This window comes from Novosphingobium sp. AP12, from assembly GCF_000281975.1.
Lineage (GTDB): Bacteria > Pseudomonadota > Alphaproteobacteria > Sphingomonadales > Sphingomonadaceae > Novosphingobium.
The window spans coordinates 1-52,606 of sequence record NZ_AKKE01000127.1 but is presented as its reverse complement, the minus strand read 5'-3'; the positions used below and the strand labels follow the sequence as shown (position 1 = coordinate 52,606).

General features: G+C 64.8%; 69 protein-coding genes and 1 tRNA gene (1 of these 70 cut by a window edge). 37 read left to right on the top strand and 33 right to left on the bottom strand.

Translation table 11 applies throughout. From position 1 onward, the window contains the following. On the bottom strand, positions 1-15 hold the beginning of the coding sequence (locus tag PMI02_RS18525) for a hypothetical protein (protein WP_007685640.1). 420 nt of this gene lie to the left of the window's left edge; 15 of the gene's 435 nt are visible here — the first part of the coding sequence; it begins with the start codon at positions 13-15; its stop codon lies off the left edge, out of view. A 39-nt stretch (positions 16-54) separates the two neighbouring features. Continuing rightward, positions 55-561 (bottom strand): SspB family protein, encoded by a 507-nt coding sequence (locus tag PMI02_RS18520; protein WP_007685639.1) that lies wholly within the window; start codon positions 559-561, stop codon positions 55-57. Between the two features lie 170 nt (positions 562-731). Between PMI02_RS18520 and hisB the strand changes: the two genes are divergently transcribed. From hisB to PMI02_RS18435, 17 genes are all read left to right on the top strand, one after another. Continuing rightward, positions 732-1,334, top strand: a complete 603-nt coding sequence (gene hisB, locus PMI02_RS18515) for an imidazoleglycerol-phosphate dehydratase HisB (protein ID WP_007685638.1) — start codon at positions 732-734, stop codon at positions 1,332-1,334. After that, on the top strand, positions 1,334-1,624 hold the full coding sequence (locus PMI02_RS18510; RefSeq protein ID WP_007685637.1) for a YciI family protein: 291 nt from the start codon (positions 1,334-1,336) through the stop codon (positions 1,622-1,624). The genes hisB and PMI02_RS18510 overlap by 1 nt, the downstream gene beginning before the upstream one ends. Further along, entirely contained in the window at positions 1,621-2,244 is a 624-nt protein-coding gene (gene hisH, locus PMI02_RS18505) for an imidazole glycerol phosphate synthase subunit HisH (protein ID WP_007685636.1), read from the top strand. The genes PMI02_RS18510 and hisH overlap by 4 nt, the downstream gene beginning before the upstream one ends. Before the next feature lie 2 nt (positions 2,245-2,246). Then, positions 2,247-2,978 (top strand): 1-(5-phosphoribosyl)-5-[(5-phosphoribosylamino)methylideneamino]imidazole-4-carboxamide isomerase, encoded by a 732-nt coding sequence (gene hisA / locus PMI02_RS18500; protein ID WP_007685635.1) that lies wholly within the window; start codon positions 2,247-2,249, stop codon positions 2,976-2,978. Beyond that, a complete protein-coding gene (locus PMI02_RS18495; protein ID WP_007685634.1) occupies positions 2,975-3,220 on the top strand; it encodes a hypothetical protein in 246 nt (81 codons plus the stop codon). The genes hisA and PMI02_RS18495 overlap by 4 nt, the downstream gene beginning before the upstream one ends. Positions 3,221-3,225: 5 nt before the next feature. Next, positions 3,226-3,987 carry an imidazole glycerol phosphate synthase subunit HisF gene (gene hisF, locus PMI02_RS18490; protein ID WP_007685633.1) on the top strand — a complete coding sequence of 254 codons (762 nt, stop codon included), beginning with the start codon at positions 3,226-3,228 and terminating at the stop codon, positions 3,985-3,987. A 125-nt stretch (positions 3,988-4,112) separates the two neighbouring features. After that, positions 4,113-4,286 carry a PEP-CTERM sorting domain-containing protein gene (locus PMI02_RS18485; protein WP_007685632.1) on the top strand — a complete coding sequence of 58 codons (174 nt, stop codon included), beginning with the start codon at positions 4,113-4,115 and terminating at the stop codon, positions 4,284-4,286. Positions 4,287-4,332: 46 nt separating this feature from the next. Then, positions 4,333-4,659, top strand: coding sequence for a phosphoribosyl-ATP diphosphatase (locus PMI02_RS18480; protein ID WP_007685631.1), 327 nt, complete (start codon positions 4,333-4,335; stop codon positions 4,657-4,659). A 24-nt stretch (positions 4,660-4,683) separates the two neighbouring features. Further along, positions 4,684-5,061, top strand: coding sequence for a histidine triad nucleotide-binding protein (locus PMI02_RS18475; RefSeq protein ID WP_007685630.1), 378 nt, complete (start codon positions 4,684-4,686; stop codon positions 5,059-5,061). A 118-nt stretch (positions 5,062-5,179) separates the two neighbouring features. Then, positions 5,180-5,686, top strand: coding sequence for a YbgC/FadM family acyl-CoA thioesterase (locus PMI02_RS18470; RefSeq protein ID WP_007685629.1), 507 nt, complete (start codon positions 5,180-5,182; stop codon positions 5,684-5,686). Beyond that, complete coding sequence (tolQ, locus tag PMI02_RS18465) at positions 5,683-6,390, top strand: protein TolQ (RefSeq protein ID WP_007685627.1); 708 nt, start codon at positions 5,683-5,685, stop codon at positions 6,388-6,390. Before PMI02_RS18470 ends, tolQ begins: the two co-directional genes overlap by 4 nt. Beyond that, positions 6,390-6,836, top strand: coding sequence for a biopolymer transporter ExbD (locus PMI02_RS18460; RefSeq protein WP_007685625.1), 447 nt, complete (start codon positions 6,390-6,392; stop codon positions 6,834-6,836). Before tolQ ends, PMI02_RS18460 begins: the two co-directional genes overlap by 1 nt. 24 nt (positions 6,837-6,860) lie before the next feature. Further along, positions 6,861-7,931, top strand: coding sequence for a hypothetical protein (locus PMI02_RS18455; protein ID WP_007685623.1), 1,071 nt, complete (start codon positions 6,861-6,863; stop codon positions 7,929-7,931). Then, complete coding sequence (gene tolB, locus PMI02_RS18450; RefSeq protein ID WP_007685621.1) at positions 7,928-9,313, top strand: Tol-Pal system beta propeller repeat protein TolB; 1,386 nt, start codon at positions 7,928-7,930, stop codon at positions 9,311-9,313. The genes PMI02_RS18455 and tolB overlap by 4 nt, the downstream gene beginning before the upstream one ends. A gap of 129 nt (positions 9,314-9,442) precedes the next feature. Then, positions 9,443-9,982 (top strand): peptidoglycan-associated lipoprotein Pal, encoded by a 540-nt coding sequence (pal, locus tag PMI02_RS18445; protein WP_007685619.1) that lies wholly within the window; start codon positions 9,443-9,445, stop codon positions 9,980-9,982. 139 nt (positions 9,983-10,121) lie between these two features. Then, entirely contained in the window at positions 10,122-10,655 is a 534-nt protein-coding gene (locus tag PMI02_RS18440; RefSeq protein WP_007685618.1) for a J domain-containing protein, read from the top strand. Positions 10,656-11,052: 397 nt separating this feature from the next. Further along, positions 11,053-11,526, top strand: a complete 474-nt coding sequence (locus PMI02_RS18435) for a hypothetical protein (RefSeq protein ID WP_007685614.1) — start codon at positions 11,053-11,055, stop codon at positions 11,524-11,526. 100 nt (positions 11,527-11,626) lie between these two features. On the opposite strand, the gene infC is transcribed toward PMI02_RS18435, so the two are convergent. Together infC and pdeM are read right to left on the bottom strand one after the other, a co-directional pair. Further along, on the bottom strand, positions 11,627-12,148 hold the full coding sequence (gene infC, locus PMI02_RS18430) for a translation initiation factor IF-3 (RefSeq protein WP_007685612.1): 522 nt from the start codon (positions 12,146-12,148) through the stop codon (positions 11,627-11,629). A gap of 162 nt (positions 12,149-12,310) precedes the next feature. Then, complete coding sequence (gene pdeM, locus PMI02_RS18425; protein ID WP_007685610.1) at positions 12,311-13,018, bottom strand: ligase-associated DNA damage response endonuclease PdeM; 708 nt, start codon at positions 13,016-13,018, stop codon at positions 12,311-12,313. 44 nt (positions 13,019-13,062) lie between these two features. Between pdeM and hemF the strand changes: the two genes are divergently transcribed. The 3 genes from hemF to PMI02_RS18410 all read left to right on the top strand — a co-directional run bounded on the left by hemF (position 13,063) and on the right by PMI02_RS18410 (position 17,116). Continuing rightward, entirely contained in the window at positions 13,063-13,926 is an 864-nt protein-coding gene (hemF, locus tag PMI02_RS18420) for an oxygen-dependent coproporphyrinogen oxidase (protein WP_007685607.1), read from the top strand. A gap of 204 nt (positions 13,927-14,130) precedes the next feature. Continuing rightward, positions 14,131-15,396 (top strand): MFS transporter, encoded by a 1,266-nt coding sequence (locus PMI02_RS18415; protein WP_007685605.1) that lies wholly within the window; start codon positions 14,131-14,133, stop codon positions 15,394-15,396. A gap of 124 nt (positions 15,397-15,520) precedes the next feature. Then, positions 15,521-17,116, top strand: coding sequence for an ABC-F family ATP-binding cassette domain-containing protein (locus PMI02_RS18410; RefSeq protein ID WP_007685603.1), 1,596 nt, complete (start codon positions 15,521-15,523; stop codon positions 17,114-17,116). A 10-nt stretch (positions 17,117-17,126) separates the two neighbouring features. Here the strand turns inward: PMI02_RS18410 and rutA are convergent, their stop codons facing one another. The 5 genes from rutA to PMI02_RS18385 form a co-directional block, all read right to left on the bottom strand. Next, positions 17,127-18,194 carry a pyrimidine utilization protein A gene (gene rutA, locus PMI02_RS18405; RefSeq protein ID WP_007685601.1) on the bottom strand — a complete coding sequence of 356 codons (1,068 nt, stop codon included), beginning with the start codon at positions 18,192-18,194 and terminating at the stop codon, positions 17,127-17,129. Positions 18,195-18,197: 3 nt separating this feature from the next. Then, positions 18,198-18,980: a pyrimidine utilization protein D gene (rutD, locus tag PMI02_RS18400; RefSeq protein ID WP_007685599.1), complete on the bottom strand. Its 783-nt coding sequence runs from the start codon at positions 18,978-18,980 to the stop codon at positions 18,198-18,200. Further along, positions 18,973-19,356, bottom strand: a complete 384-nt coding sequence (gene rutC / locus PMI02_RS18395; protein ID WP_007685598.1) for a pyrimidine utilization protein C — start codon at positions 19,354-19,356, stop codon at positions 18,973-18,975. The genes rutD and rutC overlap by 8 nt, the downstream gene beginning before the upstream one ends. Before the next feature lie 2 nt (positions 19,357-19,358). Next, positions 19,359-20,090 carry a pyrimidine utilization protein B gene (gene rutB / locus PMI02_RS18390; RefSeq protein ID WP_007685596.1) on the bottom strand — a complete coding sequence of 244 codons (732 nt, stop codon included), beginning with the start codon at positions 20,088-20,090 and terminating at the stop codon, positions 19,359-19,361. Positions 20,091-20,303: 213 nt separating this feature from the next. Further along, positions 20,304-20,609, bottom strand: a complete 306-nt coding sequence (locus tag PMI02_RS18385; RefSeq protein WP_007685594.1) for a hypothetical protein — start codon at positions 20,607-20,609, stop codon at positions 20,304-20,306. A gap of 287 nt (positions 20,610-20,896) precedes the next feature. Between PMI02_RS18385 and PMI02_RS18380 the strand changes: the two genes are divergently transcribed. Then, positions 20,897-22,990 (top strand): bifunctional (p)ppGpp synthetase/guanosine-3',5'-bis(diphosphate) 3'-pyrophosphohydrolase, encoded by a 2,094-nt coding sequence (locus PMI02_RS18380; RefSeq protein WP_007685593.1) that lies wholly within the window; start codon positions 20,897-20,899, stop codon positions 22,988-22,990. A gap of 353 nt (positions 22,991-23,343) precedes the next feature. Here PMI02_RS18380 and PMI02_RS18375 read toward each other — a convergent pair whose 3' ends face one another. Next, a complete protein-coding gene (locus PMI02_RS18375) occupies positions 23,344-23,661 on the bottom strand; it encodes a DUF1905 domain-containing protein (RefSeq protein ID WP_007685588.1) in 318 nt (105 codons plus the stop codon). A gap of 7 nt (positions 23,662-23,668) precedes the next feature. Next, positions 23,669-24,640 carry a peptidylprolyl isomerase gene (locus PMI02_RS18370; protein ID WP_007685586.1) on the bottom strand — a complete coding sequence of 324 codons (972 nt, stop codon included), beginning with the start codon at positions 24,638-24,640 and terminating at the stop codon, positions 23,669-23,671. Positions 24,641-24,718: 78 nt separating this feature from the next. Between PMI02_RS18370 and PMI02_RS18365 the strand changes: the two genes are divergently transcribed. The 3 genes from PMI02_RS18365 to PMI02_RS27300 all read left to right on the top strand — a co-directional run bounded on the left by PMI02_RS18365 (position 24,719) and on the right by PMI02_RS27300 (position 26,817). Continuing rightward, positions 24,719-24,809, top strand: a tRNA-Ser gene (locus PMI02_RS18365). A gap of 155 nt (positions 24,810-24,964) precedes the next feature. Then, on the top strand, positions 24,965-26,275 hold the full coding sequence (locus tag PMI02_RS18360) for an integrase arm-type DNA-binding domain-containing protein (RefSeq protein WP_007685580.1): 1,311 nt from the start codon (positions 24,965-24,967) through the stop codon (positions 26,273-26,275). Between the two features lie 23 nt (positions 26,276-26,298). After that, complete coding sequence (locus PMI02_RS27300; protein ID WP_157222593.1) at positions 26,299-26,817, top strand: hypothetical protein; 519 nt, start codon at positions 26,299-26,301, stop codon at positions 26,815-26,817. A 409-nt stretch (positions 26,818-27,226) separates the two neighbouring features. Here PMI02_RS27300 and PMI02_RS27295 read toward each other — a convergent pair whose 3' ends face one another. The 4 genes from PMI02_RS27295 to PMI02_RS18340 are packed head-to-tail and all read right to left on the bottom strand — an operon-like array spanning position 27,227 to position 28,508. Continuing rightward, positions 27,227-27,391, bottom strand: a complete 165-nt coding sequence (locus tag PMI02_RS27295; protein ID WP_007685576.1) for a hypothetical protein — start codon at positions 27,389-27,391, stop codon at positions 27,227-27,229. Positions 27,392-27,402: 11 nt separating this feature from the next. Then, complete coding sequence (locus tag PMI02_RS18350) at positions 27,403-27,630, bottom strand: hypothetical protein (protein WP_007685574.1); 228 nt, start codon at positions 27,628-27,630, stop codon at positions 27,403-27,405. A 21-nt stretch (positions 27,631-27,651) separates the two neighbouring features. Beyond that, a complete protein-coding gene (locus tag PMI02_RS18345) occupies positions 27,652-28,344 on the bottom strand; it encodes a hypothetical protein (RefSeq protein WP_007685572.1) in 693 nt (230 codons plus the stop codon). Continuing rightward, on the bottom strand, positions 28,344-28,508 hold the full coding sequence (locus tag PMI02_RS18340; RefSeq protein WP_157222592.1) for a hypothetical protein: 165 nt from the start codon (positions 28,506-28,508) through the stop codon (positions 28,344-28,346). Before PMI02_RS18340 ends, PMI02_RS18345 begins: the two co-directional genes overlap by 1 nt. 10 nt (positions 28,509-28,518) lie before the next feature. On the opposite strand from PMI02_RS18340, the gene PMI02_RS18335 reads away from it, so the two are divergent. Together PMI02_RS18335 and PMI02_RS18330 are read left to right on the top strand one after the other, a co-directional pair. Then, positions 28,519-29,040: a hypothetical protein gene (locus PMI02_RS18335; RefSeq protein WP_007685570.1), complete on the top strand. Its 522-nt coding sequence runs from the start codon at positions 28,519-28,521 to the stop codon at positions 29,038-29,040. A gap of 3 nt (positions 29,041-29,043) precedes the next feature. Next, the gene (locus PMI02_RS18330) at positions 29,044-29,595 is read left to right on the top strand and encodes a hypothetical protein (protein WP_007685562.1); all 552 of its coding nucleotides are present in this window, start codon (positions 29,044-29,046) and stop codon (positions 29,593-29,595) included. A gap of 34 nt (positions 29,596-29,629) precedes the next feature. On the opposite strand, the gene PMI02_RS18325 is transcribed toward PMI02_RS18330, so the two are convergent. The 9 genes from PMI02_RS18325 to PMI02_RS18290 all read right to left on the bottom strand — a co-directional run bounded on the left by PMI02_RS18325 (position 29,630) and on the right by PMI02_RS18290 (position 33,153). Beyond that, positions 29,630-29,971: a head-tail adaptor protein gene (locus PMI02_RS18325; protein WP_007685560.1), complete on the bottom strand. Its 342-nt coding sequence runs from the start codon at positions 29,969-29,971 to the stop codon at positions 29,630-29,632. Further along, the gene (locus PMI02_RS18320) at positions 29,968-30,492 is read right to left on the bottom strand and encodes a head-tail connector protein (protein ID WP_007685558.1); all 525 of its coding nucleotides are present in this window, start codon (positions 30,490-30,492) and stop codon (positions 29,968-29,970) included. The genes PMI02_RS18325 and PMI02_RS18320 overlap by 4 nt, the downstream gene beginning before the upstream one ends. Positions 30,493-30,519: 27 nt before the next feature. Further along, on the bottom strand, positions 30,520-30,813 hold the full coding sequence (locus PMI02_RS18315; RefSeq protein WP_007685556.1) for a hypothetical protein: 294 nt from the start codon (positions 30,811-30,813) through the stop codon (positions 30,520-30,522). A gap of 56 nt (positions 30,814-30,869) precedes the next feature. After that, positions 30,870-31,046 (bottom strand): hypothetical protein, encoded by a 177-nt coding sequence (locus PMI02_RS27290; RefSeq protein WP_007685554.1) that lies wholly within the window; start codon positions 31,044-31,046, stop codon positions 30,870-30,872. Between the two features lie 515 nt (positions 31,047-31,561). Continuing rightward, positions 31,562-31,894: an HNH endonuclease signature motif containing protein gene (locus PMI02_RS18310; protein ID WP_007685553.1), complete on the bottom strand. Its 333-nt coding sequence runs from the start codon at positions 31,892-31,894 to the stop codon at positions 31,562-31,564. Further along, positions 31,887-32,078 (bottom strand): hypothetical protein, encoded by a 192-nt coding sequence (locus tag PMI02_RS18305; RefSeq protein ID WP_007685552.1) that lies wholly within the window; start codon positions 32,076-32,078, stop codon positions 31,887-31,889. Before PMI02_RS18305 ends, PMI02_RS18310 begins: the two co-directional genes overlap by 8 nt. Then, complete coding sequence (locus PMI02_RS18300) at positions 32,075-32,335, bottom strand: hypothetical protein (protein WP_007685551.1); 261 nt, start codon at positions 32,333-32,335, stop codon at positions 32,075-32,077. The genes PMI02_RS18305 and PMI02_RS18300 overlap by 4 nt, the downstream gene beginning before the upstream one ends. Further along, entirely contained in the window at positions 32,335-32,610 is a 276-nt protein-coding gene (locus PMI02_RS18295; RefSeq protein WP_007685550.1) for a hypothetical protein, read from the bottom strand. Before PMI02_RS18295 ends, PMI02_RS18300 begins: the two co-directional genes overlap by 1 nt. A gap of 156 nt (positions 32,611-32,766) precedes the next feature. Next, positions 32,767-33,153, bottom strand: coding sequence for a hypothetical protein (locus tag PMI02_RS18290; protein WP_007685543.1), 387 nt, complete (start codon positions 33,151-33,153; stop codon positions 32,767-32,769). Between the two features lie 418 nt (positions 33,154-33,571). Here PMI02_RS18290 and PMI02_RS18285 point away from each other — a divergent pair, with 418 nt between their 5' ends. Continuing rightward, positions 33,572-34,555, top strand: a complete 984-nt coding sequence (locus PMI02_RS18285) for a hypothetical protein (RefSeq protein ID WP_007685542.1) — start codon at positions 33,572-33,574, stop codon at positions 34,553-34,555. Here PMI02_RS18285 and PMI02_RS18280 read toward each other — a convergent pair whose 3' ends face one another. The 8 genes from PMI02_RS18280 to PMI02_RS18255 all read right to left on the bottom strand — a co-directional run bounded on the left by PMI02_RS18280 (position 34,556) and on the right by PMI02_RS18255 (position 37,554). Continuing rightward, a complete protein-coding gene (locus PMI02_RS18280) occupies positions 34,556-35,323 on the bottom strand; it encodes a hypothetical protein (RefSeq protein ID WP_157222590.1) in 768 nt (255 codons plus the stop codon). Between the two features lie 147 nt (positions 35,324-35,470). After that, positions 35,471-35,791, bottom strand: a complete 321-nt coding sequence (locus PMI02_RS18275) for a LexA family transcriptional regulator (RefSeq protein WP_007685538.1) — start codon at positions 35,789-35,791, stop codon at positions 35,471-35,473. Continuing rightward, entirely contained in the window at positions 35,791-36,066 is a 276-nt protein-coding gene (locus PMI02_RS18270; protein ID WP_007685537.1) for a hypothetical protein, read from the bottom strand. The genes PMI02_RS18275 and PMI02_RS18270 overlap by 1 nt, the downstream gene beginning before the upstream one ends. Beyond that, positions 36,056-36,373, bottom strand: coding sequence for a hypothetical protein (locus PMI02_RS18265; RefSeq protein WP_007685535.1), 318 nt, complete (start codon positions 36,371-36,373; stop codon positions 36,056-36,058). The genes PMI02_RS18270 and PMI02_RS18265 overlap by 11 nt, the downstream gene beginning before the upstream one ends. 31 nt (positions 36,374-36,404) lie before the next feature. Next, positions 36,405-36,698 (bottom strand): hypothetical protein, encoded by a 294-nt coding sequence (locus PMI02_RS18260; RefSeq protein WP_157222589.1) that lies wholly within the window; start codon positions 36,696-36,698, stop codon positions 36,405-36,407. A gap of 35 nt (positions 36,699-36,733) precedes the next feature. Beyond that, positions 36,734-36,913 (bottom strand): hypothetical protein, encoded by a 180-nt coding sequence (locus PMI02_RS27285; protein WP_157222588.1) that lies wholly within the window; start codon positions 36,911-36,913, stop codon positions 36,734-36,736. Further along, positions 36,910-37,050: a hypothetical protein gene (locus PMI02_RS27280; protein WP_007685531.1), complete on the bottom strand. Its 141-nt coding sequence runs from the start codon at positions 37,048-37,050 to the stop codon at positions 36,910-36,912. The genes PMI02_RS27285 and PMI02_RS27280 overlap by 4 nt, the downstream gene beginning before the upstream one ends. A gap of 30 nt (positions 37,051-37,080) precedes the next feature. Next, the gene (locus PMI02_RS18255; RefSeq protein ID WP_036504477.1) at positions 37,081-37,554 is read right to left on the bottom strand and encodes a hypothetical protein; all 474 of its coding nucleotides are present in this window, start codon (positions 37,552-37,554) and stop codon (positions 37,081-37,083) included. Between PMI02_RS18255 and PMI02_RS27275 the strand changes: the two genes are divergently transcribed. From PMI02_RS27275 to PMI02_RS27270, 8 genes are all read left to right on the top strand, one after another. Further along, on the top strand, positions 37,532-38,836 hold the full coding sequence (locus PMI02_RS27275; protein ID WP_007685527.1) for a hypothetical protein: 1,305 nt from the start codon (positions 37,532-37,534) through the stop codon (positions 38,834-38,836). The two genes, PMI02_RS18255 and PMI02_RS27275, sit on opposite strands and share 23 nt — an antisense overlap. Further along, positions 38,833-39,039, top strand: coding sequence for an AlpA family transcriptional regulator (locus PMI02_RS18245; RefSeq protein ID WP_007685525.1), 207 nt, complete (start codon positions 38,833-38,835; stop codon positions 39,037-39,039). Before PMI02_RS27275 ends, PMI02_RS18245 begins: the two co-directional genes overlap by 4 nt. Next, entirely contained in the window at positions 39,036-39,221 is a 186-nt protein-coding gene (locus tag PMI02_RS18240; protein WP_007685523.1) for a hypothetical protein, read from the top strand. The genes PMI02_RS18245 and PMI02_RS18240 overlap by 4 nt, the downstream gene beginning before the upstream one ends. A 102-nt stretch (positions 39,222-39,323) precedes the next feature. Beyond that, positions 39,324-40,037, top strand: a complete 714-nt coding sequence (locus PMI02_RS25990) for a hypothetical protein (RefSeq protein ID WP_052025657.1) — start codon at positions 39,324-39,326, stop codon at positions 40,035-40,037. Next, entirely contained in the window at positions 40,034-40,519 is a 486-nt protein-coding gene (locus PMI02_RS18230; protein ID WP_007685519.1) for a hypothetical protein, read from the top strand. Before PMI02_RS25990 ends, PMI02_RS18230 begins: the two co-directional genes overlap by 4 nt. An 81-nt stretch (positions 40,520-40,600) precedes the next feature. Continuing rightward, positions 40,601-40,828: a hypothetical protein gene (locus tag PMI02_RS18225; protein WP_007685517.1), complete on the top strand. Its 228-nt coding sequence runs from the start codon at positions 40,601-40,603 to the stop codon at positions 40,826-40,828. Positions 40,829-40,850: 22 nt separating this feature from the next. Next, complete coding sequence (locus PMI02_RS18220; protein ID WP_007685515.1) at positions 40,851-41,132, top strand: hypothetical protein; 282 nt, start codon at positions 40,851-40,853, stop codon at positions 41,130-41,132. A 668-nt stretch (positions 41,133-41,800) separates the two neighbouring features. Further along, positions 41,801-41,998 carry a hypothetical protein gene (locus PMI02_RS27270; RefSeq protein WP_157222587.1) on the top strand — a complete coding sequence of 66 codons (198 nt, stop codon included), beginning with the start codon at positions 41,801-41,803 and terminating at the stop codon, positions 41,996-41,998. Here PMI02_RS27270 and PMI02_RS18215 read toward each other — a convergent pair. After that, positions 41,965-42,564 (bottom strand): DUF3238 domain-containing protein, encoded by a 600-nt coding sequence (locus PMI02_RS18215; RefSeq protein WP_007685513.1) that lies wholly within the window; start codon positions 42,562-42,564, stop codon positions 41,965-41,967. The genes PMI02_RS27270 and PMI02_RS18215 overlap by 34 nt on opposite strands. Before the next feature lie 310 nt (positions 42,565-42,874). Here PMI02_RS18215 and PMI02_RS18210 point away from each other — a divergent pair, with 310 nt between their 5' ends. Both PMI02_RS18210 and PMI02_RS18205 read left to right on the top strand, forming a co-directional pair. Next, positions 42,875-50,446, top strand: a complete 7,572-nt coding sequence (locus tag PMI02_RS18210) for a hypothetical protein (protein ID WP_007685511.1) — start codon at positions 42,875-42,877, stop codon at positions 50,444-50,446. 1 nt (position 50,447) lies between these two features. Continuing rightward, positions 50,448-52,606: hypothetical protein (locus PMI02_RS18205; RefSeq protein WP_007685509.1), on the top strand; the 2,159-nt coding region annotated here is incomplete at its 3' end.

Sequence of the window (52,606 nt, the reverse complement as noted above, 5' to 3'; positions counted from 1 at the left end):
GAATCCGGTTGCCATCGCCCTAGCCCTGTCAGCTGCGGGCGAGATGCCGCCCGATCACTTCTTCTTGCCAAAATCCACGGAGACGACGTTGGAGCCGTCCTCGCTAGGCGTAATGCGCGAGGCGACGTCGCGTTCCGATTCGTCGTTGCCGGCGGCGGCGGACAGGTCGTCCTCATCGTCGTCGTCGGCCATGGCCTGGAACTGCAGGCCGAAATCGACGGCGGGGTCCACGAAGGCAGTGATCGCCGAGAAGGGAATGTCGAGCTTGGCCGGCATCTGATTGAAGCTGAGGCTCACGGTGAAGCCCCGCTCGCCGACGCCAAGGTCCCAGAACTTGTTCTGGAGCACGATCGTCATCTCGTCCGGGAACCGGGCGCGCAAGTCAGCGGGAATGCTGACGCCGGGCGCGCCGGTCTTGAAAGTGATGTAGAAGTGGTGGCTGCCCGGAAGGACGCCGCCACCGGCTTCGACCTGGCCGAGCACGCGGCCGACGACGGCGCGCAGGGCCTCCTGCACGATTTCATCGTAGGGGATCATGCTGTCTGGCGGGGTATCGTTCATCGCGCCCTACGTGCTCATGGTTCCTCACGGGGTCAACCCGTTACCAACGTGAAAAATGCCTACTCCCTCCTTTATCCAAGGAAAAGGGCTTAGTACCTTCGCGTAACATTGGGCCGCGATAGACCCCCTGCGCGATTGATTCTGTCCGCCACGGGTCTATAGGCCCAACCATGCGCACAGCCTCGATCATCCGCAAGACGCACGAAACCGACATCGAAGTCGAAGTGAACCTCGACGGCATCGGGGCCTACCAGGTCTCGACCGGGATCGGGTTCCTCGACCACATGATCGAGCAGTTCAGCCGCCATTCGCTGATCGACATCACCTGCCGGATCAAGGGCGACCTCCACGTCGACCAGCACCACACGACCGAGGACAGCGCTATCGCGATCGGCCAGGCCATCACCCAGGCACTGGGCGACAAGGCCGGGATCGGCCGCTACGGCGACGTGAACTCGCCGATGGACGAGGCGCTGAGCCGCGTGTCGCTCGACATCTCGGGCCGCCCCTATCTCGTGTGGAAGGCCGCCTTCACGCAGGAGAAGCTGGGTGAGTTCGACACCGAGATGGTCGAGCACTGGTTCCATTCGATAGCGCAGGCCGTGGGCATCACACTCCACATCGAACTGCTCTACGGCAGCAACAACCACCACATCTGCGAAGGCATCTTCAAGGGCTTCGCTCGCGCCATGCGGCAGGCGGTGGAACTCGATCCGCGCAAGGGCGGGGCAATCCCCTCGACCAAGGGCATTCTGGGACAGGCGACACTCTGATGGCCAGCTTCATTATCTCGCTCACCTACACTGCCCCCATTGAGCAGGTCGATGCGCTGATGAAGGATCACGTAGCGTGGCTCAAAGCGAACCACGAGGACGGCCACTTCTTTGGCTGGGGCCGCAAGGTTCCCCGCGAAGGCGGGATCATCCTGGCCACGGGCGAGAGCCGCGACGCGATTGCCGCGCTCGCCGCGCGTGATCCCTTCGTCGCCGGCGGTGTAGCCGAGGCCGAAGTGATCGAATGGGCACCCAGCTTCCTCGACGACAGCATCGTCGGCCTCCAGTGACGCTGGCGCTGATCGACTACGGGGCGGGCAACCTCCACTCGGTCGCCAACGCGCTGCGCGCCGCGGGCGCCGAGGACGTGGCGATCACCGCAGACGCCGCGGTCGTACGCGCGGCCGACCGCATCGTCCTGCCGGGCGTGGGTTCGTTCAAGGCCTGCGCCGCGGGGCTCTGGGGCATTCCCGGCATGGTCGAGGCGATGACCGAGCGCGTTCAGGTCGGCGCCGCGCCGTTCCTCGGCATCTGCGTGGGCATGCAGCTCCTCGCCACGCGCGGGCTTGAGCACGGCGAGACGCCGGGGCTGGACTGGATCGCCGGACAGGTGGAGCTGATCGAGCGCACCGATCCGATGGTCAAGATTCCGCACATGGGCTGGAACGACGTCGCGCTAGGCCGCCACGACCCGGCAAGCGGGCTGATCGAGGCGGGCGAGGCGTATTTCCTGCACTCCTACCACTTCGCGCCCGACGACGGAGCCACGATCGCGGCGATGACCGACCACGGCGGCGGCCTCGTCGCGGCGGTGGCGAAGGACAACGTCGTCGGTGTGCAGTTCCACCCCGAGAAGAGCCAGGGTTTCGGCCTCGCTCTCCTGACCCGATTCCTCGACTGGAAGCCGTGAGCATGATCGTATTCCCCGCCATCGACCTCAAGCAGGGCCAGGTCGTGCGCCTGGCCGAAGGCGACATGGCGCGCGCTACCGTCTACGGCGACGACCCGGCCGCGCAGGCGACGATGTTCGCCGAGGCCGGCTCGCAGTTCCTCCACGTCGTCGATCTCGACGGTTCGTTCGCAGGGAAGGCGGAGAACCGCGAAGCGGTCGAGGCCATCCTCGAGGCGTTCCCGGGCCACGTGCAGCTGGGCGGCGGCATCCGCACCCGCGAGGCGGTGGCCGGCTGGTTCGACCTCGGCGTTTCGCGCGTGGTCATGGGTTCGGCGGCGCTCAAGGATCCCGAGTTCGTGCGCGACATGGCCAAGGAGTTTCCCGGCGGCATCGTCGTCGCGGTGGACGCGAAGGACGGCATGGTCGCCACCGAAGGCTGGGCCGACGTCTCTGACGTCGCCGTGGTCGATCTGGCCCGCCGCTTCGAGGATGCGGGCGTCGCCAGCCTGCTGTTCACCGACATCGGCCGCGATGGCCTGCTCAAAGGCGTCAACATCGACGCTACGGTCGATCTGGCGCGCCGAGTCGATATCCCGGTGATCGCCAGCGGCGGGGTCAAGGGTCTCGACGATATCCGCCTGCTCGCGCTCCATGCGCGCGACGGGATCGAGGGCGTCATCACCGGCCGCGCGCTCTACGAAGGTCGCCTCGACCTAGCAGCGGCGATTCAGATGGCAGAGCGCGAGGGGTGAATGACAACCGCCTGATCGCGGTGCTCGCGCTCGCCATCTTCGTGCCGGGCGTGCTCTGGGCTGTGCGCGACTACCGCGAGGGCCAGGTCCGCCTGATGCTGTTCAGCCGCCGCCGCTCCACCGTGGCCGTGCGGCGCGAGGACGATCCGCGCCGGTTCCGCCTCTATACCGCCTTCAACTTCGTCCTGTGCGCGGTGGTGGCGGTGTTCGCCGTACTGCTGTTCTTCAAGCCCGTGGAGTGACCTGAATGACCGTGCGTGTCCGCGTCATCCCCTGCCTCGACGTCCGTGACGGGCGCGTGGTCAAGGGCGTCAACTTCGTCGACCTCAAGGACGCCGGCGATCCGGTGGAGCAGGCGCGCGCCTATGACGCCGCCGGGGCGGACGAGCTGTGCTTCCTCGACATTTCCGCCAGCCACGAAGGACGCGGCACCTTGCTGGATGTGGTGCAGCGCACTGCCGAAGTCTGCTTCATGCCGCTCACTGTGGGCGGCGGCGTGCGCACGGCCGAGGACGCGCGGGCGCTGCTGCTGGCCGGCGCGGACAAGGTGGCGGTCAACTCCGCCGCCGTCTCGCGCCCCGAAGTTGTGGCCGACATTGCCGAGAAGTTCGGCTCGCAGTGCATCGTCGCCTCGGTGGATGCGCGCAAGGTTGCGCCGGGCCGGTGGGAAATCTTCACCCACGGCGGCCGTAAGGCGACCGGGATCGACGCGCTCGACCATGCCGTGAAGCTGGCGGGCTTCGGCGCGGGCGAGCTGCTCGTCACCTCGATGGACGGCGACGGCACCCAGAACGGCTACGACCTCGAGCTGACGCGCCTGATCGCGGACGCGGTCTCGGTGCCGGTCATCGCCAGCGGCGGTGTCGGCAATCTCGACCATCTCGTGGCTGGCGTCACGCAGGGCCATGCCAGCGCGGTGCTGGCGGCCTCGATCTTCCATTTCGGCAAGCACTCGATCGGCGAGGCTCATGCTGCGCTGCGGGCGGCGGGTCTCCCGGCACGGGGCTGACTCCGCATCGGCAACCCCTCTTCTGCCAACAGCCCCGTATCGGGACAACCGCGTAACCGGGCTTGCTGCAATGCAAGAACGCAGCGATCTGCCCCCTGTCAGAATCGACCAGCAGGAAACCCCCGGTGAAAATCCTCAGCTACCTGCCAGCGCTCGTCCCGATGTTCGCGGCGTCCAGCCCTGCCCATGCGGCGGGCGGCATCCCTCTGCCTGAGCCAAGCAGCATATTGCTGCTCGGCCTCGGCGTCGCCGGCGTCGCGATCGGCCGCAAGTTCTCGTCCAAGCGCGGCGAGGACTGACAACCGGCGCTTGACCGCGCCCGCGCCGCGCCGCATCTGCGCAAGAATGAGCAGTCCCGATACCCTCGCGCGCCTCGAGGCGACGATCGCCACGCGCCTCGGCGCCGATCCCGATTCGAGCTACGTCGCCCGCCTCAAGGCCAAGGGCACCGGCAAGATCGCCCAGAAGCTGGGCGAGGAGGCGACCGAGACGGTGATCGCCGCGCTGACCGAAAGCCGCGAGGCGCTGGTCGGGGAGGCGGCGGACCTCGTGTTCCATCTCATGGTCCTGCTGGCCGACCGGGACGTCCCGCTCGCCGACGTCATGGCCGAGCTGGACCGCCGCGAAGGCACTTCCGGCATTGCCGAGAAGGCCGCGCGCCCGAAGGACTGACCTGCCGACCAACCGGAGAGACAGATGCCGATCGACCCGAAGCAACCCTACGACGAGAACAACATCTTCGCGAAGATCCTGCGCGGCGAACTGCCGTGCTCGAAGGTCTACGAGGACGAGCACGCGCTGGCCTTCAACGATATCCGCCCGCAGGCGCCCGTCCACGTCCTCGTAATCCCCAAGGGCGCCTACGTCTCGTGGGACGACTTCACCGCCAAGGCCGAGGACTCCGAGATCGCCGGCTTCATGCGCGCGGTCGGTAATGTCACGCGTCAGCTGGAGCTGGACGGGCCGGGCTACCGCCTGATGGTCAACATGGGCACTAATGGCCACCAGGAAGTGCCGCACCTACATGTCCACATCTTCGGCGGGCGGCAGTTCTTCCAGATGATCGGGGAGTAAGGGCGGGCCGGGGATTTTCCATCCACGGAAAATTTACCCTTCAATTCAGCCTGCGAGCGTGCTTCTCCACGGCATCGGGGTTGAAGTCGGCGGTCGCCCCGTTACACAACCGCGCGGAATGACGGACAACCCTGCTTCCCCGGCATCGGCCGCGCTCACCCCACAGCCGGGCGTGATCGACGGCAAGGTCCACCGCTATCCGCTACGCGTGTTCTACGAGGACACCGATGCGGGCGGGGTGGTCTACCACGCGAACTATCTGCGCTGGTTCGAGCGGGCACGCTCGGACCTGCTCGACGTGCTCGGCATCGACCAGCGCGCCGCGCTGGAGGCGGGCACCGGCCTCTACACCGTGGCCGAGGCGAACCTGCGCTACCTGGCGCCTGCGCGGCTGGGCGACGCGGTGGTGATCGAGACCTGGGCCGAGACCGTCGGCCGCGTCTCCGCCACGCTGCGCCAGACCGCCAGATGCGGCGCGGCGCGGCTCTGCGAGGCCACGGTAAAGGTCGGGTTCATCAGTCCTGAAGGACGACCACGCCGACAACCCGAGGCATGGCAAGCCGCTTTCGCCTCGCTAGAACCGATCAAAAACCCCGGCCCTGCCGGACGGGAAGGACAAGAATGACGCTCGACCTGCTCGCCTCCACCGTACACTTCGCCGGGGATTCCGGCGGCCTCAACCCGGTCAAGCTGTTCCTCGATGCAGACATCGTCGTGCAGGCGATCATGGTCGGGCTGCTGCTGGCTAGCGTCTGGGTATGGACGATCATCGTCACCTTCACGGTGCGGATGGGCGCGGTTTCGCGCCGCTGCAACGAGTATGAGGAAGGCTTCTGGGAGGCCCAGAACTTCGAGACCTACCAGAAGGAACGCAAGCGCGGCGATGTGCCGATGGGCAAGGTCGCGGGTGCGGGTCTGGGCGAGTTCCGGCGCAACGCCACCGGCAAGGTCGATCCTGAAGGCGCGCGCCAGCGCATCGCCCTCATCATGAACTCGTCCGTGGGCGAGGAGGCGGACAAGCTCTCCGACCGGCTGAACTTCCTGGCGACAGTGGGCTCGGTCGCGCCGTTCGTAGGTCTGTTCGGCACCGTGTGGGGTATCATGAAGAGCTTCTTCGACATCGGCGCGCAGCAGAACTCCTCGCTCGCCGTCGTCGCGCCGGGCATTTCGGAGGCGCTGTTCGCTACCGCCATCGGCCTTTTCGCGGCGATCCCAGCGGTCATCGCCTACAACCGCTTCTCGCATAAGGTAAACGGCTTCGAGGCACGCCTCCAGCGCTTCGCCGACCACCTTCACGCCGCCTTGACCCGCCAGCTGGAGCAGCGCTGATGGCGATGGGCATGTCCGGCGGCGGTGGCGGCAGGAGAGGGCGGCGCCGTTCGCGCGGGCCGATGGCGGAGATCAACGTCACGCCGCTGGTCGACGTGATGCTGGTGCTGCTCATCATCTTCATGGTCACTGCCCCGTTGCTGAAGGCGGCGGTGCCGATCGAACTGCCCGAAACCCGGGCCAAGGCGATGAGCGAGGAGCAGGGCCAGATCGTCATCACCCTCAGCCGCGACGGAGCGGTGTATTACGAGGCCGACGAACTGGCGCCGGGCGAACTGCCCGACCGCCTAGCCGCCACTCCTGCAGGGCCGGACGGCAAGCCGCCGCTCGTCACCCTGCGCGCCGACAAGGCGCTGGACTACGGCCGCGTGATGGAAGTCATGGGCGAGCTGAACCGCGCCGGCTTCACCTCGATCTCGCTGGTGACCGATGTCAGCGGTGGTTAAGGTGCGGGGCCTAGGGTCGACCTGATGGCATCCACGGGACTGCGAAAAGACGAGGGCGTCGGCCTTGTCGTGGCGATCGCGCTGCACGCGGCCGTGCTCTGGGCGATCCTGTATCTTAAGGTCGGCGACGAGGACACGGTCAAGCCGCCGCAGCGCATCGAGGTGACGATCAGCGAGGAGGTCGGCATGACCTCGACCTCTCCGGACCCGAGTGCCCAGGCGGCGCCCGACAAGAGCCCGGAGATCGGCGAGCCTGCTCCCGAAGCCGCGCCCGTGCAGCCGGTGGAGCCCGCGCCGGCGCCGCAGCCGGAACCCCGGCCCGTACCGGAGCCAGAACCGGCGCCCGCGCCTCCCAAGCCCGCCCCCAAGCCTGCGCCCAAGCCAGTGCCGCCCAAGCCTGCGCCTAAGCCCGTTCCAAAGGCGCCCCCCAAGCCAGCCCCGAAGCCTCAGCCGAAGCCCACTCCAAAACCGGCGCCCAAGCCGGCGCCGAAGCCTGCCGCCAAGCCGGCACCCAAGCCGGCGCCGAAGCCTGCCGCCAAGCCGGCACCTAAGGCTCCTGCCAAACCCGCGGCTGCACCGTCGCGGCAGTCGAGCCCGATCGACCGCATCGTCAAGACACCGCCGAAGAAGGCGCCTCCGGGCAATACCGCCGGCACCAGCAAGACCGCGGCGTCGCCGCCCAAGAAGGCGGGCAGCAGCGCGTTCGACGACGCCTTCAAGCAGGGCACGCCGGGCGCCAAGGCTCCGGCCGGGACGGGCGCTCCCGCTGCTGAGATCGGCGCGGCGGCCCGCTCGGCGCTCGGCGCGGCGATCAGTCGGCAGCTCAAGCCGCACTGGCAGGCACCGCAGGGCGCCGACGTCGAGCAGCTGGTGACCAAGGTGCGCTTCCGCCTCGCGCGTGACGGCAGCCTTGCCGGGGAGCCGCAGGTGGTGAGCACCACCGGCCAGACCCCCGCCAACCAGGCGCAGGTCGCGCGACACCAGGAACAGGCCATCCGCGCGGTGAAACTTGCCGCGCCGTTCAAACTGCCCGATGACCTCTACGAGGGCTGGAAGGTCGTGACGACCAACTTTGACAGAAGGCTATCGCAATGAAGATAACCCGTATCCTCGCTCTGGGATTGATGCTTTCGGGCGCGATGGTCGCCTCGGGCGCCGCGCTGGCCCAGGTGGTGCCGGCCACGCCCCCCGCCCCTGCCGAAGACGGCGGCCTCGAAGTCACCGTGTCGGACGAAAGCGAGTGGCAGGACCTCGGCATCGCGATCACCTCGTTCGCCACCGACGCCGACGTGCCCACCCGCACCAACGCGGGCACGACCGGCGCGCTCGGCCGAGCGCTGTCGCAGGTGGTCGCGGGCGACCTCAAGAACAACGGGTTGTTCAAGCCGTCCGGCCCGGACGGCTTGCCTCAGCCCGCCTATGCGCAGGTCCAGGCGCCCGACTACGGCACCTGGGCCTCGCGTAGCGCCGACATGCTGGTGCAGGGCTACGTGCGTGCCGGTGCCGACGGCAACCTGACGGTCGGCTGCTACCTCTACGACGTCGCCCTCAAGCAGCAGCTCGTGAAGGGCGGCTGGCAGGTGCCCGCGTCCGACTGGCGCCGCGCCGCGCACAAATGCGCCGACATGGTCTATTCGCGTCTGTCGGGTGAAAGCCCGTTCTTCGATTCCAAGATCGCCTACATCGCCGAGACCGGACCCAAGGATCACCGCATGAAGCGGCTGGCGATCATGGATTCGGACGGGGCCAACCACCGCTACCTGACCAGCGGACAGGCCATGGCGCTCACCCCGCGCTATTCGCCCGACTATTCCAAGATCCTCTACCTGTCCTACCTCAACGGCCAGCCGAGCATCTATTCCTACGACCTCGCCACCGACCGGCAGACGCTGGTCGCGCGCACCGGCGCACCTACGCTGGCACCGCGCTGGTCGCCCGACGGCAAGTGGGTGCTCTATTCGATGGCCAAGAGCGGCACGACCGACATCTACCGCATCTCCTCGGCCGGCGGCGGCACGCCGCAGAAGCTGACCAACGGACCGGGCATCAACATCGGCGGGTCCTATTCGCCCGATGGCAGCCAGATAGTGTTCGAGAGCGACCGTTCGGGCAGCCAGCAGATCTACGTAATGGGTGCGGACGGCTCGAACCAGCGCCGCATCAGCTTCTTCGGCGGGCGCGCCGCAACGCCTGAGTGGAGCCCGCGCGGCGATCAGATCGCCTTCACCCACATCGCCGGAAACCTGCGGGTCGCGGTCATGAGCCCGAGCGGCGGCGGCATGCGCCACCTCACCGACAACTGGCAGGACGAGGCGCCGACTTGGTCGCCGAACGGACGCATCGTCCAGTTCTTCCGCACCGCAAAGACCTCAGGCACCGCCTCGATCTGGCAGGTCGACCTGACCGGGCGCAACGAGCGCAAGCTGCCCACTCCGGTGGGTGCATCCGACCCCGCCTGGGGCCCCGTGCGCCCCTGATCAGCACAATCCTGAACGACGGGCGGCGATTCGTTGGCGGTCGTTCAGGTTGGCTGTGTTAAATATTGAACGGAACTTCAGAACATGCCGGCCATTCATACGGGCTGAGCAGCATAGGAGACTTGCCCGATGCCTACCTCCCCCTCCCTCGCGCGCAACACCCGCGTCGGCGCCACGATGCTCGTCGTCGCGGGCGCGCTGGCAATCTCGGCCTGCGCGAAGAAAGCTCCCCTGCAGCTTCCGCCCGAGCCCGGCCCGGCGACCAGCACCGACACCGGCACCGGCTCGATGGGCGTCGCCACCCCGGGCAGCCAGGCGGACTTCGTCGCCAAGATGATGGGTTCGGACACGATCTACTTCGCTCTCGACAAGTATGACGTCGATGCCGAGGACCAGCAGGCGCTCGCCAAGCAGGCGCAGTGGCTGACGCAGTATCCCGCCAAGCGCGCGACGATCGAAGGCCATGCCGACGAGCGCGGCACCCGCGAATACAACCTCGCGCTGGGCGAGCGTCGGGCCAATTCGGCGAAGAACTACCTCATCAGCCTCGGCGTCGAGCCGGCGCGTCTCAACACCATCAGTTACGGCAAGGAGCGCCCGATCGCGCTCGGCTCCGACGAGCAGTCGTGGGCGCAGAACCGCCGCGCGGTGACCGTGACGATCGACTGACCAGGATGAGATCCACCGGACCCGGCGATCGCCATAGGGCAGGCGCCAGGTCCGGGAATCCCGTGATGAAGCGCTATTTCTCGGCCCCCGGAACAGCGGGGCTTGCATCGCCGTCGAGTCGCGGCTTATCGCGCTCCGGATGAGCCGCGTGCGCCGATCTTCCGACTGGGGTTTCCCCCGCTGGCGTGGCTACGGCAGCTCGCGCGAGGCTGCGCAGGTGCGCCTGTGCGATCGGCACGGTTGCACCGACCCGGGCGACTGCCCCGCTCCCAAGAGCCCGAACAATCCCGATCGCTGGTATTTCTGCCAGAAGCACGCCGCGGAATACAATTCGGGCTGGGACTACTTCGCCGGCCTCGACGCCGAGGAAGCCGCCATGCGCGAGGCGCAGGAGCGGTCTGACAACGGCGGCTTCAAGGAATCCGCGCACTACGGCTGGGCCGGGTCGGGTGACGGCACCCGCAGCGGCGATGAACTGCGTGCGCTCGAAGCACTGGGCCTCGAGCCCGATGCCGATTTCGACGCCGTGAAGAAGGCCTGGCGCAGCCGCGCCAAGGAAGTCCATCCCGACGTACGGCCGGGAGACGAGGAGGCCGCCAAGGCCTTCCAGATCTATCAAGTCGCCTACGAAGTGCTGCGCGCAGCCGAAGATCGCCGCGAGTGGCGCGGCTGAGGACCGAAACGGCTGCGCTGCCTTGTCAGGTGCGGTGCAAGTGTTCGATTTGCCTCAACAATTGTGCAGTATTCATCGATTCGCAGCAGTGATGATGCGATTGACTTGCTTACGCGTGGCTGCCTAATAACCTGTGTAATTAAATAATCGTCCCGTGCCGGCTCCGGTGCGGGAGTATCGGTTAGTGCATTATCTGCCGCGGAGCTGCGGCCTCCATGGGTTGCGAAAGAACGATGAGAAGGCCGCCGTGGCAAAGCCGTGGTCGCCTTGCAGGAGTCCTCATTATGAATGGCGACGCGCAAAGCCTTACCGCAGTGATCGGGAACAGGCGCAAGGTCGTGCCGTCGCTGCGCCTTCCGCTTTGCCGTGAGGGCCGGTTGGCCGGAGAATTGCCGGGATGAGAGCGGGCTTCGTCGTCGGCGCGGTTCTGCTGGCAGGATGCTCGAGTGCGCCGGCAACCCGTGTTCCCGCGCCGGAATGCCGCATCGGCGACTTCCGGGGGGGCTGGGTGAGCGTCGCCGGAGCCGGGGAAGGCGTGATCGTCGGCAGCGATGCCGTCACCGTGATAGGGGCCCACGCACCGAGCGGCATCGCCTATGTCGCCAAGCGGGATTTCGGCCTCGTCAGCCGGCAGGTGCTGCGCCAGGAGTTCGACCAGAATGCCGCGCTGGGGAGGCTGCCCTCGCCGAAGAGTCCGCCCGAAGAGACTGTTTGCGCGCTGCACCTGATCCGCCCGCATGGCGGCGCGGCGCTCGTTGCGGACGGGCGGCGGGAGCTTGTCTACCTCGAGGAAACGCGCAAAGACGACGCGCCGGTCATGATGCGCCTGCGCCGGGGCACGCCGGCGCGCGCCGGCAACGGCGACGAATAGCACGGCCCAGGCCCGGTCGGTTCGCCGGGCCACGCCCAACGACAAAGGGCGCGGCCAACGGCCACGCCCCTGCGTACTCTTCGATAGCGCGACGCGCGAATTACTTCGGCGAAAGCACCATCAGCATCTGGCGGCCTTCCATGCGCGGATAGGCCTCGATCTTGGCGGTTTCCTCGCAGTCCGTCTGCACGCGGCGCAGCAGGTCCATGCCCAGCTGCTGGTGCGACAGCTCGCGGCCTCGGAAGCGCAGGGTGACCTTCACCTTGTCGCCGTCCTCGATGAACCGGTGGATGTTGCGCATCTTCACGTCGTAATCGTGGTCGTCGATGTTCGGACGCATCTTGATCTCTTTGATCTCCTGCGTCTTCTGGGTCTTGCGCGCGGCGTTGGCCTTTTTCTGGGCTTCGTACCGGTACTTGCCCACATCGAGGAACTTGCACACCGGCGGATCGGCGTTCGGAGAGACTTCGACAAGGTCGAGACCGACCTCGTTCGCCTGCTCGATCGCTTGGCGCGTGTACATGACGCCGAGGTTCTCGCCGTCCTGGTCGATGACCCGGACCTTGTCGGACTGGATCATGTTATTGAAACGCGGTCCGCTCTTGACCGGTGGCGTCATCATACGCCGGGGAGGGGGTGCTATAGACGTTCTCCTGAATCGTTACTGCCGTGTGTGCGAATCGGGCGTCAATAATGCGATTCGGTGTTCCGCGCAAAGCGGGAATCGACCGATGTAAAATGAATGCCCGTACCGCCGGAGCGGTGATAGAGGCGATATGGGTATTCAGGCCGCTTTTCGCCAGAGGGGATAGCACACCATCCGCCCCTGCGCGGGCACCAGCGCCTCGATCGCGTCGGCGGGCTGGAGGGCGGACAGGATCGCCGGATCGGCGGCGCTCATGCCGCCGGTGAGGGCGCCGAAAGCGGGGAGGATCAGCCGGTTCTCGCTGCGCACTGCGCAGGGCCGGGCGATCCGCCGTCCGCGCGCGTGGACGACGAGCCGGGGATGGTAGTGCCCCGAGACTTCCGCCTCGCTCGTACCCGGCAGCGCCTGGTGGCGCAGGGTCACGCCGCCCAGGGCCAGTTCCTCGATCCGCGTGCCTCCGGCTTCGGCGCCGAGGTGGGGATCGTGGTTGCCGGTGATCCAAACCCAGTCGAGCGCGCGGGTGAGGGCGGCGAGCATGCCTGCCGCGTGCGGTTCGAGCCGGTCCGGTCCGGCGCTGTCGTGGAAGTTGTCGCCCAGCGCGAACACGCGCCGCGCGCCGGTGACGCGCACGGCGACGGCGAGCCGTTCCAGCGTTTCACGGCTGTCGTAGGGGGGGAGCATCTGCCCGGTGCGTGCGAAGAAACTTGCCTTCTCGAGGTGCAGGTCGGCGACCAGCAGCGCCTGCTCGCGCGGCCAGTACAGCGCGCTGGCGCGTCCTACACCCATGCTGGCGACACCGCCATCTACGAGGAGCATCTCGTCACTCTGGAACGAAAAGGGAACCATGGCTTTCCCTTGCCGCAGGCTCCGCGATTTGGCAAGCGCCCATCATGACAGACTGGACCCCTTTCACCGCCCGCGCCAGCGACTGGTTCCGCTCCCTGCGCGACGCGATCTGCGCCGAGTTCGAGGCAATCGAGCGCGAGGCCGGCTCCGACGCGGCGTTCGGCTACACGCCCTGGCAACGCACAGCGGTCGAGGGCGAGGCCGACGAGACGGGTGGCGGGACGCGCGGGCTCATGAAGGGCCGCGTGTTCGAGAAGGTCGGCGTCAACATCTCAGCGGTATCGGGCGGGCTGGCGAAGGACTTCGCCGGCACCATCAACGGTGCCTCCGCCGAACAAAACGGCTTTACCGCGACCGGTATCAGCCTCGTGGCGCACATGGCGAACCCGCACGTCCCCGCCGTCCACATGAACACGCGGTTCCTCACGACCACCAAGGCGTGGTTCGGCGGTGGCGCCGACCTCAACCCGCCGATCCCCTACGATGAGGACACCGCCAAGTTTCATGCGGAGTTCAAGGCCGCCTGCGACGCCCACCGCGATGGCTACTACGACCGTTACAAGGCCTGGGCGGACGAGTATTTCTACATCCCCCACCGCAAGGTTCATCGCGGTGTCGGCGGCATTTTCTACGATCACCTGGAGTGCCCTGACGAAGCCGCGTGGGAGGCCAACTTCGCCTTCACCCGCGCCGTGGGCGAGGCGTTCCTGGCGGTCTTCCCCCGGCTCGTGCGGCTCCGCATGGGCATGGACTTCACCCTCGCCGACAAAGCCACGCAGCTGGAATGGCGCGGCCGCTATGCGGAATTCAATCTCGTCTACGACAGGGGCACGCTGTTCGGCCTCAAGACCGGCGGCAACATCGACGCCATCCTCATGAGCCTGCCGCCCGAGGCGACCTGGAGCTGATACGACAACCCGTCATCCCGGCGAAAGCTGGGATCGCTGGTCACCCTTGAGGCACGAGGTTTTCGGTGGCCGACCTCGAGTGACCGCCTTGCCCTGAAGTGGGCGCGGCCATGCCAGCGGTCCCAGCCTTGGCTGGGACGACGGGGATTTTTTGCAGTAATCGAGCCGGTTGCCCCCGCCTCGCGGCCCGGTTACGCTGCCCCGATGACATCCCCCCAACCGCTCGACCGCCGCTCGCTTGCCCTTGCGGCGATGTCGACGGTGGTGGAGTGGTACGACTTCACGCTGTTCCTCTACCTCGCCACGGTGCTCTCGCGCGTGTTCTTCGCCGGACACGGGGGGGTGCTGACGACGCTGGCGGGCTTCGCAGTTGCCTACCTGATGCGGCCCGTCGGCGCGATGGTGTTCGGGCATTTTGGCGACCGGCGCGGGCGGCGCGCGACGCTGCTGGCGTCGATGGCGCTGATGACGGTGGCGATGTTGCTGACCGCGATGCTGCCCACCGCCGCGCAGGTCGGGCCGCTCGCGGGCGTCCTGCTCCTGCTGCTGCGATGCGTGATGGGCTTCGCGGTGGGGGGCGAGTACACCGGCGTCGTCGCCTACCTGCTCGAAGGCGCGCCGGCGCATCGCCGGGGCCTCGTGACCTCACTGGCGGCGGCGACGAGCGAGATCGGCGGGCTGCTGGCGGCGGGCATCGCGGCGCTGACCGTCAGCCTGATGCCCGCGCCGGAGCTGGACAGCTGGGGCTGGCGCCTGCCGTTCCTGTTCGGCGCGGCGCTGGCCGGATCGATCCTGTTCGCCCGCGCTGCGATGAAGGAATCGCCCGAGTTCGAGGCCAGCCGCGATGCCGGGACACTGGCGCAAAGGCCGCTCGCCCATGCCCTGTTACGTCACCGCTGGGGCATCCTGCGCGGCTTCGCGATCTCCGCGCTGGGTTCGATCACTTATTACGTCGGCATCACTTACGTCCCCGTCTACCTGACTTCGGCGGGCAGCGTCACCGAGGCGCAGGCGCTGCAACTGGCGACGCTGGCCGCGCTGGCGGTGATCGTGGTCACGCCCTTTGTCGGCCTGCTGTCCGACCGCGTCGGGCGGCGCCCGGTGCTGGTCGGGCTGGCGGTGCTCTGCGCCGCGATGCCCTATCTCATGTTCCGTTTGCTCGCCGGAGCATCCCCCGGAGCCGCGCTGCTGGGCGCGGTGGTGCTGGCGATGCTGGCGGGCGGGGTGAGCGCGGTGGGCGCCGTCGCCACTGCCGAGCAGATGCCCGCCGAGGGCCGCCTCAGCGGCCTCGCGCTCGGCGCCACGACCGCGACCGCGCTGTTCGGCGGCCTCACGCCTTGGCTCGCCCAGATCCTGACGGAGCGTACCGGCTCTACCACCGCGCCGGGCCTGATGATCGCGGCGGTGGCGGTGGGCGTGCTGCCGGTCCTGCTCATGCTGCCTGAGACACGGCCCGCCATTCGGCGCTGATTGGACTTGAGCGGCGCGCGGGGCGGATGTAAGAAAGCGCTCCCGATTATCGAATGGATACGACCGACGATGTGATTTGACCTGACCGCAATTCAGACCCGTCTTGCTGCCAGGAAACACACGCATGTCCGCCTCGATAACGACGTTCGACCTCGGTTGGTCGACACCGGAAGGCCAGCCGGTCTTCACCCATCTCAATCTCGGTTTCAATGCTGAGCGCGTCGGCATCGTCGGTCGCAACGGGGTGGGCAAGACGAGCCTGCTCCGGGTGCTTTCCGGCGATCTTGAGCCGACTTCCGGCAAGGTCGTGGGCAGCGGCAGCATCGCCGTCCTGCGCCAGATCGTGCAAGTCGCGCCGGGAGAAACCATCGCCGACCTGTTCGGCATCGCCGCCGACCTTGCGGTGCTGCGCAAGGCCGAGGCGGGGCAGGCAACCATGGAGGAACTCGCCGAAGTCGACTGGACCCTGGAAGCGCGCGCCACCTCGGCGCTTGCGCGGGTGGGGCTCGACGCGGGGCCCGATAGCCTGCTCGCCCGGCTTTCGGGCGGCCAGCGGACGCGGGCGGCGATGGCGGGCGCGCTGCTGGCCGCTCCCGATTTCCTGATGCTGGACGAGCCGTCGAACAACCTCGACCGCGAGGGAAGGGCCGCATTGCTCGATCTGCTCGCGTCGTGGCGGGCCGGGGCGATCATCGTCAGCCACGACCGCGAACTGCTGGAGACGATGGACGCCATCGTCGAGATGACTTCGCTGGGCGCGACCCGCTATGGCGGCAACTGGACGCAGTACCGGGAGCGCAAGGCGATCGAACTGGCAGCGGCGCACCACGATCTCGAAGTGGCCGAGCGGCAGATGACGGAGATCGCACGCAAGGCGCAGGTCGCGGTGGAGCGCAAGCAGCGGCGCGACGCGGCCGGCAGCCGCAAGGGCGCGCGCGGCGACATGCCGCGCATCGTTGCCGGTGCCCGAAAGCAGCGCGCCGAGAACACCGGGGGAGAGAACGTCCGCCTCGCACAGCGCCAGCAAGCCGAAGCATCGGCAGCGGCGATCGCCGCGCGCGAGCAGATCGAAATGCTCGAAACGATGGCGGTCGCGCTGGCCCCGACCGGACTGCCGCCCGGCAAGATCGTACTCGCGCTGCGGGACGTATCGGGCGGCTACGATCCGTCGGCGCCGCTGCTGCGCGGTGTGTCGTTCACCCTGACCGGGCCGGAGCGGGTGGCCCTGGCGGGGCCGAACGGGTCAGGCAAGACCACGCTGCTGGCCCTCGTCACCGGGCGGCTTGAGCCGTTCTCGGGCACGATCCTGCGCGGCTCGCGCATGGCGATGCTGGACCAGACGGCCGGCATCCTCGATCCGTCGCTGTCGATCGCCGAGAATTTTCAGGCGCTCAATCCCGGCACGGACGACTTCACCTGCCGCTCGGCACTGGCGAAGTTCCAGTTCCGCGCGGCTGCGTCGCTGCAGGAGGTCGCCACGCTCAGCGGCGGGCAGATGCTGCGGGCCGGCCTCGCCTGCATCCTCGGGAGCCCGGCGCCGCCGGAGCTTCTCATTCTCGACGAGCCGACCAACCACCTCGATCTCGATTCGATCGCCGCCATCGAGGCCGGGCTTGCCGCGTTCGACGGCGCCCTCCTCGTCGTCAGCCACGACGAGGCTTTTCTCGATGCGATCGGGGTGTCGCGGCGCATTGAGCTTGGCGGGACGCCAGCCCGGTAGGGGGAGGGGCTCAGGCCATGCCGGCGCGGCTTTTCATCAGCGGCTGGATGCGGGTGCCGAAGTTCTCGACGCCTTCCACGAAGTCGTCGAAGGTGAGGAGGACACCGCCGGTGCCGGGCACCTCGGCCATCTCGTCCAGCATCCGGGCGACGGTTTCGTAGCTGCCGACGAGGGTGCCCATGTTGATGTTCACCGCGCCTTCCGGGGCGGCGAGCTGGCGGACGTTGGTGTCGGTGTTGACGGTGTCCTTGGCGCCCTGGTCGGCGAGCCAGGCGATCGCATCCAGGTCCACGCCGTCGTTGTAGAGCTGCCATTTCGCCTGCGCCTCGGCATCGGTCTCGCCGGCGATGATCATGACGAGGACGAAGACCTGCACGTCGCGCCCGGTCTCGGCGGTGAACTTCGCGAGGCGGGCGTTGTTCGAGGCGAAGGCGGTGGGCGTGTTGACGCCGACGCCGAGGCAGAAGGCATAGTCCGCCCACTTGGCCGAGAAGGCGAGGCCCGCGTCGGAGGAGCCGGCGCAGATGATCTTCATGTCGCCGCCGGGGGTCGGACGGACGAGGCAGTCGTCCATGGTGTAGTGCACGCCCTTGAAGTCGGAGCGGCCGGTTGCCCACAACTCGCGCAGGATATGGGCGTATTCGTCGAGCACCTGGTAGCGGTTGCGGAAATGCTCCTCGCCCGGCCAGAGGCCCATCTGGGTGTACTCGGGCGGCTGCCAGCCGGTGATGAGGTTGAGCCCGAAGCGGCCGTGGCTGATGCTGTCGATCGTGTTGCACATCCGCGCGGCGAAGGCGGGCGGGATGATGAGTGTGGGACAGGTGGCGTAGATCTTGATCTTCTCGGTCACGGCGGCAAGGCCGGACATGAGCGTGAAGCTCTCCAGCCCGTATTCCCAGAACTCGCTCTTGCCGCCGAAGCCGCGCAGCTTGATCATCGAGAGCAGGAAATCGAGCCCGTGCTTTTCGGCCCGCAGCGCGATCTCCTTGTTGAGATCGAAGGAGGGCATGTACTGCGGCGAGGTTGTGCTGATCAGCCAGCCGTTGTTGTTAATGGGAACGAAGACGCCGACTTGCATGGACTAGCTCCCGAGAAAGCCGAGGGCGAGGCGGTTGAAGCCCTTGGGATCACTGACGTTGCAGGCGTGGCCGCCCCAGCCGAAGGTGGCGATGTCGGCGCCGGGGATTGGCCCCGCAAGATCGAGCGAGGTGGCCTGCGGAACCAGGAAATCGTCGCGCGTGGCGATGACGAGAACGTCGCGCAGTTTCGCCAGCCGCTCGGACGTGGGGGCCCAGGCGGCCACGGCGGCGATGCGCTTTTCCATGGTCTCTGCGCCGGGGAAGGCGGCGATGTGGTGGGCGAGTTCGGCTTCCAGATCGGCGTCGTGGGCGGCGATCCAGTCGGGCGGGTAGAGGAACAGCGGCTGGGCGCGCAGGAACGGCTCGATGCCGGCTCCGCGCAGGATGGCGAGGCGCGCCTCGAAGCAGCGGCGGGTGTGGGGCGAGAGTGTGCGCCAGCCGTTGACGACCACCAGCCGGTCGATCCGGCCCGACAGCAGCGAGGCCTCGATGCCGATCATCCCGCCCAGAGCATGGCCGACGAAGTGCGCGGTGTCGATATCGAGCGCATCCATCAGCGCGACGACGTCCTGCGCCATGTCGGCGATAGAGGTGGTCTCGGGCAGCGCGCGGTCGCTACGGCCGGTGCCGCGCTGGTCGTAAGTGAGGACGCGGTGGTTTTCGGACAGAGCGGCGAGGTTGGGCGCCCAGTACCCGCCCGCGCCGCCGAGGCCGCTCGACAGGATGAGGGTGGGCGCACCCTCGGGGCCGTGGAAGTCGTGGTGGAGGCCGCCAGCCTCAGGCAAGATGGGCGACCGAGGCGATCTCGACGAGGCAGTCGGGCTTCACGAGGTCGCAGCGGATGCAATAGCGGGCCGGTTTGTCGCCGGGGAAGTATTCGGCATAGACTTCGTTGAACGCGGCGTAGTCGGCCATGTCCTTGAGGAAGATGTGGTTCATGGCGACGTCGGCCATGGTGCCGCCGGCCGCCTCGACCGTGACCTTGATCGATTCCAGCACGTGCCGCGTTTGCGCGGCTGCATCACTGGGGTAGAGCACCAGCCCGCCCTGGCCGAGCGCCAGCATGCCCGAGACGTAGAGCGTGCCCCCGGCTTTCGCTCCGGCGGAGTAGGGCGCGATCGGGGCAGGGAACTGCGGCGGGTTGATGGCTTCGAAGGGCATTGTCACTCCTTGGGCGGAAGCTGGCTCACGGCGGTCTGGAAATCGGCGACGGTGCTGACCCAGCCGAAGAACTTCTCCACGTTGTAGACCGTGGCCTCCATGATGAAGTCCGGGCCGAGGTGGTGGGTCGCATCCTCCAGCAGCACGCCGAAGTATTCGAGGTGGAAGCCGTCGCGCAGGGTGGATTCGACGCAGACGTTGGTGGCGATGCCGGTGAACAGCAGCGTGCGGATCCCGCGCGCTCGCAATACGGAATCGAGCTGCGAGTTGAAGAAGGCGGAATAGCGCGGCTTGTGGACGCGCAGGTCGCCTTCCTTCGGCGTCAGCGCATCGACCAGCTCGTAATCCCAGCCGCCGCGGGCGAGGAACTTGCCGGAAAGCTCAGGGCGCCGCCGCATGGTCTTGAGCGCGTTGGACTTGTGCCAGTTCGGCGAGAGCGGCGTCCCCGCCTCCACATAATCGGAATCCCAGCCGTTCTGCAGGAATACCACCGCCATGCCGGCGCCGCGCGCGGTGTCGAGCACCTCGCCGATGCGGCCGATCACCGAGGCGGCAGGGCGGACGTCGAACCCGGCCTCGTCCACGTAGCCGCCCTTGGAGGCGTAGGCGTTCTGCATGTCCACCACGATCACGGCGGTGGTCGCCGGATCGAGCCGGATCGGCTCGGGCCGCGCGGACAGCACGGCGCGAGGGGTGGAAGCGGCGGGGTTGGGATCGACCACGGTCTCGTTCACCCCCGCACTATTGTGCAGGGGCGAAACGCGGTCAAGCGGGGTCGGGAATCAGCAGGGACGCAGCCCCGACGAGGTGCGCTCCTGGTGCGGCTTCACGCCCAGCAGGCGCTCGATCGCGGCGGCGAAGCCTGCATTGCGGCGGCGTCCAGAGGGCTGGACCTGGCTGAGATCGACGCCGCCGGTGAGCTAGATGCCGAACTCGCCGTCCCCCACCTAGCGCACTTCGGCCTGCAGGTCGCCCTGGCCCGGCAGCGCCACGCGCAGGGTCTCGCCGCGTTCGGGCATCAGCGTGCGCGAGGCTATGCACATGCTGCCGGGCGATGCGTTGCGCACGATCCCGTCCTCTCCGGCGCGGCCCGCGCCGCCGATCACTGCGCAGATCAGAGTGCGCACGCGGGGCGAGCGCTCCGGGTGCTCGGCGGCAAGGCCAGCGGAAGTCGGCAGGGCCTTCGGCGCGGGGAGCGAAGCTGCCTTGAGCCAGTGCCGTGGGTCGCTCGTGAAATTGTCGTGGTCTGCCATGGCGTGTGAGTGCCTCCTCGAATTCACACTCCCCCGAGTGTCGCGTCTTGCGGCCCGCATGGGGCCGGACAGGTGCGGACCGGAGGCACCGTGGCGGGGGGCAGGTCGGGTACGTCTCCGGTCCGAATCGCGTTATGCTTTTGCATATTAACCATGCAATCGATTTAGTTCATGAGCGTTTGCGCCCCGACGCGGCCCGATCGGCGTTCGTCTCGGTCGTTGCAAAATATGCACTCGGCGCTTCTCCCCTTGTCCCCCCGGCATAAATCCTGACATGTCATGGTAACATGCTCCGCCAGTACGAACTCGTCGAACGCGTCAAGGAATACGCACCCGAGGCCGATGAGGCCCTGCTCAACCGCGCCTATGTCTATACCGTGCAGAAACACGGTAGCCAGAAACGCGCTAGCGGCGACCCTTATTTCAGCCATCCGGTCGAAGTTGCCGGCCTGATGACCGAGCTGAAGCTGGACCAGCAGACAATCATGACCGCGCTGCTCCACGACACGGTCGAGGACACGCTGGCGACGATCGAGGAGATCGAGAAGCTGTTCGGCCCCGAGGTCGCGCGGCTGGTGGACGGCGTCACCAAACTGTCCAAGATCGAGGCGATGACCGAGAGCGAGCGCGCGGCGGAGAACCTGCGCAAGTTCCTTCTCGCGATGAGCGAGGACCTGCGCGTCCTGCTCGTCAAGCTGGCGGACCGGCTGCACAACATGCGCACGCTTCACTTCATCAAGAAGCCGGAGAAACGCCAGCGCATCGCCCGCGAGACCATGGATATCTACGCGCCGCTGGCCGAGCGCGTGGGCATGTACGAGTACATGCGCGAGATGCAGCTGCTCGCCTTCGAGCAGCTCGAGCCAGAGGCCTACGCCACAATCGCCGGCCGCCTGACGCAGATCCGCAGTCAGGAAGGCGGGCAGGTCGATGCCATCGCGCTGTCGATCAAGCAGGCGCTCGCCGAGGCCGGCCTCAACGTCGAGGTTTCGGGCCGTGAGAAGCATCCCTATTCGATCTGGCGCAAGATGGCCGAGCGCCACGTGACGTTCGAGCAGATCACCGACATCATGGCCTTCCGCGTCCTGACGGACTCGGTGGACGACACCTACAAGGCGCTGGGCGTACTCCACCAGGCCTGGCAGATGATCCCGGGCCGCTTCAAGGACTACATCTCCACCCCCAAGTCCAACGGCTACCAATCGCTGCACACCGCGCTGATCTTCGAAGGCTCGATGCGCATGGAAGTGCAGATCCGCACCCAGGACATGCACCGGCTCAACGAATTCGGCCTGGCCGCGCACTGGGCCTACAAGCAGGGTGGCGTCAGGCCCGACGGACAGGTGGGCTGGCTGCGCGACCTCATCGAGATTGTCGATGCCAGCCACGATGCCGAGGAACTGCTCGAGCATACCAAGATGGCGATCTACCAGGACCGCATCTTCGCCTTCACCCCCAAGGGCGCGCTGTTCCAGCTGCCCAAGGGGTCGACGGCGGTGGACTTCGCCTACACCGTCCACACAAAGCTGGGCAATTCGGCGGTCGGCGCCAAGATCAACGGCCGCCACGTTCCGCTGCGCACCCAGCTGGTCAACGGCGACGTGGTGGAGATCATCAAGAGTCCGACCTCCGAGCCGCAGCTCTCGTGGCTCGGCTTCGTTGTCACCGGCAAGGCGCGCGCCGCCATCCGCCGCGCCGTGCGCGCCAAGGAGCGCGCCGAAGTCGCCGAGATCGGCTCCAAGCTCTACGACGAGATTTCCGGCCGCCTGCCCCAGCGCATCGGCAAGAAGGCGCTCTCGGGCGCGATCAGCCGGCTCGGCCTGCGCGACGAGGAGGACCTGATGTTCTCGATCGGCTCGGCGCGCTTCACCGACCGCCAGGTCATGGAGGCGCTCGTCCCCGGCAGCACCGCCGAGATGCCGGACGAACCCGAGTGGACCAATTCGGAGCGCGCGATTTCGATCCGTGGCCTCACCCCCGGCATGGGCTTCGAGCTGGCGCAGTGCTGCCACCCCGTCCCCGGCGACCGCATCGTCGGCCTGCGCCGCCCCGACCACAAGGTCGAGGTCCACACGATCGACTGCATGACGCTGGCGAGCGGTGGCGACGCCGACTGGCTCGACCTTTCGTGGGGCGAGCGCACCACCGGCGCGGTCGGCCGTCTGCGCCTCGTGCTTTACAACCGCCCCGGCACGCTCGCCGAAGTGACGCAGATCTTCGCCAGCAACCGCGCCAACGTCGCCAATCTCCAGATGGTGCAGCGCGACGAACCTTTCGGCACTTACGAGGTGGACCTGGAAGTGTCGGACCTCGCGCACCTGACGCGCATCTCCGGCGCGCTCAGGGCCAGCGAGGCGGTGGCGGACGCGGAGCGGATCTAGGCGTTCGCCGCGCGAGCGTGCCGCCACTGAGATCGGAACACCGCCCCCGTCGTCGCCGCGAAGGCGGGACCCCCGCTTGTTCGTTCGGCGCTGCGCCGTGCCGAGTGAGGCGGAGCCTCCGCGAGGCGACGGGAGCGCGGTTCCGGCCGTTCTCATCGGATATGCCGAGGGCGAAATGCTCGCTCGCGCCCATTTTCCGACATCGCCCGATGCTGCTACCTTCGCGCCGGTTCTTTCATATCGTCCCAGCGCCCCCGAACCTTCATGAGAAAGGGTTCGGCCCGCATGTACTTCATCAACTGAACCCGCGCCCGGCGATCCGGGCCGAGCGCCGCGCGATTAAATTTCCGTCATCAATATTCCAGCGAGACCTCGACCTCGTCGCCTTCGCCGATGCCCTCCGCCTTCCGCACCGACGCCTTGACCGGCAGTATCCATCCCCCGTCCGCCTTGCTCGGGAACACCGAGGTCGCGAACGAAGTCCCGCCGATCCGCGCCGAAACCTTGAGCGAGCCGAACCCGCGCGAATGGCCCTCCAGCCGCCGCATCAGCGCCGTGCCCGAAAGCGCCTCGCCCGCCTTGCCGCCGATGGTCAGGAAGTGCCAGGTCCCGTTGTTGGCGCCGCCGGTCCAGCGCCACAGGACGCCGGTGTGAACCAAGTTCTCCGTCATCACCGGCTCAGCGCTTCACCTCTCGGATCGGCACCGGCACATTGCATACGTCCACCCCGCCGGCGGGCGTGATGTAGAAGTCGTCCTTGCGGTTGGCCCGCTTGTCGGCATAGGCCGTGAAGCTGGCGCTTTCGGTGGAGAGGTATTCGTAGGCGGGCAGGTCCGACACCTGGTCGCCCGTGCGCACCGAGATGATCGGCGTGCGCTCCTCTGCGGTCTTGTAGAAGCCCAGCGGTCCCGTCCCGCGTGGCAGCGAGGACAGGTGCTCCATCCCGGAAATGACCCGCCCGACCAGCGCAATGTTGCGGTCCAGCTGGCGCGGTGCCTGCCCGATCACGGTGTAGAGCTCGGCCCCGGTGCCGGTATCGGGCGACAGGTTCCGCCCCACGCCGACCATGCCGTAGCAGTGGAGCGGCCAAGCGTTCTGGCCGTCTGTTGCGATGGGCCAGCCATGATAGAGCAACGTAAACCCATTGCGCAGATAAGCGTCGGGGTTGGTGGGAGACAGAACCGTGCGGTCGGCTTCGCCGTCGTTGAGTTGCTTGAATGCATGGAGGAGGCCTTGGTCCACCGGTCGAACGTAGTCTCTCTGGGGCACGGTCTGCATTCCTGCTGGCAATGCCTTCGCCTTCCCCGGCGTTTCTCCGTCAGGATCGCCCCATTGCACAACATAGTTGTCCTGAACCCGCACCACTGCAATCCCGTCGAACCAGCGCGCGGCGACGAACTTGCGGATGTTGCCGACCCATCCTTGCGAGAAGGGCGCCGGTATGAGTTGGATCACCGCCCGCCGCGCCCGGCCCTTCTCATCCGGCGCGAGGTCCATCACGACGAGGTCGGACGCCGCGATCCGCGTCCATTCGGCCACCGGCGCAGCGTCGACGATATCATTGGGCGTCCGGCCTTTGGGAGCATCAGCCGCCGCCAGATAAGAGGTGAAAAGGGCGGTAACGGCAAGGCCGGTGATAATTCTGCGCATGAGGGCTTCATGCCATCACCGCAGCGCTTGCGAAAGCCCGCAGCCCGCGCTAGGGGCCAGCGCCTTACCAGTGCATGCGGAGCGGTGGCCGAGTGGTCGAAGGCGCTCGCCTGGAAAGTGAGTATACGTCAAAAGCGTATCGAGGGTTCGAATCCCTCCCGCTCCGCCATTTTCTATTCAGAACAGCTCAAATCGGTCCCGAAAGGGCTGATTTCTGCGCGTCTGCGTGATATACTACATCCAGATCGATCCCGATTTGTTCCGGCCCAGCTTGGGGGTATTGGTGGCAAAAGGCGGGGTATCGAAAACGGAGGTAGGGGTATCGTGCTGACCGATAAGGAAGTGAAAAACGCAGCGCCGCGGGACAAAGCCTACAAGCTGGCCGATTCAGCCGGGCTCTACCTTTACGTCGCTAAGACCGGGACGAAGACCTGGCGCATGAAATTCCGGTTTCAGGGGGTGGAGCAGCTGCTCACCTTCGGACCGTACCCCGAAGTGAAGCTGAGCGAGGCGCGCGAGAAGCGCGATGATGCCCGCCGGCAGATCCGTGAGCATGTCAACCCAGCCGGCGCTCGCAAGCGCGCGGCAATGGCGAAGGAGAAGGAGCGGGAGGAGGAGGCGAAGCTCATCACCTTCGAACGAGCGGCCCGCGACTGGCATGCCCTCCAGACCCCGCGGTGGGCGCCGGTCCATTCGAACGACGTGATCACCAGCCTCGAGCGTGACGTCTTCCCGTTGCTGGGCAAGAGGCCGCTCGCTGCGATCGATGCGCCTGCCGTACTCAAGACGTTGCGCGAGGTGGAGGGCCGGGGCTCCATCGAGACGGCGAAGCGCCTGCGCCAGCGTATCTCGTCGGTCTACGCCTATGCGATCTCCGAGGGCATCGTCACGCACGATCCAGCCGCAGTGGTCGGAAAGGCGCTCAAGCCGCTTCCGAAAAAGGGAAAGCAGCCGGCGATCACGGATCCCGATTCGGCAAGGGAGGTCCTGATCGCCGCCGAAGCCTCAGGGGCGTCACCAGTCACGAAGCTGGCCTCGCGATTGCTCGCATTGACGCAGGCGCGCCCAGGCATGGTCCGCAGCGCCGAATGGAGCGAATTCGAAGGCATCGACTGGAGCGGCGACGAGTTCGGGCCGTTCCTGCCTATCTGGCGCATCCCAGCGCAGCGCATGAAGCTGGTGATGGACTTGAAGGATGAGGAGAGCTTCGAGCACCTCGTGCCGCTCTGCTGGCAGGCGGTGGACGCGCTGCGTGCCGTGCATCGGCTGACGGGCCGCAATCGGCTGGTATTCCCCGGGCAGCGGCACAGTCACCGCCCGCTGAGTGAAAACGCGATCGGCTACCTCTACAACCGCGTCGGCTTCTTCGGCCGACACGTCCCGCACGGCTGGCGCTCGTCGTTCTCGACCACCATGAACGCGATCGCGGTGAAGGCGAAGCAGCTGGCCGACCCAGCCGTCATCGAGCTGATGCTCGCCCACGTGCCGGAGAACAAGGTAAAGGCCGCATATGACCGCGCTGGGCACATGGAGCGCCGGCGCGAGCTCGGGCAGGAGTGGGCGGACTTGCTCATGAAAGGAATGGAGCCCGCTGACAGTCTGCTCGAAGGTCCGAGGCGGAACGCCTCGATATGATCAAACGAGAAAGGAGATGGCTCGTGCCCCACTTCATATGGGTGAGTTCGGCCGATGAGATGCAGCTTCCATTCTTGAGGTCAATTCGCCCGGGCGAGCGCCAACCTTTTGGCTTCGGCTTCAGCGAAATTATCAGGAAATCCGAGCAGAAAGCGCTCTTTCAAAGCGAGGCGAGCGTCCCCACTAAGTTCATAAGGGTCGGCGGATACAGTTCCGTGGCTGATAGAGGGTTGGGATGCCCAGGTATTTCCTTGGAATTTACCGCGGCGTTCTGTGAGCTTGAAAGCTATTACGCTCTTCGCCACTGTCCAAAACATTCGATCCTTAAGGTTATCCAAGACCGCAGGAGAATCGCACGGCAGACCGTCGCGCTGGCCGATTATGTACCCGGCGTAAGCGCCGCTGCCGGCTACCAAGATCGCGATAGCGACACGCCCGGCCTGCTTCGTTCGCGGCATTCGGATCGCTCGCCAAATCATTTTTCCTTCAAGGCGCGTCGCGAGGCCGCCGCCGACAGCCGTCGCCATGTAAGTGCCGTATGATCCTACTATCGCGGAAACGAAGCCTCTTGGAGGCCGGTAATAGTCTTCATCCGCGATAATGGGAGATGTCTTGGCCCAACGTCGGTATGCCAAAACATTTCCGTTGCATCGGTACGCGAGCCGTAAGCCGTTGTCATCGTTCAAGACTACATATCGCAGCGCAAGCGAGCGAGGGTTTCGATGAGCTACACTTAGGATGCCTTCGCTGTAACCCGTTGTAAAACCAAGAATGCCAAGGGCCGCGTAGGCTGCGAAAAATTTCCATTTCATGATATTCCCCAGGGCTCAAGCGCCACTATTATCATTAGATGGATTGTTTACTCAATGACTTGCTGCAAAGTTGGTTCGAGACTGTTGAAAGCCGCTATGCAGGTGGCGCGAGCGGGTAAAGCTCGCGAGATGATAACGATTAGAGGTAGTTGACCCCAGCTCCGACTATGAACTCGCCGATCAGGAGTTGGTCCTGCAGATCATCGGCGTAAGTGATCTTGATCTCGTGGACGAACTCTTGCGGCTCGCCGGGTGCGGGCGCATTGAGGCCGGGCATGCCCTCGAGCACGTCTCTGGTGATCACCGGGCTGATCGTCAGGCGACGCCGGGCTCGGGGTCAGCCGGTAACGCATCCGGGTGTACGCCGTCGGCGAACGTCACGTCTGCGTCCTCGGCTAGGGCCTCGCCGGCGTCTCCCGGATATTGCCGGACCTGCAGAGAGATCGTCGCTCCAGCAAGCGGGAGAGGGTCGCCGAAATAGTCGACGTTGATGGTGGGCGAGAAGTCGATGTTCCGCGCCGCGTAAAGGGTCTCGATGGGCATAAGGGGCCTCGGTGGCTGGAGTTATTGCTCGCTCGCGAGCACGAAAACGGTGGCACCAGCGAGCGTGGCGAGTATCTGCGTCAGCAGGCCGGGCGCCTCGACCTTGATTTGCGCGCCAGTCTTCGTCAGCGTGCCGGCGACCAGGGTGCATTTCACACCGCCAACGGCAGTCGCGGGCACCGCCCAGAACCCGATGGAGGGCGGCGCGGCGAGGTCGGCGAACAGCGTGCCGAAACTGATGGTCGCGATCCCTGAGGCGAGGCTGACGGCGCTGAAGATGCCGAACTTCTTCGCGGCGTTCAGGTTCGGGGCGTTGCTCTTTGTCGTGATCCCAGCCGCCCCGACGTACCCGATGCCCGGCTTCTCGCCCACGCCGCCGCCCCAGTCGGTCACCTTCAGGAAGCGGCCGGCGCCGTCGCTCTCGATCGCGAGCATCGGTGTCCATGCGGGGTTGCCCTGGTCGCCTTTCACGCTCGACCCAGCCGCGCCGCGAAGGTTCGTCGCGGCGGCTGGGTCGGTGGTCAGGCCCGCGGGCGCGACGTACTTGCCCGCGACATCGGCGGCGGCGCCGAGGATGAGGCCTCCGACCCGCATCACCGCCCGGCCGTCGATCATCATCGCTCGGAGGTCGGGAATGCCGATTTTGGCGTCCACCTCGGGCACCAGCTTGTCGCCGACGCGGCGCATCCCCGCCGGCTTGATGAAGCGTCCCATCAGCTGATCGTCCCAGTTGCTGCGGCCGAGGTCGAAATCAGGTTGCTGGCGGCATCATAAATCCTGATCCACCACCAGTAATTCCCAGCCGGCAAGGTATCGTCCTCGAACATCATCGGCGCAAACAGCGCGTCGGCCTGCGGGTCGGATACGGCGACCCTCAAGGAAATGGACTTGTCCGGCCCGATCGTGGTGCCCGCCCTCATGGAAGGCGACCAGCTCGGCAACGAAGTTTCAGGCACGTACGTGGAGCCCAGCAAATATCAGCCCGCCGACGTTCCCACGCGCTCCGCATATGCCGATGACGTGCGGCAGATTTCCTATGATCTGCCGCACATTACCTCGCATTACCGAGGGCAGCGGATCCTCGAATACTACCTCCGCAAGGCACAAGCGGAGCGCCGCGTCACCTGGCCGATGAACATCATAGGCATTGCCATCTCGACACTCGACACGGTCCAGCTCGACACCTCGCGGTACGGGCTCTCCAATTATGCCTTCCAGGTCACCAGCTGGGGCCTGAATCAGGACTTCTCAGTCGGCCTGCAGCTTGAGGAGCACAATGCCGAGATGCACGAGTTCGACCCGGACAGCTATCTCGCGCCTGGTGCCGAGGGAGAGCTTGCCGAGGCTGAGCCCATCAGTGACGTCGACGACGTCGTTTTAAGTGGCGGCGGCGCCTACACGGAGGCCTGACGCATGCCTACCGTTCGTTTCGAGCTACGCCGCGATACGACGGCCAATTGGACGGCCGCAAACCCGGTACTCCGGCCGGGTGAGCCCTCGATCGAAGTGGAAACCCGCCTGGTCAAATATGGCGACGGGATCACCCCTTGGCTTGATCTGCCCTACGCCCCGGTCGACCTGCCGGACGTTCTCGAAGCATATGCGGCCGGCGAGACGCCGAGCGCATTCACGCTCTCTATCGTCGATGCGGCCGACGAGGAGGGCTGGCGCGAGGCGATCGGCGCGCAGGAGGCCAGCGACAAGCTGACGGCGCTCTCCGGCGTCACCGCGCTGGCGGATGGGCCACATGCTTTTCCGGGCGTGACAATCACCACCGTGGAAGGGCTTGTGACCTCCATCGTATTGACGACGCCCAGGGCGACCAGCGTCAGCGTGGATACCTCGGTCAACCCGCCGATCGTCACCTGGCAGATGCCCGACGTGCCGGGGTGGGCCACGGCGCGCGTCAACCGAGGCACGACAAGTTCGGTGGGGGCGAGCGTCAGCGCCTTGCCCATCGCCTGAAGATTGCTCTTCAAGTTCTTCGAGACGACGAGCTTCATGCGGTGATGTCCGGCTGCGAACTGCAGGTGATCTCGATGCCGTCATGCCGGCGGGCGCCGATGTCCTTCGTGCCCACGACCTGGAATGAGACGCCCTCGCACATCAGGATGTCCTTGCCTGTGATCGTCCGCGTGAGACTGTCGCTCAGGACCGTGAACCGGGTTGCCAGCTCTTGCCCCTGCTGTGAGGCGCGGAGGCGTTCGCCGTCGCTCACGTCCTGCTTTTTCGCCCACCGCTTCCCGATCTCGGCAGGCTCACCCTCGACCGTGGCAGTGCCATCATCGACGGTTTCGGCGCGCCATATCGAGATGCGGCGGTTCAGCTCTCCCTTCTTCACAGGGAGTACCGCTTGTATCGCCGGCACAGTCGTTTGGCTGCGGCCTCAGCCTTCGCGAAGGTCTCTCCACCCTCCCGGTCGGCGTCAAAGGCTGCGATCATGACCAGCATCGCCCGGCACATTCCCCGGGGCACGTCGTCCGGGTCTTCGTACCCGGCACGGACGGAAACCGTGAAGCTCTGACGGGAATCGATGAATGGCCAAAAGGAGCCGAGTGCAGGTGATACGCGAGCGGGCCGTCTAGTAGCGTCGAGCCGCGAGCCAACCGCCAGCGCCGGGCCTGCGCCTGCCACATATTCGACGGTCGCCACCGCGGCAGGGTCGATCGGCCAGGCGCGCAAACTGATAGGGCGGAAACCCGTAAAATGCTCGACCACGTCGCGAGCCTCGAGGATCTGTCCGGTGTAGTCTTCGACCCATGCCGCCGCATCGCGGATCAGATCATCAATTTCGGTGTCCTGGTCATTACCATCGACGCGGAGTTGCGCCTTCGCCTCATCGCGGGAAACAGGAAGGGTCATGGGCAACTCCGCGTGCGCTGGCCGGGCTTATTCGCCCTGGTTGGCCAGGTTCTTTTCGACCGCTTCCTCGGAGGTGAGGTGCGGATCGTTGAAGTCGATTTGATTGGCGATTTTCGGCTGACCCTTGCGGGGGTTGTTGTCGACAGCCGGGTGATCCACGTCGATGCGGTCGACGATCTCCGGCTCGATGAACGCGCCGCTGGCATCGACCTTGGTCGCGGGGGTCAGGGTATCTTCGGTAAGGCCCGCCGTGTCAGAAACGCTGGGGATCTGCGAGGGCTTGATGTCGGTCGTGTCGACCGTGGCTTTCGTGCTGCTCATTCTTTTCACTCCGTGAGCGAGGGGGGCGAGGCCGGCGCGGCGGCCGGCCTCGGTAATTACGCGGCGGCGATCCGCAGCGCGCGCATGGCGGTCGGGTTCTTGACGCCGCCGCCGACCCGCTTCGTGGTGTATTCGGCAGCCGCCTTGCGGTCGTCCGCGCCGCCAAAAATGGTGCGCCAGTTCGGCTCAGGCGGGACGCCGTCGCCGCCTTGTAGCTCGATCAGGTCGGCCATCAGATTCTCCGGTTCGGGCCGAAACCCTCCCCCCTCAAAAATTGGTCTCAGTGCGCACGGAGGGACACCACCGGTCAGGAGATCGGCGCCCCCCAGACTTTCGACCGGGGGGTGGTCCAGCGCGAAAGGCTGGGTTAGCCTTCGCGCCTATTCTTAGCGGGACGACAGGCATGCAGCACATTGGAGATCTTGAAGTTACCGGCCATCACGAGACGAAAGGGCAGGTCACGGGCACAACCTACGTCAGGAGCGGCGGACACCTCATTGTCCGAGGGCAACTATCGGGCGGCTTGATCGTCGACAAAGGCGGACGCGCCGTCATCCATGGGCAAGTTTCTCGCGATGTCATCAACAACGGGTCCATCACTCTGCACGGTCAAGTGTCTGGCCGCATCCATGGTAATCAGCCAACCAACTTGGTCACGCGAGACCAGGTGGCTGGGCTCGATTTGCCCACGCCGTTCCTCGGCCCGACCGTTTCTTGGTCGAGCTCGTCTTGATGTGAGCGCTGCGGGTTAACCCCGGTTCCACGGATGTGAAGGATCGAGAGGCCGACCATCCCGGCCGGAACCGCGGACGATGCCCGATCGCTCTTCCCTCTGGATATCACCGTCATGGCAGGGCTTGCAGACCGGCTCCCAATTCTTCCGGTCCCAGAACAGCTTCAGGTCGCCCTTGTGCGGGACACGGTGGTTGACGACGGTGGCGACGGTGGTCAGCCCCTTGTCGTCACACCGCACGCACAGCGGGTTAGCATCGAGGAACGTCTCGCGTGCCTTCTGCCACTTGCCACCGTACCCTCGCTCAGCAGTCTTGCGCTTATCACTGCGCCAGCTGGGCTCAGCCACGCGAGGCAGCCTCCACCAACTCCTTGGCGGCGTCCTCGTGCGCGAACACCAGCGCCCATAGGATCTCTTTGGCATCAGAGGACATGCGGTGCCCGTGGGAGTCGAGCCGGCTTCGCAGCGATTTCGCCTTTGCAAGATCGACGTGAGCGGCAACCGCCTGGGCAATCGCCATCTGTTCGGTCATGCGCTTGTGACCTCCGGGTTGAGCACAACGGTTACCGCGCCGTGCATGTCGATTTTCACGATCTCCTCGCGCTCACGATCAATGATGATCTCACCGGCCTCGTCCAGTTTGTGCTTGGTAACGATGCCCGCCTCGATGTCGTAGGCGATGACATGGTCTTGCAGGACACCGTTGAGCGAGATGATGAGCCGACGCCCAACCTCGGGATCGAAGTCGTCATCGCCGACAGCATAGCGCGTCGGGATAAGGTCCGACATCACGCTGCCTCCGGCTCAGACACGATCTTGAAACCGAGAGGCACCAGCTGCGCCACCAGATCGTTGATGCGCCGCAGTAGTTCCTGGCCGTAGGCAGGAGCCACGGCCTCGATCATCTCCTGGTCGGAGAAGCCGCCGACGGCCGGCAGGGCGTGCCCCGGCGCGTCATATAGCTTCCGAAGGCGCTTGATCTCGGCCATCTTCTGGTAGGCCGTTTCCATATCCGCGACCGTGAGACCGTCGGCCTTGCTCATCACGAACTTGATGTCGCTCATGTGCAGGCTCCTGATTTCGGGGGGCGCTGAGTAAGGCCGCGCCAAAGCCAGATACAACGACGCCCGCTAACCTTTCGGATGCGGGCGCATTTCTTGACCATGACGACCATGGCACATCTGTTGCCCCCGTGCAAGGGCATGGTAAGCGGCGTAATTCTACCCGCCTGCCGCGGCGTCGTCCGCTGCCACTTCTAGCCCTTCCATCATCTCAAGATGTGCCGCCCTAGATTGCTCCCAATGAGCCTCAATCCGCGCCTGTTCCGCCTCGAAGTGCTCGACATAATTCCACGGCATCTCCTGCCGCGGTAGACCGTATTCGTCCGCAAGATCGGTCGCGAGACGGTAGGCCTCAAGACCAACGACTGCGGCGTACTTCTCAAGTTCGATAGCTACATCCTCCGCGTCCCCATATTCCGAGGCGCCGGAGATCGCTTGTTTTGCGCCGTGTACAAGGAGGTGAAAGCTCTGCGCTCGGGCCCCGAGTTGTGGATTAAGGGCGCGCCAACCCTGATCGTCTTCCGGCAGCACGGGTGCGTCGGGCATCGAACCGACCCAAGAAAAATCATACGGGCCTTCATATGGCCAGTTTGCGCCTTGGTCGTTGAGGTGCTGACTGCGCACTCTGGCGCAGGATCCAGCGTAAAGGTGAAATAGGGGGACGAGCCGGTTCGCCAAGGAAGTGGCCGTCCGCCTAAGGTCATTGTCTTGCCGGCGTCCATTGACGACGAGCGTAATCGCGGCAGCGACCACGCCTCCTCCAACGATTTTAGCACCTTCGGCGAGTGCATCAGAAAACCAACTCATCTCGCGTTCGTAGCACACTGCTCGCCCACCACCATGGCGCACAGCGTCAGAATGCCAGTTCTTCCGGTTCGACCTTGGCGCATCGGCCCTGTCCGCTGACACGCGACCCGGTCGCGACCATGCTATGACCGGGCGATTCGAGCGAGGTGATAAAGCGATGGACCGTGAAGAGACTGAAGCCCCGACCTACCTGACCCACCCCGAACTATCCATTAGCATCCACGGCATCGATGACCCCGAAAAGGCGAAAGAGTTCGGCCATACGCTTCTCGCGCACATATTTATCCTAAGCCAGTCTATGGACCTTCAGCGCGTGGAGCGGCTGGTGGTGACCGATAATTACGCCGACGGCCTTGCTTCTGTGGACCGCGGCTTTGCTGCCACGGCCCCTGTCGAGCATTCGCAGAACGAAAACATTCAGGGCGTGGCCATGAACGTCCGGACACTTCGGGATGGCGTTCCAATGGTGCAGATTGTCAGCGACATCGAAGTCCTTCTGCCGCTCTGGGTTCACTCTGCGGGATCGCCGGAACATTCGCAGGCGTTGATGATCTTGGCTCACGAGGGGGCTCATGCGGAAGATCTGAAGTTCCGGGACGAAGACTGCCCAGGGGTACTCCTTCAGACGCAGATCACCGAATGGGTCGACAATCATCTCGGGCCACAAGCCTATTTGATGTGGGAAGAGTATTACGCGTGCAGGCGAACGTCCGGCATTTTCCCCGAGGCGACCAAGGACTTCCTTGCCTCTCTCCTAAGCTCTCTAGAGACGACGCCAGTTACGGTCGATGCCGCCATTGACCGGTTCTACGACCACCAAGACGTCAATCTGCTCGCTGGCGAGACGTTGGAGCCAGCTGGGAGGCCGCTGAGGCTGGCGGCCTATCTGCTCGGGCACCTCGACGGGCTCGATCAGGACTGGACGGACCAGGACGAACTTGTCGAAAAAATCGCTGGCACTCCGGCTTATGGCTTGATTGGACGGATGCACGCCGAACTGCGGCGGCTATGGGATCGAGAGGAAGGCTGGTCCGGCCTAGACGACTTCGCCACGCTGACAGAGATCGCAAGCGACAATTACGAGAACGCGGGTATAACCGTCATCCCTGGCGAAGACGGTGGAGCCTACATCTCCGTCTAACTACGCGGCAAGCTCTTCCGGCTCGAGGTGGCGCAACCGACCTTCCTCGATCTTTTGAAGCGCAAATATGGCGATGTCCGCCGACTTGAAGGCCAACACATCGCCGTACTTCTCGTGCAGAGCAGCCATGACGCGGTCGATCAGAATGTTGTCTCCCCAGCAGCGGTACCGGCCAGCGGGCGCGGCCACGCTGCGGCGGATGGTCGCCGTACCATCGTCCTGTGGATCGACCCAGACCTCCTCGGTGCCGCCCGTGGTGATCATGTGCCGGATCTGATCGGTAAGCACGCGCATCCCGGCAATGAACTCTTGGCGGATCGCCTCCCGGTGCCGGCCGGACTTAGGGGCGACGCGTGTCCTTCCGCTGCTGGCCTTCACCAGCCGCGATCCGAACCGATCCATAGCGAGATCTGAGAACGACCTGTCGTCGAGGACCACGCCGCGCATGGTGGTGAGTAGTGGGCCAAGGCCGCTTTCGCAGAAACGCACCTTGCGCTTCGCATCGATCATCGCCGGCGTCGCGTTCATGAGGTTCGACGCTGCGTTGGTGCCGCCGACGCCCGATATGTTCAGGCAGGACCGCATCGGGGAGCGCTCCGAGCGGTCAAAGGCGGTGCGATAGAACCGAAGGGCGTTGAGCTCGTCCGGGCTCAGCCCGCCGGACACGCCCATGCTTTCGATCAGCGGGCGGCGGCGATACGCGAAGCCGAACAGCAGGCCCGTCTCGGTGGTTACCTGGCCGAGGTCGAACTTGACCCGCGTCTCCATCTCGGGCGTCGGACGATCGGCGCCGGGCTGCGGGGCGCGGCGCGCGGCTGGCGCGGCGGACTTAGCGCTCTTTCTGATGCTCTTGATCCGCCTATTCCGCGCCATTGCCGGTCTCCGCCTGTGCCTCGTGAGGTGGTTGATTCATGGTCATTTTTCTATTCCGCAATCCGCCACATCCAGCCGCGCAGGCCAGCGGATCGCACCGCCGCGGGCGATCACGGCGCGTTCGATCTCGATGTCGGACACGTTGGCCAGCCGATCGGCGAGCTGGATCGATCGCGGCTCCCCCGGCGTGGCAGTGAGCAGGCCGCGCTTCGTTAGCCCCTGCAGAGGCCGGCCAACGTGCCTGGCGGCAATGCCGACGGCGCGCGCGATGTCGCAGTAGCTGGGCGAGGCACCGAACTCGCGGAAGTGCTCCTGGACGGCGCGATAGACCCGCTGCTCCAGACTGGCGCCGCGTTCCCCCATCAGCGGGCGCCCGAGACTGGTGCGCCCTTCGGGGCGGGCACGACGCGGATATTCGGCCCGCACTCAATCTTCCGCGCTTGGACGGCGCCAAGGCCGCTGCACAGCTGGCAGGTCACCTTGCGGTTTTTGAGCAGGCGGTCGGCGATCCCGCGAGCCATCGGATAGTGCCATCCGTCGCCGAGGCAGCTGGAGCACTCCACCCATACCAGTGCGTCGAAATCGACTTCCAGCCGAACGCGGTCGTTCGATGGGCGGCGGCTGGGATCACTCGGCATTGGCCGCCTCGCGGGCGTTGCGATTGATAAGCAGCAGGAACTGCTCCAATTCGGCGGAGCAGGGCCGCCAATACGTCGGGCCCCAGCCGCGCTCTTCGCTCCAAGTAAATTGGCCGTCGAGGGTCTGCCAGATCCCGCAGCTCGACTGGAACGCCGCGTTCGTGCCGGTCGAGTTCCACCACATCTCGACGCTGGCCGAGTCGAGATCCATCACGGTGATCAGGCGCCCGTCGCGCGGTGCAGATGATATGGGCAGCCACGGGCCCGGGAACGGTTCGTCGCCGTTGCGCCAGACGAGGCCTGTCATATCGATGCTTGCCGGCGCAGGGCGGCTGGGATCAACCGACACCGTTGGAGCCTGCCTCGGCGATGGCGGCAAGCGCCTGTTTCCGGACCTCGTCGAGAGCGAGGGCCAGCGTCGAGGGCTGGGCGAGGTCGCAATCGAAACCGCTGTCGAACTGATTGCCACGCACCGCGAGGGCTATGTGCTCGCTCTCGTCGGTCGGCGCGCAAGAGGCGTCGCACGATATCTGGCACTCGCCCACCGAGAACCACCAACCGGGGAGGTCGGCTTTGAAGCGGGCGATGGCGGCCTCGAGGTCGGTGGCGGGGGAAGTAATCCACTCAGCCATTTCGGCACTCTGATGCCGGCGTTCGACCAGGTCATTCATCGTTGAATAGCCCTCATCTTTGCCCATGGCCGAAGTGGGGGCAGGTTCAACTCCCGCTTTCTTCGGCTTATGACTTCATCGCTCACCCCAACAATTTCGCCGGTTTCCTTCAGAGTGAGCCCGGCGCAGTGCGCGCCACGCAGGGCGTTATCCATCTCCAAGGTGAAGCGGATCACTCGAACGTCTCCCGATGATTTGCCTTGTCGCGGCCGCGAAGGGTGAAGCTGAGAATGGCGAACAAGGCTTGCACGGCCGACACCGCCAGCCATCCGTAGATCGCCCAATCCGGCACGATGATTGCGAAGACTTTCACGTCGCCTCTCCTGCAAGATCAGTTGCCATCTCAGTTCCTCGCCTGCTTCGCGCCCATGACCTCGACCAGCCGCGCCCGGGCGACCCTGGTGGCGCCGTCGTATGCCGCGAGGGCGAAATCGGGCGGCGAGAGGCGGGTGACGCACACGGCGCTGGCGGCCTGGAAGAGGAGCAGCATGGCCTCATCGATCGCGTGCCCGACGATGTCGTGCGGGAGGTCGCTGAGCAGTCGAGCCATTTCGCCGAGCCAGACGGCGAACTTGTCTTCGTCAGTGTCGCGACCAGCCATGAAGAGGGTCCACACGACGGACATTCGGACACCGAACCACGCGGGCGGCGCGGGCTGGCTAGCAGCGATCAGAGTCTCGGCGATCTCATGAAGTTGCTGTTCACCAATCGACTGGCAGTAAGCCGAATGCAGCGCCCGTTCGGGCGACCAAGCTGGGCTCCCGTCGTGTATGAAATGCGGCTGCGGCAGACCGATGGACCATCCGGTGGGCTGCATCCACCGTTACAGCAAGGCCGGAGCCAAGCCGATCACGATCAAGTTCGGAGCGGCTGGCAGCAGCATGCAGGAGGCGACGCGCACAAAGGCTGTGCGCCTCATCCGCGCCGGCTGGAACATCAAGGCGATCTGCGATCGGACCGGCGAAAGCGAGTGGCGGATTACCGAGGTCATGAGAGATGTCATTGCGGCAGGAGGAAGGCTCTCGGATCAATGCCCTGGCTGCGGCAAGGAGCGAAATCACAGGGCGCCGTGCCCCTTTCCAGCCAATTGCGCCTGTGGACGCCGCCGCAATCACCGAGGCGCATGCCGCGCCGCGAAGGTGGCCACCCTGCCAGAGCTGCCGGACGAGAAGAAGGCGTACCTCTGGCAGCGGTACCGCGACGGAATGAGCATTCGTCGGATGAGCGAGGGATCGGGAGTTCCCTTCAGCACCGTCCAGCGTGCCGTCAAGTTCTGGACCGATCGCCGTCGCTCTGAGCCGCCGCCGTGCCTCTGCGGACGGCCGTTCCGTCATCCGGGTGGCTGTGTGAAGAACACCCCAGCCGCGCTCGGGCATCGCTGGATCGGGAAGATAGAGCAAATGGTCACCGAGGGATGCCCGCCCGCGATGATTGCACGGAGCCTGGACCTCAGTCCAGCGACCGTCTTGAAGCATTCTCTACCGCTCCGGACGAAGCTGTTCGAGCAGGGCGTCTCTTGCGCCTGCGGTCGACTGATCGGCCACAACTATTGGTGCTCTGCCAAGTGGGACCTGTACGGGATGCCGCGGGGTTTCCAGCCGCTACCGAAGGCGGATCGAGCTGCCGTCGTGGCGGGCCTGCTCGCAGGCGCCGTCGTCGCCGATCTGGCCAAGGACACGAGCGTCCACGACAGGCACATCTGGGCGATCCGCCGCGAGATGAGCCCTGACGACCAGCGCCGCCGCTCCGTTGCGATCCGCAAGCGCATGCGCGCTACCGGCAAGGTTCTCGACGGTTCTGCGATTCTCAAGCTGATCGAAGCCGCATTGCCGAAAGGCCTCGAACGGGCTCTCCGCGACGACGTCGCCGGCGAACTTCAGCTCGCCATCATGGAGGGCCGCATCGAGGTCGAGCAGATCCGCAGCGTGATGAGGAGCTTTGTCAGCAAAGGGTTGGCGGACTGGCAGAGCCAGTACGGCCCCCGGAGCCTTGATCAGAAGCTTTACGACGACAGCTCCCGCACCCTCGGCGACATGATCGAAGACACCACCACCGCATACCATCTCGAAGAACTTTCCATCGGGGAGACCGACGCATGAATATCGACCGCCACCGCGACAAGCTGCTGCGCCTGACCGAGGTCCGGTCGCGTACTGGATTGGCCCGCAGCACCATTTACAGCCATATGAAGGCAGGCACCTTTCCGCCGCAGCTGCAGATCAGCCAGGGTCTCGTCGCCTGGTATGAAAGCGACATTGATGCCTGGATCGCCAACCCGATGGGGTGGAGGCAGTCGGCGTGAGCGCACTGCTATGGCATGCCGAGGCGGCCGAGCATCTCAGCAACGCCTTCAAAGCCGAGGCCGATCGGGCTGCAGATGCGCAGGAGTACCCCGATGCTCGGCTGCTGATGCGGATATCGCTCGCCTACAACATGGCCGCGATATCGATGACCAAAAGCCTGCGAGATCCTCGCGCCCGATAGCCGGGTGAGAAGCCGGCCGGGAACAACTCCAGCAGCGGGGTCGCCTCGGGGGGATCGGCGATCCATGATAGCTCAGGCGATTCTTGAACGGGTACCGATCGTATGACGGAAGCAGGGCATCTTGAGTACCTGGAACAATGCCGCCGCAGATGGGCGGCCGCTATTCAGGAAGCGGTCGGACAGACCCCTCCCACAACCTCGACATGGATTGATCAAGAGGCGATCGCGGAGGCTATTCAGCCGTTCGTGCGAGCCGTAAACCACCTTCATCTCGCATCTGGTGGCGGGGTCGACATTGCAGCTGTTGGCATCGGCCGTGAGCCTGGCACAATCGTGCTTCGCCCACAGGGGCGGCTGGCCTACATCGCAAAGCCGCGATCAATGACCCTCGAATATATCTCGGCCAAGCCAGCCGAATCGTTCATTGTCTTCGAGCTTGAAGAACTGATGCCCAGTGGCGTGTACGATGACGTCGACAGCCCTTTCTCCGAAGAGATCGTAGAGATTTCGCGAGGCGTGTATGCCCCTCGATCTGCATGGGACGACGGTTTTTACGGATACGACGAGAACGGTGACGAAATCCCGCTCCCCGAGGAAGCCAGGCGGATACAACGCTTATTCTGCGGACGCCTGATGATGGTGACCAAGGGAAGCCTGTGGAATGGGTCTCAGCTCACCTACGCAGGGGAGCACAATTACCTGGCGAACGACGCGATCCGGGCGCAGATCGAACGCGCGGTCGCCAGTGGCTTGCCGAAGCTTGACCCGGCGGACCGGCAGCACATTAACGCGAGAAAAAGAGGATCCCAGCAGTGAGCTTTTTCAAAGCCAAGGACGGGTCCTATTATCCCGTGTCCCGCATCCACAAGATCACGCCGGCGCGGATGATGCGCCACAGCGGGGGCGAGAAAACCGTCATCGAAGCTGAGGTCATTATGGATGGAGGCGGCAGCACGTTCGGCGTCGACGTCTCCGATGTCGCGATCGACGACATCATTCAGAACAGTATGCCGCACTTCACAGCTGCGCCGGGCTGTTTCGTGCTCGCGTTCCATCCTGAAGGCTCAGAGGATGGTGGGCCGCTAGTGGAGCGGCATCCCATTCAAGGCTGGCGCGTGTCGCGCTATGGCGGCCTCGTGCCACTCGTCGTCGACAATACGTTGATCAAGGATCATGGGCTAGGCGACGCACAGGCGATCCTGCACGCGAACGGCGAGGTCGAGGATCAGCATGAGAACCGCTATGCGAGCGAAGACGGCTGGCGGCAGTCGCTGATCGCCGTCATGGCCGAAGAGTAAACGCACGACGCGCCCCATGGTGCGAAGGCATGTACGATGGCTCGAATCTGAGCCATGTCCGCGAAACTAAGGAAGCCGGTCATGAAAAGCGAGCATTTGACGCGCGAGGAATGGGAAGCCTTGCATCTGCTCGTCCGGGCGTCGGGCGTTGGGCCGGGGCAGGGCATCGTTACGGTGCTCCAGAACCGCAGCCTGATCGACACTGACCTATCGCTTACTGCCGAAGGCAAGGCGCTGCATACGAAGTTCGACGGCAGCTACCCGCCCCGGCCGACATCGCGCAACTTCATCGGCCAAGGGCGCCGCTAGGCCGAGCGTTGGGAGAATAGTGATGGCAATCGAATGGCAGCCTATCGATGCAATGCCCAAGGATCGGAAGGACGGGCGCGACATGCTTCTATGGGAGGAGCGGGGCGCGGCGACTGCATCTTGGTCCGGCGGCGCCTGGGACACCTGCTACGAAAGCATTGAGGGTGGCACGATCACTCTGAGCGACGTCACCTTCTGGGCCGACATCAACCGGCCCGGGGATAGCCTTGAACCGCGGGCCGACCCCATGGACGAAGTCAATGATCTGATCGCTCGCAACGGAATAAGGCTCCGGCAACCGTGAGCCGATGAGTTGACGACGACGGGCGATCTTCGCTGTCGATCCAGCCGACGCCGGCCCTGCTCGATCGGGCCCCAGCCGAGGTGACTCACGGGGACGCTTTTGCGGCGGATGATTCGGCGTGGGCCAGCCGGGGTTCGGGTTCCTAACTGGAAGCCAAATTAGCGGTTGGGGTATATTTCGGGGTATCGATCTTACGCACAAGCGCCAAACCCGCATAAATCCGCCATAAAACGCTCTTCTTGTGACGGGCTCCCGCTCCGCCACATTTATTCCTTATTTTCAATAAGTTAAATAAGACGTGAGGTTGCGCACCAGCGCTGAATTCGGCGGTTTTATTGCGGTGTGGGACCGAGTGTGGGACTGAGATTTGATCCCATTGTAGGATTCGAACTCATCGCCCCGTATTCTTCCGAGTAGTCTCGCGCGCTCTGCCGCGAGGATAGATCCGGACGCACTGCCGGAAGCATGGGGCGCTGAATATGAGCGGCCCGTCGCCGCGAGCAGTTGCTCTACACCCACTGCGACGAAGCGCCCTTGACCAAGCGCTTGCAGAAGCCATCGTTTGACCGTCGGCCGGCAAACCAATCCTCCGCTACTATTTGGCCGTCGATCGGCTCGCTCCCTTTGCACGGAACGCCAACCGCTACCTCTATGCCGACTAGCGGGCAGTGAGCCAGCTCACTAACAAGGTTTGCTTGAGCGCTGCCGAGATGGGCGGAAACGTCATGGTCATCGTGCCCGAAGAGGATGATTTGTTCGACGACGCGGTCGAGCCGATGCTGGGCATCGCCTGCACGAGCTCAGTTCATAAGCCAATCCGCTTCCGTCGAGATCAGAGATCCTGCCAGTCGAGGCTGATGCTTTGATCCATGGGAGGCTTCAACGCGCTTGGCGTCTCGCCATGCGTAACACAGTCCCAAGAATATACCGTTTTTCCACCAATCGAGAGCGTGTAGTTCGGAAAGCCATCATGCGCGCCTGACACCGCGAACTGGACCTTCGTTCCCGCCTTGCGCAGTCCGACTATGATGTCGGCGTCGATCGCAGGCGCCAGCGCCAGCAGCGGATTGGCGCCCACGACCCAGAATTTGACCGCGTGGCTTGCCCCGGCAAATGCGACGAATTCGGCATTCAGGTTCGCCGGGGTGCGCGCCAGTTGCTCGCTTTCAGTCGGCTTCGCGCCCGCATTCAGGTTCCGAAACCAGTCCGGCTTGCCGGCCACAATCGGCGCATCGCCGTCTTCATAGGCGTGCGTGGTGCCCCATGTGAGTGTCGGAAATGAAAACGAATCGGCCCCTGCAACATCGAGGTCAATCTTCGGGCTCGGACTGCATTTGACGCCTCCGTTGAACGTCCCGCCGATACCGGCGAAATAAAACTGAACCGCGGGCGACGGAATGCCGACCACCAGCTTGATCTCGAGACTTGCCATATCATCCCTTTCAAACTCGGCTTTTTTTTGAGTGTGAATGATCCGAAGATCTCACGCGTCCCATGACTTTGCCGCCATGCCTGTTCGTCAAGGCCTGCTTAGACAAGGCGTACTACAATGATACCGTCAATCGCAAATGATACCGCGCGCTTGGCCATTTCTTGCGTTCGCGCTCCAACCTCGCACCCCCGTCGGCAACAACGTACTAAAAGACTAGCCCCAACCATTTTAGAGCAAGCTCTTCTTTACCTCGGCAAGCAGCTGCGCATATAGTCGCACTTCCGGCCAATTGGGGGAAGGCGCTGCGCGGATGACTCTCGCGTTCAGGCTATACGGGCGCTTCCGTTGGCCCCCGGCCACGAGCGCTTCCCCAACAATCGAGGCTAGGTCGGGGGTTCTCGAAATTCATTTCGAAGCGGCCGCGGATGGCCATCGCGGCGCTTTGCGATGGTTGCCCGGAACCGGCGACCTTGATGGCCATCCGCCCGAGCCGGTCGTCCCGGAGAATATCGTCGGCGACCTCGCCCTCGATCATATTGCCAGCCACGGAAACGCGGGGTGGACCGTCTGGCTCGATGAAGCCGCGGCAAAAGGCGGGCTCAATTTCCGGGGTGCGTTCCTGATCGAGCAGTTCAACGGGGACGGCAGCCTCGATCTCCGCCTGCCGCTTGCCAATGGAGTCTTCTTTGAGGACACCGGCGTCGAAGCCGCTGACAGGACATCCTCGGGCCTGCGCACCACCATGGTGGGCAAGACCGCGACGTTCCGACTCTACCTGAACATACCGCTGCCGGTGTCGCAATCCCAAGTCTCGCAGGCTCGCGCCTTTCCGTTGGTCGCGCAATATCTATGCTACCCGACCGGCAGCAAGCCTGTTGCTCCGACGATTCACCGATTGTTCGGCGGTTGGGCCAGGGACAACGCAACCGGCGGCTCTTTGATCGCGCTGGATAAACACAAAGTCTCTGCGAGCAAGTTCAAGCTCGGCAACTTCGGTTTCAGCGAGCGAGGCGAATGGGACAGGCCCTATGGCCAGGACTTCGTCATCTACAACGAATCCACCGCGAACATCGGACGGTACTGGCCGGAGAACAGTCGATGCTTCGTCGAGGACGTCCTTGGAGCGTACGGATTTTCCCTGCCAACGCATAGGTGGCTCGGCTACTCCAGAAACGACCCGGCCGATCTCAGTCTCCGCTTTTCGCGTACGGGTAAGGACGGGCCCGTTACGGGTCTGGTCTACCGTGTCCGCGTGCAACGCGACGAGGGAGGCGACCATCCGAGCGATGAGAGCGACCTCGTCTCCGATGAGGATGGCCGCCTCATGCTTCGCCTCGCCGACGAGCTTGGCGGGCGCCGGGTTACTTCAGTCCATTACGGCCTGACTGGCGGCACGACTGATATTGAAGGCTGGCTCGCCACCGGCAGCCAGCTCTCAGCAGATTGCGAACTGAGCTGGGGGATCAAGGACAACACCCAGTGGGCCATCGATCAGGACGCGACATGGTCGCCCGTCGTCGCGATCCGCCTCCATTGGGACGAGCTTGTCGATGCCATCACATCGACGCCCGTCGTCGCGAACAAGCCGTTTGAAAGGGGACTGGTGGGCTTTGCTGCCCACACTTTTGCCGCGGTTCGCCAGTCGCTCCTGCCTGGCGAAGCAGGGCACCCGCCGTCCTTCCTACCCGATCTCAAACTTGGGTCCGCGAAGGAAGTCCGCTTCTGCCTTTACGGCTCGCCATTGCCCGCGCGCACCGATGCCCACACCGGTCTTGTCGCGTGGGGTGCGCAATCGGACGGCGACGGCAATCCGTCAGGCGCACATGCGCGACCTCCGATGCGGCTGACCCTCATCGCCGAGGATGACCGTATCGATCATACGCCCGAAGCGGACGGCGCCACGCACTTGTCTATCACAGCGAACGGCATCACCTTTTTTCAGGCCGGCAAGGTCGGCGTCCCTGTCCCGCTCACCCTCTCCCATGACCAGAGTTGGCGGCCGACCGTGGTTGGCGGCCCGAGCACCCCCGACTTCTTCGCTTCCTTCGCGGTTCGAACAGACGCCGCCAACGCAACTGCCTGGAATGGGCGACTGGCGTCGCTCGCATTCCTCTCGGAGGGAAAGTTCAAGGACGCTAAAGCACCCGACGCGCATCTCCGTATAGGCGGCAAGGGTGATGGACGAGGCCGCGCGCGTCTTTTGTACCCTCAGGGACGAATCGCTGCCGAACTGCGGCTCGTCCTGCCCGCCAGCACCGTGACACCAATCGGCGTCGACGTTGGACGCTTCGATCGGAGCGGGCGCGCCGCGCCGCTCCTGATAGCATTGGAGGCCAGCGAGAGCGGTCCGGACATCACCGGTGGAAATGACGTTCGCTACTGGCTGAGCGCGACCGAGACCATCCTGCCACGCACCGATCGGCAACTCCGGGCCGATATCTATGATGTCGACAAGGACGGCGGCGAGCGCTCCTACGCCGTCCTGTCGTTCGAGCCTTTCAGCGTGTTCCGCTTCCGCCACCAGCCCTTGTCCGACCGCGGTCGAGCCGATAGCGCTTCGGTCGCCATCTATTCGGGCGACGATCGCGTCTGGCAGTATCGCACGGTCTCGCAATATTATCGCTACAGCCTGCCCCCACAGGTGATCGGTGAAAGCGCGGAGAAGCCTCGCCGGCTCGAAATCCATGACCTGCCCGTCGGTGCCGACGATGCCGAGGCGGCGCGACCGTTCGTCAGGCATTACCTTAAGGATGAAGCAGGTGACGTCATCCTCGACGAGGATGGGAACGCCATCCTCGATGAGGCAAAGAGCGATCGCCAGCGACGCGCCGTCGAATATCGCCTGACGCCCTCCGCCGAACTGTGGATTGCCCCGAGCGATGTCGCACGGGGCTATTTCATCCCCGAAGCGGCAAGCCACGACATCTTCCGGCAGTCCGGCGCCTACGGCCTTGGCGCGGCGCTCGCCTATCTGCGCGCCGAATTCCTCTTCGGAATGCCGGTCGGCATCGATGTCTCCAAAGAGCGATCGATTGCACGCGGCGCGCGCGTCGCGGAGATCGAAGCCCTCGTCGGACATCCCACCGGTCCGGCTCGCGAGACCGATGCCGAGCCCGTCCTCTCCGATCGCTGGGACGCGCTGCGCGCAGCCTTCGCCCGCCGGCCCGAGCGGCTCGAGATCTGGGCCCGCGATCTCGATTCGGCCATCGACTTTACGCCCGCACGCTTTTCCGATGGCGTTCGCTTCGCGCTCCGCGGCACAGCCCTCCATCGCGCTCCGCTCGTCGACAATACGCTCGGCACTGGTGCCGACGGGCCCGAGGGAGAAAAGGCCCAGTCGGCATGGCCACAGATCGGCGGTCTGCGCGCCGACTATACCGATGCCGAGAAAACCCGCGCGCCGGGGTTTCCCCGCCATCATCCCCAAGGTTTGAGCGGCGGTGCCCTTTGGCCCATCGAGTCGCTCAATCTCTTCAACATCCTGCTCAAGAACCCACAATCGCGCGGCGGGACCATCGAGCAGATCGCACTGTCACCGATCGGCGGCAACGCCACCCAGAAGGCAGAGTTTCTCGACGGCAAGGTCACGATCATCAGCGAGACGCACAATGGCCGCGTCCAGCGTCAGCAGGTCGAGGTCTTGGGGAGGGTCTGCGCCTTATGGCACCGCGCCAAGCATGTGGTCGTCTATGAGCGCACCGTAAACCCGTCGGCCCAGTTCGCGCCCGAGCCCGGAGATGATCCCGCCGGCACCCGCTCACGCCGCCCGATCCTGCGCAAGGTCCGCGAATATATCGAGCTGCTCCAGCCCGAGCGCAACTATCCCGATGTCAGCACTGCCTCGCCACGCAGCGCTGGCTTCCTCGAGCGCGTGCGCTTCAACAGCCGGATCATCAACGTTGACAGCGCCTGGTCCAGCGAGGTCGGCGATTTCGGATGGCAGATACCCCTATGGAATCGCGCCGCGGCGCGCCTGCGGCCGCAGGTCTACCCGATGCCGGACGTCGCCTTTGTCACAACGGCGGAAGGCGCCGGCGATCGGCCGGTCGTGGCGCAGGAATGCCGAGACCCGGACTTTCTCGTTTTCTTTGCCGACTTCAAAATCTCGACGAGCGACACCGATCTCTGGGAATCGCGGCTTGGGCTCGACTTTCCCAACATGCCGGTCGCGCGCGCAATCACCGAATCCGCTGACAGCAAATCGCGCAAGCGCCCGACCGGCGACAAGGAGACCGGTGCGGAAGGACGGCGACCTCCCGTTGGCCGCTTTCTGCCTGGCTTGCGCCGCTTCACATGGCGCTTGGCTCCAGCTGCGCAGAAAACCGCCATCAATGCCGGTCGCGCCGGCAAGCCGGTCTATGTCGGGCTGGACAGCGTCACCTTCATGCGCGCCACCCATGCGGACGCTGCGCATCAACAGCCATCGCCCCCGCTCGCAGCCGTCCAGACCCTGCCGCTGACCTCCGTCAAAGCGGGCGGTTTGAGCGATCTCGGCTACTGGGCGAGCAGTGGTGGAGGGGGAGCCCCGGGCACCCTTCCCCTCTCAGATGCGATTGGCGCCAATGGCAGCTTCATCGCGGTCATCAACGGCAATGATCCGGCCGCGATCGCGGCCGCAAAACACGACCTCGACGCGCTCTGGGCGACAGCGGTCGAAAGTGTGACGACCTCCACCGCGGGCGCTCAGTTCAAGGCATTTGAGCATGTCGCGTCCGGTGTCTCTTCCGGCGCGCTCTGCCAGAGACTCAAGGACGACGCCGCAGGCACCATCCGCCGCAAGGAAATGCTGGTGCGGACCGCAATAGCTGACTGGGTCGCGCTCTGGGACGATCGACTGGCACGCGGTGAGGCCGACATCAGCAAGCCCAAGTCGCTCGTCATCTCCGAATGGGCAGACGCCGTCATCGATCATGTCCGGCCACTGTTCACCGAGGCTTCTCAGGATATCGCCAAGATCGACGAAAGCGTCGAGCGCGCGCACGCGATTATCCTCGATGTCGGCGTCGAGATCGACGACCTATTCAAACGTGCCCGTCAGCGTGTCGAACAATTCGCTGCCGGCTATGATCGCGACAAGCCCTGGTCATCAGATCGGCGCAAGGCCTTTCGCGCAGGCATCGACGCCTGCGTGAGCGGGGTCGCCGCCGACCTTGAAGCCACCATCGACGAGGCGGCGCAGCGCCTCGCGACCGAACTCAACAGCGTCAGCCAACAGATCGCTGGCCACGTCGCCAAGGCGTTGCGGCAAATTGTGGTGGCCAAGGCCGACGTCGATGTCGCGGTAGCGTCGGTCGAGAGCATGACCGATCGCATGCTGCGCGCTTTGGACGACGCCCTGACGCATCTCGTCGATCAGGCGGACCCCGCAGAGGGGAAGCTGCAGGATCTCATCGACAAGGTCGAGGCGAACACCGAGCTCGCCAAGCCCGAACATGCCGCACTCAAAGCCACCGCGCTCGACCTTCTTGGCAAGGCAAAGACAGTTGTCGCCGAAACCCGCGCCAAGGTTGCCGCCGCCCGCGCCTTTGCGAAAACCGTCGACAGCGAGATCGAGGACGGTGTCGAGGATGTACGCCATGTCATCGACGCCCTGGCGATCGCGATCAAAGCGGTGGGCGACGACATCGTGCAAATGGCCGCGGATCTCGCGGCAATCGGCGGGGAGGTAACCGCTGCCGGCGCCCAGGCGATCAAGGATGATATCGACGACGCCCGGACAGCAGTCGACGCCAGCCTCGCGGCACTGATCAAGGCGGCCGATACGCACCTCGTTGCGATCGGCTCTTCGGTCGACGCCGCGGTCAAACCAGCGCTCCGATGGCTGGATGGCGAGTTCGAGGCGGCCCACGACGTGCTCGCGGCCATAACCGACCACATCGCTCCAATCGCCGAGGACATCAGCGCAAGATTGAAAGAGGCGCAGGAAAGCCTGGCGCCGGGCGCGCTCCTCGATAATGTGGTCGACACGATCGTCGCGGATGCGCTTACGGTCCTACTCGAGCCATTTCCCGAGACACTGACCGACGCGCCCGATGCGCTCGGCGCAATTCGCCGACGCTTGCAAAGCCTCGCTGACGAGATCGGCCAGCGAATGCACGATTTCAGCGGCGCGGCACTCGGTGCTCTGGACGAGGTCAGCCAAGCCTGCAAACTGGTGTCCGAGGGGGTCGCCGAAGCAGAGGCCTTCCTGAAAGATCTTGGCCAAGGCGTCGAAACCTATGCCAAGGAGAAATTTGGCAGCGCCTATGATGCGCTGAACACCGCCTACGGCGAATATGCGGCCGGTATCAAGGATGCCCAGGCCCTCATCAAGGCGGTCGGCGATCTCGAAAGCACGGCGCGCAAGCTACACAACGACCTCTCCCGCGGCTTTGAAACCGCAAACGCCTATGGCGACCGCGTGTTCGATGCTGTGGCCCAGATCGACGACGGCGGGCTCATGGCAGCGCCGAGCAATGTCCTGAAACTCTACTCGGCCGTCACCAGTGCACCCGAGCTAGCAGCGCTCAAATCCGACATCGATCGTATCCGTTCGACGTTCGATGAACTTGGCGACATCATCGAGACCACCGAAGCCAATGCGCTGTTCAACCGGCTTGGCGACGGCCTTAAGGCGCTTGGTCTCTCCATTCCGTTCGACAAGATCAGCGATCGGCTGCTGCCAGCTGATCTGTCCAGCCTCGACATCGGCCAGGTGTTTCGCAATTTCGGCGGCGCCAAGCTCGATCATCTGTTCAAGGGTTACAAGATCCCGCCTGGCGTCCGGGACGCGGTCAAAATCACCCATGACTTCGACGAGAAGCAAGCGCGGGCCTGGGTCCAGGTCGATATCGACGCTCCATTCCCCGGGCGTCGCAGCCTGTTCTCCATAGGCATCTTCAAGATCGACTTCGTCGACATGCGTCTTGGCGGCCGCGTCCGACTGGAGGCTTCGAAAGACCAGGAGCAGGTCTCCGTCACCGGTTTTGGCCGGATCGACACCACCTTGGATGCTGTCGTCGGCGGGCAGTCGATGGTCCGCTTCGAAAAGTTCGCGCTCTCCTTCAGCAAGGAACGAGGGCTCGACATCGAGTTCGATCCCAAAAACGCCAAGCTCAATCCGCAATTCAAATGGATCCAGGACTTCCTGTCCAATTTGTACCCGGAGCTTGGTGGCGGCCTCGAATGGATCCTCGAGCATGGCCTACCGGTCGGCGTCCAGCACGATTTCGTCCTGCCGCCAATGTCGCTCAATTTCGGCACCAGCGGCGTCTCCAACCTTTCGTTGGAGAATCATTTCAAGCTCCGTGCCTTTCCCGATTTCATCCTGGCAAATCGCTTCAATCTCTCGACGATGGAGCAACCGTTCATCTTCTCGGTCTTCATCATCGGCGGCACCGGCTATGTGCAGATCGAGGCAGAATATAACCCCGTACGCGACGAGCTCATGGTGTTGGTCGAGGCGGCCGCCGGCGGCTCGGCCCAGCTGGCCTTTGCGTTCGGACCATTTGTCGGTCAGGTTTTCATCACCCTCTCCGGCGTGCTGTCCTACCGCAAGCTGATCGGCAGATCCGGCGGAGGTCTCTCGATCTCGATGGTGCTGGTCATCGCCGGTCATGTCCGCGTTGCCGGTATCGTCACCGTCGGAATCACCCTGACGCTGCGCCTGAGCTATCGCGACAATGGTCAGGTCGACGCCAGCGGCACGTTGCAGGTGACGATCCGCATTTCGCGCTTCTTCAAACTGACCGCGCGCGCCGATGTCACCTACAAGCTGCGCGGGGGCAAGTCGGAGACCAGTGTGAGCACCAGCGGCAGCGCCGAAATCGAGGACAAGGATTTGAAGGACAAGGCGGAAAAGGCCCAGTTGGCGGCGCGCAAGCTCGAAGCGGCGATCCATTAGGATGGCGATCCTCAACTCCATCATCCATTGCCTGCTCGATCGCGAGCCGAGCGGCTTCCACCAGCCGGACATCGAGGACGGCACCATCACCTTCGCGGTGAATCTCGCTTTCGAGGTTCGCTCCGACGGCTTGGGCGATCCTGCGACGGACGAGTCCGACGCAGCGGCGCTGTTCCTCAAATTTCTCTCAGTGGCGCAGTCAGTCAGCTTTCAAGCCTTTCGCGTGCATGGACTTGACGGAGGGCAGCCGACCCTGGACGGTGTGGTAGCCCTTGAAACGGTGTCCGAACCGGACGGCAGCGCTCCCGCTGCACTGCATGACTGGCTGAAAACCCATCATGGCCTGAAGGCCGGCCCCCATGACCGCTTCTGGACGACCCTCGGCGATCCACCTGAGACAGTCGAGGCCGAGACAACCGACGCTTATCTGACCTTACGCGGGAGCCAGGCCTGGAATGCGCCTGTCGCGCATCGCTTCGGGTTGACCCATCTGATCCGGGTTCCCGCCACCGACCTCCAGGCGCCGCTGGCGATATTTCCCTATTTTGACGCGCCCGAGCCACAACTCCCACAGTTCGTGGCCTCGCCCTATGATCCCCAAGCCCCGATCGAAGACCAGCCGGATGCGCTGTTCGATTTCGGATATGAACCCGGGCACATAGGCGATGCTGTCTGCCGGTTGACGATCGTCGTGCCCGACCTGATCGCCGATCCACTGCCGCGCTCTACTCTGGATCCCAGAACGAACGCCGCCGGATATCTCGATCTCAACCCCGACGCGGAAAACGTCCACCGCTTCCTTACGACATTCGAAGAGCGCGCAGGCGCTTTTCTCGCAGCCGGAAACGCGCTGGCCCTTGAAGGCAACGACGACGCCAGCACGCTCGAAACCCTGTTCGGCTTTCATATCGGCGATGACCCGCCGTCGGGCCAGGAAGCGGATCGCGAGATGCGCTGGGGCGCGACGATGTGGTTCGTCTTCGCCCGACTCATTTGTGCTCTCGACATGTCTGTGCTTGCGCTGATGAAGCCCCAGGACCAGCAGTCCGAAGGCGATGTACTGGCCCCGTTCGTCTCGTGCATCCTGTCTGAGAATGACGAGCTCGGCACGCCGTTCGACGGGCTTGACGCGTACAGGATTCTCGCGGCGCTGCGCCAGGTTCTCGCCGCGCATTGTCCGCTCGTCGCTGGTGGGTCGAAGGTCTTGGGTCCGGTGCTTGCCCGGATATTCGACATCGCGCCGATCGCACGCAACAATGACGGCAAACCAGTAATCGTCGACCCGATCGACCTCATCACACTGATGCTTGAGAGCGTGACCGCGCTCATCGAAGGCACATTAGCCGATGATCGCGTCCCCGAAGCGGCGCGGCGCGCCGTCTTATCGCTCGAAGGCCGTTCGGTGGCCACGCTGTCGCAATGTCTCGCTGACCTTGAGCAAAAGCTGCAGAATGAGGCCGGCGCCGAGAAGGGCCTCTTGAGTCTGTTCGAGAGTACCGAACTGCGCGGCGACGGCGGCGCGGTCGGACCCAACGAACGCTTCGCTTTTCGCATAGCGCAGGCTTGCTTCGGCATCCCGCCTGAAGCCGAGCTCGTCGCCCTCATCGACCGCAGCTGGGAACGCTATCGCCTCCTGCTCGATGGTCCGTTCAATGGGGCCGAGGCAATCCGCCGCACAGGCAGCGCGACCTTTGCCAAGAGGCTGATCGATGCGGCGAACACCGGCGCCGATCCGATAACGGCCCAGGACCTTGCCGACCGCGTGACCGCGTCGGACTACTACACGGCGCGCCTCATCAGTCCCACCGGCGGGGCGTTCGATGGTATGCTCGCGCCGCTTCTCCTCATCGATGGGACCTATCGGCCGATTCTTGGCACCCGCATTAAGGAGGCTTTTGATCGTGCCGTCGCGCCGCTGGCGGCCCTCACGCAGCCCGGCGGGCGCTTCGTGCCGGACACATTCCCACAGCCCCTCCCGATCCAGATCGCCTCAGGCATCGATGGCGGCGACCTCGACGATCTCCTTGCTTCATTTAACGGCATCTGCGTGGGAATACGCCGCCGCGATGACGAGAACACGCCCTGGGCATATGCCAATCTCGCGGATCTTGGCTGGCCAGCCGACACCGTCTCGGATGGCACGGCAGGCGCGCTCCATCC

What these genes read in the sequence shown, in the direction of transcription:
- PMI02_RS18520 (WP_007685639.1), bottom strand. Translation starts at nt 561, where the DNA reads ATGAACGATACCCCGCCAGACAGCATGATCCCCTACGATGAAATCGTG.
- hisB (WP_007685638.1), top strand. Translation starts at nt 732, where the DNA reads ATGCGCACAGCCTCGATCATCCGCAAGACGCACGAAACCGACATCGAA.
- PMI02_RS18510 (WP_007685637.1), top strand. Translation starts at nt 1,334, where the DNA reads ATGGCCAGCTTCATTATCTCGCTCACCTACACTGCCCCCATTGAGCAG.
- hisA (WP_007685635.1), top strand. Translation starts at nt 2,247, where the DNA reads ATGATCGTATTCCCCGCCATCGACCTCAAGCAGGGCCAGGTCGTGCGC.
- hisF (WP_007685633.1), top strand. Translation starts at nt 3,226, where the DNA reads ATGACCGTGCGTGTCCGCGTCATCCCCTGCCTCGACGTCCGTGACGGG.
- PMI02_RS18480 (WP_007685631.1), top strand. Translation starts at nt 4,333, where the DNA reads ATGAGCAGTCCCGATACCCTCGCGCGCCTCGAGGCGACGATCGCCACG.
- PMI02_RS18475 (WP_007685630.1), top strand. Translation starts at nt 4,684, where the DNA reads ATGCCGATCGACCCGAAGCAACCCTACGACGAGAACAACATCTTCGCG.
- PMI02_RS18470 (WP_007685629.1), top strand. Translation starts at nt 5,180, where the DNA reads ATGACGGACAACCCTGCTTCCCCGGCATCGGCCGCGCTCACCCCACAG.
- tolQ (WP_007685627.1), top strand. Translation starts at nt 5,683, where the DNA reads ATGACGCTCGACCTGCTCGCCTCCACCGTACACTTCGCCGGGGATTCC.
- PMI02_RS18460 (WP_007685625.1), top strand. Translation starts at nt 6,390, where the DNA reads ATGGCGATGGGCATGTCCGGCGGCGGTGGCGGCAGGAGAGGGCGGCGC.
- PMI02_RS18455 (WP_007685623.1), top strand. Translation starts at nt 6,861, where the DNA reads ATGGCATCCACGGGACTGCGAAAAGACGAGGGCGTCGGCCTTGTCGTG.
- tolB (WP_007685621.1), top strand. Translation starts at nt 7,928, where the DNA reads ATGAAGATAACCCGTATCCTCGCTCTGGGATTGATGCTTTCGGGCGCG.
- pal (WP_007685619.1), top strand. Translation starts at nt 9,443, where the DNA reads ATGCCTACCTCCCCCTCCCTCGCGCGCAACACCCGCGTCGGCGCCACG.
- PMI02_RS18440 (WP_007685618.1), top strand. Translation starts at nt 10,122, where the DNA reads ATGAGCCGCGTGCGCCGATCTTCCGACTGGGGTTTCCCCCGCTGGCGT.
- PMI02_RS18435 (WP_007685614.1), top strand. Translation starts at nt 11,053, where the DNA reads ATGAGAGCGGGCTTCGTCGTCGGCGCGGTTCTGCTGGCAGGATGCTCG.
- infC (WP_007685612.1), bottom strand. Translation starts at nt 12,148, where the DNA reads ATGATGACGCCACCGGTCAAGAGCGGACCGCGTTTCAATAACATGATC.
- pdeM (WP_007685610.1), bottom strand. Translation starts at nt 13,018, where the DNA reads ATGGTTCCCTTTTCGTTCCAGAGTGACGAGATGCTCCTCGTAGATGGC.
- hemF (WP_007685607.1), top strand. Translation starts at nt 13,063, where the DNA reads ATGACAGACTGGACCCCTTTCACCGCCCGCGCCAGCGACTGGTTCCGC.
- PMI02_RS18415 (WP_007685605.1), top strand. Translation starts at nt 14,131, where the DNA reads ATGACATCCCCCCAACCGCTCGACCGCCGCTCGCTTGCCCTTGCGGCG.
- PMI02_RS18410 (WP_007685603.1), top strand. Translation starts at nt 15,521, where the DNA reads ATGTCCGCCTCGATAACGACGTTCGACCTCGGTTGGTCGACACCGGAA.
- rutA (WP_007685601.1), bottom strand. Translation starts at nt 18,194, where the DNA reads ATGCAAGTCGGCGTCTTCGTTCCCATTAACAACAACGGCTGGCTGATC.
- rutC (WP_007685598.1), bottom strand. Translation starts at nt 19,356, where the DNA reads ATGCCCTTCGAAGCCATCAACCCGCCGCAGTTCCCTGCCCCGATCGCG.
- PMI02_RS18385 (WP_007685594.1), bottom strand. Translation starts at nt 20,609, where the DNA reads ATGGCAGACCACGACAATTTCACGAGCGACCCACGGCACTGGCTCAAG.
- PMI02_RS18380 (WP_007685593.1), top strand. Translation starts at nt 20,897, where the DNA reads ATGCTCCGCCAGTACGAACTCGTCGAACGCGTCAAGGAATACGCACCC.
- PMI02_RS18375 (WP_007685588.1), bottom strand. Translation starts at nt 23,661, where the DNA reads ATGACGGAGAACTTGGTTCACACCGGCGTCCTGTGGCGCTGGACCGGC.
- PMI02_RS18370 (WP_007685586.1), bottom strand. Translation starts at nt 24,640, where the DNA reads ATGCGCAGAATTATCACCGGCCTTGCCGTTACCGCCCTTTTCACCTCT.
- PMI02_RS18350 (WP_007685574.1), bottom strand. Translation starts at nt 27,630, where the DNA reads ATGCCCATCGAGACCCTTTACGCGGCGCGGAACATCGACTTCTCGCCC.
- PMI02_RS18345 (WP_007685572.1), bottom strand. Translation starts at nt 28,344, where the DNA reads ATGGGACGCTTCATCAAGCCGGCGGGGATGCGCCGCGTCGGCGACAAG.
- PMI02_RS18330 (WP_007685562.1), top strand. Translation starts at nt 29,044, where the DNA reads ATGCCTACCGTTCGTTTCGAGCTACGCCGCGATACGACGGCCAATTGG.
- PMI02_RS18320 (WP_007685558.1), bottom strand. Translation starts at nt 30,492, where the DNA reads ATGACCCTTCCTGTTTCCCGCGATGAGGCGAAGGCGCAACTCCGCGTC.
- PMI02_RS18315 (WP_007685556.1), bottom strand. Translation starts at nt 30,813, where the DNA reads ATGAGCAGCACGAAAGCCACGGTCGACACGACCGACATCAAGCCCTCG.
- PMI02_RS27290 (WP_007685554.1), bottom strand. Translation starts at nt 31,046, where the DNA reads ATGGCCGACCTGATCGAGCTACAAGGCGGCGACGGCGTCCCGCCTGAG.
- PMI02_RS18305 (WP_007685552.1), bottom strand. Translation starts at nt 32,078, where the DNA reads ATGACCGAACAGATGGCGATTGCCCAGGCGGTTGCCGCTCACGTCGAT.
- PMI02_RS18300 (WP_007685551.1), bottom strand. Translation starts at nt 32,335, where the DNA reads ATGTCGGACCTTATCCCGACGCGCTATGCTGTCGGCGATGACGACTTC.
- PMI02_RS18295 (WP_007685550.1), bottom strand. Translation starts at nt 32,610, where the DNA reads ATGAGCGACATCAAGTTCGTGATGAGCAAGGCCGACGGTCTCACGGTC.
- PMI02_RS18290 (WP_007685543.1), bottom strand. Translation starts at nt 33,153, where the DNA reads ATGCCCGACGCACCCGTGCTGCCGGAAGACGATCAGGGTTGGCGCGCC.
- PMI02_RS18285 (WP_007685542.1), top strand. Translation starts at nt 33,572, where the DNA reads ATGGACCGTGAAGAGACTGAAGCCCCGACCTACCTGACCCACCCCGAA.
- PMI02_RS18280 (WP_157222590.1), bottom strand. Translation starts at nt 35,323, where the DNA reads ATGGAGACGCGGGTCAAGTTCGACCTCGGCCAGGTAACCACCGAGACG.
- PMI02_RS18275 (WP_007685538.1), bottom strand. Translation starts at nt 35,791, where the DNA reads ATGGGGGAACGCGGCGCCAGTCTGGAGCAGCGGGTCTATCGCGCCGTC.
- PMI02_RS18270 (WP_007685537.1), bottom strand. Translation starts at nt 36,066, where the DNA reads ATGCCGAGTGATCCCAGCCGCCGCCCATCGAACGACCGCGTTCGGCTG.
- PMI02_RS18265 (WP_007685535.1), bottom strand. Translation starts at nt 36,373, where the DNA reads ATGACAGGCCTCGTCTGGCGCAACGGCGACGAACCGTTCCCGGGCCCG.
- PMI02_RS18260 (WP_157222589.1), bottom strand. Translation starts at nt 36,698, where the DNA reads ATGGCTGAGTGGATTACTTCCCCCGCCACCGACCTCGAGGCCGCCATC.
- PMI02_RS27275 (WP_007685527.1), top strand. Translation starts at nt 37,532, where the DNA reads ATGGACCATCCGGTGGGCTGCATCCACCGTTACAGCAAGGCCGGAGCC.
- PMI02_RS18255 (WP_036504477.1), bottom strand. Translation starts at nt 37,554, where the DNA reads ATGCAGCCCACCGGATGGTCCATCGGTCTGCCGCAGCCGCATTTCATA.
- PMI02_RS18245 (WP_007685525.1), top strand. Translation starts at nt 38,833, where the DNA reads ATGAATATCGACCGCCACCGCGACAAGCTGCTGCGCCTGACCGAGGTC.
- PMI02_RS25990 (WP_052025657.1), top strand. Translation starts at nt 39,324, where the DNA reads ATGACGGAAGCAGGGCATCTTGAGTACCTGGAACAATGCCGCCGCAGA.
- PMI02_RS18225 (WP_007685517.1), top strand. Translation starts at nt 40,601, where the DNA reads ATGAAAAGCGAGCATTTGACGCGCGAGGAATGGGAAGCCTTGCATCTG.
- PMI02_RS18220 (WP_007685515.1), top strand. Translation starts at nt 40,851, where the DNA reads ATGGCAATCGAATGGCAGCCTATCGATGCAATGCCCAAGGATCGGAAG.
- PMI02_RS18215 (WP_007685513.1), bottom strand. Translation starts at nt 42,564, where the DNA reads ATGGCAAGTCTCGAGATCAAGCTGGTGGTCGGCATTCCGTCGCCCGCG.
- PMI02_RS18210 (WP_007685511.1), top strand. Translation starts at nt 42,875, where the DNA reads ATGACTCTCGCGTTCAGGCTATACGGGCGCTTCCGTTGGCCCCCGGCC.